This is a genomic window from Pseudarthrobacter sp. RHLT1-30-1 (assembly GCF_059383415.1).
Genome location: NZ_JBWZCG010000012.1, coordinates 55,024 through 111,094 on the forward strand (window position 1 = coordinate 55,024; position 56,071 = coordinate 111,094).

56 protein-coding genes and 3 pseudogenes (1 of these 59 cut by a window edge) are annotated in these 56,071 nt (G+C 66.2%); 33 read left to right on the top strand and 26 right to left on the bottom strand.

The window, feature by feature from the left end:
- Positions 1-37: 37 nt before the first annotated feature.
- A complete protein-coding gene (locus AC50YM_RS10615; RefSeq protein ID WP_494956913.1) occupies positions 38-499 on the bottom strand; it encodes a hypothetical protein in 462 nt (153 codons plus the stop codon).
- 628 nt (positions 500-1,127) lie between these two features.
- A complete protein-coding gene (locus tag AC50YM_RS10620; protein ID WP_494956914.1) occupies positions 1,128-1,334 on the bottom strand; it encodes a hypothetical protein in 207 nt (68 codons plus the stop codon).
- 292 nt (positions 1,335-1,626) lie between these two features.
- Here AC50YM_RS10620 and AC50YM_RS10625 point away from each other — a divergent pair, with 292 nt between their 5' ends.
- From AC50YM_RS10625 to AC50YM_RS10635, 3 genes are all read left to right on the top strand, one after another.
- The gene (locus AC50YM_RS10625; protein WP_494956915.1) at positions 1,627-1,836 is read left to right on the top strand and encodes a hypothetical protein; all 210 of its coding nucleotides are present in this window, start codon (positions 1,627-1,629) and stop codon (positions 1,834-1,836) included.
- 159 nt (positions 1,837-1,995) lie between these two features.
- Positions 1,996-2,508, top strand: coding sequence for a hypothetical protein (locus tag AC50YM_RS10630; protein ID WP_494956916.1), 513 nt, complete (start codon positions 1,996-1,998; stop codon positions 2,506-2,508).
- A 94-nt stretch (positions 2,509-2,602) separates the two neighbouring features.
- Positions 2,603-2,923, top strand: a complete 321-nt coding sequence (locus AC50YM_RS10635) for an SOS response-associated peptidase family protein (protein WP_494956917.1) — start codon at positions 2,603-2,605, stop codon at positions 2,921-2,923.
- Between the two features lie 130 nt (positions 2,924-3,053).
- Here AC50YM_RS10635 and AC50YM_RS10640 read toward each other — a convergent pair whose 3' ends face one another.
- Positions 3,054-3,236: a hypothetical protein gene (locus AC50YM_RS10640; protein ID WP_494956918.1), complete on the bottom strand. Its 183-nt coding sequence runs from the start codon at positions 3,234-3,236 to the stop codon at positions 3,054-3,056.
- A 367-nt stretch (positions 3,237-3,603) separates the two neighbouring features.
- On the opposite strand from AC50YM_RS10640, the gene AC50YM_RS10645 reads away from it, so the two are divergent.
- Positions 3,604-3,837, top strand: a complete 234-nt coding sequence (locus AC50YM_RS10645) for a hypothetical protein (RefSeq protein ID WP_494956919.1) — start codon at positions 3,604-3,606, stop codon at positions 3,835-3,837.
- Between the two features lie 98 nt (positions 3,838-3,935).
- Positions 3,936-4,466, top strand: coding sequence for a class IV adenylate cyclase (locus AC50YM_RS10650; protein ID WP_494956920.1), 531 nt, complete (start codon positions 3,936-3,938; stop codon positions 4,464-4,466).
- Between the two features lie 90 nt (positions 4,467-4,556).
- Here the strand turns inward: AC50YM_RS10650 and AC50YM_RS10655 are convergent, their stop codons facing one another.
- Entirely contained in the window at positions 4,557-5,198 is a 642-nt protein-coding gene (locus AC50YM_RS10655) for a hypothetical protein (protein WP_494956921.1), read from the bottom strand.
- A gap of 176 nt (positions 5,199-5,374) precedes the next feature.
- Here AC50YM_RS10655 and AC50YM_RS10660 point away from each other — a divergent pair, with 176 nt between their 5' ends.
- The 4 genes from AC50YM_RS10660 to AC50YM_RS10675 all read left to right on the top strand — a co-directional run bounded on the left by AC50YM_RS10660 (position 5,375) and on the right by AC50YM_RS10675 (position 8,248).
- Positions 5,375-6,043 carry an 8-oxoguanine DNA glycosylase OGG fold protein gene (locus AC50YM_RS10660; protein ID WP_494956922.1) on the top strand — a complete coding sequence of 223 codons (669 nt, stop codon included), beginning with the start codon at positions 5,375-5,377 and terminating at the stop codon, positions 6,041-6,043.
- 411 nt (positions 6,044-6,454) lie between these two features.
- Positions 6,455-7,009: a hypothetical protein gene (locus AC50YM_RS10665; protein ID WP_494956923.1), complete on the top strand. Its 555-nt coding sequence runs from the start codon at positions 6,455-6,457 to the stop codon at positions 7,007-7,009.
- A gap of 223 nt (positions 7,010-7,232) precedes the next feature.
- Complete coding sequence (locus AC50YM_RS10670) at positions 7,233-7,832, top strand: recombinase family protein (protein ID WP_494956924.1); 600 nt, start codon at positions 7,233-7,235, stop codon at positions 7,830-7,832.
- 197 nt (positions 7,833-8,029) lie between these two features.
- Positions 8,030-8,248, top strand: coding sequence for a YegP family protein (locus AC50YM_RS10675; protein ID WP_494956925.1), 219 nt, complete (start codon positions 8,030-8,032; stop codon positions 8,246-8,248).
- Positions 8,249-8,269: 21 nt separating this feature from the next.
- Here AC50YM_RS10675 and AC50YM_RS10680 read toward each other — a convergent pair whose 3' ends face one another.
- The 3 genes and pseudogenes from AC50YM_RS10680 to AC50YM_RS10690 form a co-directional block, all read right to left on the bottom strand.
- On the bottom strand, positions 8,270-9,964 hold the full coding sequence (locus AC50YM_RS10680; RefSeq protein ID WP_494956926.1) for a SulP family inorganic anion transporter: 1,695 nt from the start codon (positions 9,962-9,964) through the stop codon (positions 8,270-8,272).
- 12 nt (positions 9,965-9,976) lie between these two features.
- Positions 9,977-10,687 carry an endonuclease/exonuclease/phosphatase family protein gene (locus AC50YM_RS10685; RefSeq protein ID WP_494956981.1) on the bottom strand — a complete coding sequence of 237 codons (711 nt, stop codon included), beginning with the start codon at positions 10,685-10,687 and terminating at the stop codon, positions 9,977-9,979.
- A gap of 204 nt (positions 10,688-10,891) precedes the next feature.
- A pseudogene (locus tag AC50YM_RS10690) lies at positions 10,892-11,578 on the bottom strand (phosphodiester glycosidase family protein); the annotation flags it as partial.
- Between the two features lie 107 nt (positions 11,579-11,685).
- Here AC50YM_RS10690 and AC50YM_RS10695 point away from each other — a divergent pair.
- Positions 11,686-12,489 (top strand): thioesterase family protein, encoded by an 804-nt coding sequence (locus AC50YM_RS10695; protein WP_494956927.1) that lies wholly within the window; start codon positions 11,686-11,688, stop codon positions 12,487-12,489.
- 54 nt (positions 12,490-12,543) lie between these two features.
- Here AC50YM_RS10695 and AC50YM_RS10700 read toward each other — a convergent pair whose 3' ends face one another.
- Positions 12,544-12,927 (bottom strand): DUF2177 family protein, encoded by a 384-nt coding sequence (locus AC50YM_RS10700; RefSeq protein ID WP_494956928.1) that lies wholly within the window; start codon positions 12,925-12,927, stop codon positions 12,544-12,546.
- Here AC50YM_RS10700 and AC50YM_RS10705 point away from each other — a divergent pair.
- Positions 12,920-13,693, top strand: coding sequence for a lipoate--protein ligase family protein (locus AC50YM_RS10705; RefSeq protein ID WP_494956929.1), 774 nt, complete (start codon positions 12,920-12,922; stop codon positions 13,691-13,693). The two genes, AC50YM_RS10700 and AC50YM_RS10705, sit on opposite strands and share 8 nt — an antisense overlap.
- A 167-nt stretch (positions 13,694-13,860) precedes the next feature.
- Here the strand turns inward: AC50YM_RS10705 and AC50YM_RS10710 are convergent, their stop codons facing one another.
- The 4 genes from AC50YM_RS10710 to AC50YM_RS10725 all read right to left on the bottom strand — a co-directional run bounded on the left by AC50YM_RS10710 (position 13,861) and on the right by AC50YM_RS10725 (position 16,626).
- On the bottom strand, positions 13,861-14,508 hold the full coding sequence (locus AC50YM_RS10710; RefSeq protein ID WP_494956930.1) for an MBL fold metallo-hydrolase: 648 nt from the start codon (positions 14,506-14,508) through the stop codon (positions 13,861-13,863).
- Positions 14,505-15,590 (bottom strand): S-(hydroxymethyl)mycothiol dehydrogenase, encoded by a 1,086-nt coding sequence (locus tag AC50YM_RS10715; RefSeq protein WP_494956931.1) that lies wholly within the window; start codon positions 15,588-15,590, stop codon positions 14,505-14,507. The genes AC50YM_RS10710 and AC50YM_RS10715 overlap by 4 nt, the downstream gene beginning before the upstream one ends.
- A 172-nt stretch (positions 15,591-15,762) precedes the next feature.
- Complete coding sequence (locus tag AC50YM_RS10720) at positions 15,763-16,020, bottom strand: mycoredoxin (protein ID WP_024367105.1); 258 nt, start codon at positions 16,018-16,020, stop codon at positions 15,763-15,765.
- A gap of 120 nt (positions 16,021-16,140) precedes the next feature.
- Positions 16,141-16,626, bottom strand: coding sequence for a P-loop nucleotide/nucleoside kinase family protein (locus tag AC50YM_RS10725; protein ID WP_494956932.1), 486 nt, complete (start codon positions 16,624-16,626; stop codon positions 16,141-16,143).
- Positions 16,627-16,759: 133 nt separating this feature from the next.
- Here AC50YM_RS10725 and AC50YM_RS10730 point away from each other — a divergent pair, with 133 nt between their 5' ends.
- Together AC50YM_RS10730 and AC50YM_RS10735 are read left to right on the top strand one after the other, a co-directional pair.
- Positions 16,760-17,506 carry an SOS response-associated peptidase gene (locus tag AC50YM_RS10730; protein ID WP_494956933.1) on the top strand — a complete coding sequence of 249 codons (747 nt, stop codon included), beginning with the start codon at positions 16,760-16,762 and terminating at the stop codon, positions 17,504-17,506.
- Between the two features lie 83 nt (positions 17,507-17,589).
- Positions 17,590-17,952, top strand: coding sequence for a hypothetical protein (locus AC50YM_RS10735; protein WP_494956934.1), 363 nt, complete (start codon positions 17,590-17,592; stop codon positions 17,950-17,952).
- 205 nt (positions 17,953-18,157) lie between these two features.
- On the opposite strand, the gene AC50YM_RS10740 is transcribed toward AC50YM_RS10735, so the two are convergent.
- The 5 genes from AC50YM_RS10740 to AC50YM_RS10760 all read right to left on the bottom strand — a co-directional run bounded on the left by AC50YM_RS10740 (position 18,158) and on the right by AC50YM_RS10760 (position 22,591).
- Complete coding sequence (locus AC50YM_RS10740; protein ID WP_494956935.1) at positions 18,158-19,036, bottom strand: hypothetical protein; 879 nt, start codon at positions 19,034-19,036, stop codon at positions 18,158-18,160.
- Positions 19,037-19,122: 86 nt separating this feature from the next.
- Positions 19,123-19,779, bottom strand: a complete 657-nt coding sequence (locus AC50YM_RS10745; RefSeq protein WP_494956936.1) for a response regulator — start codon at positions 19,777-19,779, stop codon at positions 19,123-19,125.
- On the bottom strand, positions 19,776-21,032 hold the full coding sequence (locus AC50YM_RS10750; protein WP_494956937.1) for a sensor histidine kinase: 1,257 nt from the start codon (positions 21,030-21,032) through the stop codon (positions 19,776-19,778). Before AC50YM_RS10750 ends, AC50YM_RS10745 begins: the two co-directional genes overlap by 4 nt.
- A gap of 174 nt (positions 21,033-21,206) precedes the next feature.
- Positions 21,207-22,043, bottom strand: coding sequence for an alpha/beta hydrolase (locus tag AC50YM_RS10755; protein WP_494956938.1), 837 nt, complete (start codon positions 22,041-22,043; stop codon positions 21,207-21,209).
- A 125-nt stretch (positions 22,044-22,168) separates the two neighbouring features.
- Positions 22,169-22,591, bottom strand: coding sequence for a VOC family protein (locus AC50YM_RS10760; RefSeq protein WP_494956939.1), 423 nt, complete (start codon positions 22,589-22,591; stop codon positions 22,169-22,171).
- Positions 22,592-22,605: 14 nt separating this feature from the next.
- On the opposite strand from AC50YM_RS10760, the gene AC50YM_RS10765 reads away from it, so the two are divergent.
- On the top strand, positions 22,606-22,932 hold the full coding sequence (locus AC50YM_RS10765) for a chorismate mutase (RefSeq protein WP_494956982.1): 327 nt from the start codon (positions 22,606-22,608) through the stop codon (positions 22,930-22,932).
- 33 nt (positions 22,933-22,965) lie between these two features.
- Here the strand turns inward: AC50YM_RS10765 and AC50YM_RS10770 are convergent, their stop codons facing one another.
- Positions 22,966-23,352 carry a hypothetical protein gene (locus AC50YM_RS10770; RefSeq protein WP_494956940.1) on the bottom strand — a complete coding sequence of 129 codons (387 nt, stop codon included), beginning with the start codon at positions 23,350-23,352 and terminating at the stop codon, positions 22,966-22,968.
- A 144-nt stretch (positions 23,353-23,496) separates the two neighbouring features.
- On the opposite strand from AC50YM_RS10770, the gene AC50YM_RS10775 reads away from it, so the two are divergent.
- From AC50YM_RS10775 to pdxS, 6 genes and pseudogenes are all read left to right on the top strand, one after another.
- Complete coding sequence (locus tag AC50YM_RS10775; RefSeq protein ID WP_494956941.1) at positions 23,497-23,829, top strand: DUF6504 family protein; 333 nt, start codon at positions 23,497-23,499, stop codon at positions 23,827-23,829.
- Positions 23,826-27,326, top strand: coding sequence for a DNA polymerase III subunit alpha (locus AC50YM_RS10780; protein ID WP_494956942.1), 3,501 nt, complete (start codon positions 23,826-23,828; stop codon positions 27,324-27,326). Before AC50YM_RS10775 ends, AC50YM_RS10780 begins: the two co-directional genes overlap by 4 nt.
- 106 nt (positions 27,327-27,432) lie before the next feature.
- Positions 27,433-29,442 (top strand): threonine--tRNA ligase, encoded by a 2,010-nt coding sequence (gene thrS / locus AC50YM_RS10785; protein ID WP_494956943.1) that lies wholly within the window; start codon positions 27,433-27,435, stop codon positions 29,440-29,442.
- 20 nt (positions 29,443-29,462) lie between these two features.
- The gene (locus AC50YM_RS10790; protein ID WP_494956944.1) at positions 29,463-30,098 is read left to right on the top strand and encodes an HIT family protein; all 636 of its coding nucleotides are present in this window, start codon (positions 29,463-29,465) and stop codon (positions 30,096-30,098) included.
- A complete protein-coding gene (gene pgsA, locus AC50YM_RS10795) occupies positions 30,088-30,726 on the top strand; it encodes a phosphatidylinositol phosphate synthase (protein WP_494956945.1) in 639 nt (212 codons plus the stop codon). The genes AC50YM_RS10790 and pgsA overlap by 11 nt, the downstream gene beginning before the upstream one ends.
- Positions 30,727-30,897: 171 nt before the next feature.
- A pseudogene (gene pdxS, locus AC50YM_RS10800) lies at positions 30,898-31,695 on the top strand (pyridoxal 5'-phosphate synthase lyase subunit PdxS); the annotation flags it as partial.
- A 75-nt stretch (positions 31,696-31,770) separates the two neighbouring features.
- Here the strand turns inward: pdxS and AC50YM_RS10805 are convergent.
- Positions 31,771-33,783, bottom strand: a complete 2,013-nt coding sequence (locus AC50YM_RS10805) for a M3 family metallopeptidase (protein WP_494956946.1) — start codon at positions 33,781-33,783, stop codon at positions 31,771-31,773.
- An 82-nt stretch (positions 33,784-33,865) separates the two neighbouring features.
- Here AC50YM_RS10805 and AC50YM_RS10810 point away from each other — a divergent pair, with 82 nt between their 5' ends.
- Together AC50YM_RS10810 and AC50YM_RS10815 are read left to right on the top strand one after the other, a co-directional pair.
- Positions 33,866-35,170 (top strand): CapA family protein, encoded by a 1,305-nt coding sequence (locus AC50YM_RS10810; protein ID WP_494956947.1) that lies wholly within the window; start codon positions 33,866-33,868, stop codon positions 35,168-35,170.
- Between the two features lie 21 nt (positions 35,171-35,191).
- Complete coding sequence (locus AC50YM_RS10815) at positions 35,192-36,028, top strand: alpha/beta fold hydrolase (protein ID WP_494956948.1); 837 nt, start codon at positions 35,192-35,194, stop codon at positions 36,026-36,028.
- Positions 36,029-36,136: 108 nt separating this feature from the next.
- On the opposite strand, the pseudogene AC50YM_RS10820 reads toward AC50YM_RS10815, so the two are convergent.
- Positions 36,137-36,638, bottom strand: a pseudogene (locus AC50YM_RS10820) (GNAT family N-acetyltransferase).
- 79 nt (positions 36,639-36,717) lie between these two features.
- Between AC50YM_RS10820 and AC50YM_RS10825 the strand changes: the two are divergent.
- Positions 36,718-37,596: a hypothetical protein gene (locus AC50YM_RS10825; RefSeq protein ID WP_494956949.1), complete on the top strand. Its 879-nt coding sequence runs from the start codon at positions 36,718-36,720 to the stop codon at positions 37,594-37,596.
- Between the two features lie 111 nt (positions 37,597-37,707).
- Here AC50YM_RS10825 and AC50YM_RS10830 read toward each other — a convergent pair whose 3' ends face one another.
- On the bottom strand, positions 37,708-38,514 hold the full coding sequence (locus AC50YM_RS10830) for a type 1 glutamine amidotransferase (protein ID WP_494956950.1): 807 nt from the start codon (positions 38,512-38,514) through the stop codon (positions 37,708-37,710).
- Positions 38,511-39,815 carry a Mur ligase family protein gene (locus AC50YM_RS10835; protein ID WP_494956951.1) on the bottom strand — a complete coding sequence of 435 codons (1,305 nt, stop codon included), beginning with the start codon at positions 39,813-39,815 and terminating at the stop codon, positions 38,511-38,513. Before AC50YM_RS10835 ends, AC50YM_RS10830 begins: the two co-directional genes overlap by 4 nt.
- An 81-nt stretch (positions 39,816-39,896) precedes the next feature.
- On the opposite strand from AC50YM_RS10835, the gene pdxT reads away from it, so the two are divergent.
- The 9 genes from pdxT (at position 39,897) to AC50YM_RS10880 (ending at position 49,923) form a co-directional block, all read left to right on the top strand.
- A complete protein-coding gene (gene pdxT / locus AC50YM_RS10840; protein ID WP_494956952.1) occupies positions 39,897-40,598 on the top strand; it encodes a pyridoxal 5'-phosphate synthase glutaminase subunit PdxT in 702 nt (233 codons plus the stop codon).
- Between the two features lie 3 nt (positions 40,599-40,601).
- The gene (locus AC50YM_RS10845) at positions 40,602-41,357 is read left to right on the top strand and encodes a YebC/PmpR family DNA-binding transcriptional regulator (RefSeq protein ID WP_494956953.1); all 756 of its coding nucleotides are present in this window, start codon (positions 40,602-40,604) and stop codon (positions 41,355-41,357) included.
- Positions 41,354-41,941, top strand: coding sequence for a crossover junction endodeoxyribonuclease RuvC (ruvC, locus tag AC50YM_RS10850; protein ID WP_494956954.1), 588 nt, complete (start codon positions 41,354-41,356; stop codon positions 41,939-41,941). Before AC50YM_RS10845 ends, ruvC begins: the two co-directional genes overlap by 4 nt.
- Positions 41,942-42,045: 104 nt before the next feature.
- Positions 42,046-42,693, top strand: coding sequence for a Holliday junction branch migration protein RuvA (gene ruvA / locus AC50YM_RS10855; RefSeq protein ID WP_494956955.1), 648 nt, complete (start codon positions 42,046-42,048; stop codon positions 42,691-42,693).
- Positions 42,686-43,798 (top strand): Holliday junction branch migration DNA helicase RuvB, encoded by a 1,113-nt coding sequence (gene ruvB, locus AC50YM_RS10860; protein WP_494956956.1) that lies wholly within the window; start codon positions 42,686-42,688, stop codon positions 43,796-43,798. Before ruvA ends, ruvB begins: the two co-directional genes overlap by 8 nt.
- A gap of 238 nt (positions 43,799-44,036) precedes the next feature.
- Positions 44,037-44,459 (top strand): preprotein translocase subunit YajC, encoded by a 423-nt coding sequence (gene yajC, locus AC50YM_RS10865; RefSeq protein WP_494956983.1) that lies wholly within the window; start codon positions 44,037-44,039, stop codon positions 44,457-44,459.
- Positions 44,460-44,565: 106 nt separating this feature from the next.
- Entirely contained in the window at positions 44,566-46,332 is a 1,767-nt protein-coding gene (gene secD / locus AC50YM_RS10870; RefSeq protein WP_494956957.1) for a protein translocase subunit SecD, read from the top strand.
- The gene (gene secF / locus AC50YM_RS10875) at positions 46,333-47,355 is read left to right on the top strand and encodes a protein translocase subunit SecF (RefSeq protein ID WP_494956958.1); all 1,023 of its coding nucleotides are present in this window, start codon (positions 46,333-46,335) and stop codon (positions 47,353-47,355) included.
- A 174-nt stretch (positions 47,356-47,529) separates the two neighbouring features.
- The gene (locus tag AC50YM_RS10880; RefSeq protein ID WP_494956959.1) at positions 47,530-49,923 is read left to right on the top strand and encodes a RelA/SpoT family protein; all 2,394 of its coding nucleotides are present in this window, start codon (positions 47,530-47,532) and stop codon (positions 49,921-49,923) included.
- A 37-nt stretch (positions 49,924-49,960) separates the two neighbouring features.
- On the opposite strand, the gene AC50YM_RS10885 is transcribed toward AC50YM_RS10880, so the two are convergent.
- From AC50YM_RS10885 to AC50YM_RS10895, 3 genes are all read right to left on the bottom strand, one after another.
- The gene (locus AC50YM_RS10885) at positions 49,961-50,551 is read right to left on the bottom strand and encodes a hypothetical protein (protein WP_494956960.1); all 591 of its coding nucleotides are present in this window, start codon (positions 50,549-50,551) and stop codon (positions 49,961-49,963) included.
- 109 nt (positions 50,552-50,660) lie between these two features.
- The gene (locus AC50YM_RS10890; protein WP_494956961.1) at positions 50,661-52,388 is read right to left on the bottom strand and encodes a DUF349 domain-containing protein; all 1,728 of its coding nucleotides are present in this window, start codon (positions 52,386-52,388) and stop codon (positions 50,661-50,663) included.
- A gap of 61 nt (positions 52,389-52,449) precedes the next feature.
- A complete protein-coding gene (locus AC50YM_RS10895) occupies positions 52,450-53,250 on the bottom strand; it encodes a peptidylprolyl isomerase (RefSeq protein WP_494956962.1) in 801 nt (266 codons plus the stop codon).
- Between the two features lie 265 nt (positions 53,251-53,515).
- Here AC50YM_RS10895 and hisS point away from each other — a divergent pair, with 265 nt between their 5' ends.
- Positions 53,516-54,907 (top strand): histidine--tRNA ligase, encoded by a 1,392-nt coding sequence (hisS, locus tag AC50YM_RS10900; protein ID WP_494956963.1) that lies wholly within the window; start codon positions 53,516-53,518, stop codon positions 54,905-54,907.
- 11 nt (positions 54,908-54,918) lie between these two features.
- Here the strand turns inward: hisS and AC50YM_RS10905 are convergent, their stop codons facing one another.
- Positions 54,919-56,071: the 3' portion of an APC family permease gene (locus tag AC50YM_RS10905; RefSeq protein WP_494956964.1), read on the bottom strand. Its footprint extends 161 nt past the window's final position; the window shows 1,153 of its 1,314 coding nt (coding positions 162-1,314); the start codon falls outside the window, past its right edge; the stop codon is at positions 54,919-54,921.

Sequence of the window (56,071 nt, forward strand, 5' to 3'; positions counted from 1 at the left end):
GGACAGGCCCTTCCGGACCTGTCCGCTGCAGAACCTGTTAGTTGGACGACAGTGTCAGCGTGACCGTGGCGCCCTTGCAGGCATCCTGGTTGATGGCCGTGTCGGTGAACGTCAGCGTTCCGGTACCTGCGAGGGCAAAGGCCGTGGCCCCGGCCGGAACGGTCGTGTCGGACAGAACATTGGCGATGGTGAAGTCCGCCGGCAGACACAACGGGGCACTCGTGCTCACCACATGGCTGATGGTCCCGACCCGCAGGCTCGAGGTTCCGGGGTTCGCCGCGGTGTAGGTCACCGCGGTGCTGGCGCCGGGGGTTAGCCCGGGGGCGAACGTGGCGGTCAGGACAACGGTGCCGTTGGACGAAGCGTTGGGCGACGCGCCGGTTCCCCCGCCTGTCGTGGTCCAAAACGCGTATGCCCCGCCGCCGATGATCAGGAAAGCGGCCGTCAGGAATGCGACTGTCTTCTTGCTGAGCTTATGAAAGAACTTTTTCTTTGCCACGATGTACCCCATTAGGTTGAGACCTGGTCCAGGGGGCGGCGGAGAACGAACAGACCGCCTCCGGTCACAGATAAGTGGGAGGCAATTTGGTGGCGCTGATCCGCATATCTTGCCCCGCACCCAAAAATATTGGGGGACGTATTGTGAAACATACCACGTCCTGATACAGCAGTTGACCGAAATTGTCAAGTACCCTTACTATTTCGTTGACATGCGGGTGTGTCGCTTACGCGCCTGCGTTGGGTGCGGAACCTGACCGATCCGTTCCGGGTGGATTGAGCCAATCCGGAGGATCCCATGTCGCAACTGGCCGTGGTCATGCTCGCCCTCTTCGGCCAAATGGAATGAACCTATGCAATCGACGAGCAGCCCACGCCCGTGCCGTTGCCGGCAGCAACGGCAAAAGAATCGGGCGGACCAGCGTGGTCGATCCGACGAAACTTGCCTTCGCCGCACACCTGCGCGACCAGGGGGACCTGTCCATCTCCGAGATCGTCCAAGTCATGGGCATCGCCCGCTCCAGCCTCTACCGTCATTTGCGGCCTGGCCCCCAGAGACGCCGACCGCCGAAAACCAGCAGAACGCCTAAGAGATCGGCTCCCGCGCCTGTGGTGGTGGTGTCGACTTTTCAGGCATTGTGGAGTTCCTCCAGCGTCCAGGCCAGAACGAGTATGTCGGGACCTGACAGGGGCTTCAGGCCGTAAATGAAGGCGTCCAGGTCCCATGCCTCGGCGCAGCCTCCGTTTGCCCAGAAGCCGAGCGAGAGATCCAGCAGGGTGAAGCTTCCGTCGTCCAGACCGTTCCTGGCCGCCCGGCGCAGAACGTTGACGTCCATTGCTTCTTCCTCGCCGCGGGGAGAGAAGCGCCCTAACGGCGCTTTGCCTTCTCGCTCATGTCTGCATAGTCCCACCGGGACGTTTCCGGAACTAGGGCAGTTTTCCTATGGCTCCAGAGGACTGAGTCTCTGAGCCAGAACTCATCGGGCCACAAACGTCAGGGAGCTACAGCATCGCGTGCCGCCGCTCAATACTTTCGGGGACTGCCTATGGCTTCGGCTTGGTTGCGATTGCCCGGGTGGGTAGAGACAGTGTCTTGTGGTGAGGCTGACGCGTTTCTAGTATTGGGATATGGACGCCCGGTCCCGGGCCCGAGACCTTGTCGCAACCAGCGAGATGTCTTTGGACGAAATTTGGCTCTCCTATTTCAGCGTCGGCGGTAACGCCGGGCCCTTTGAGATGGAAGCCTTCATCTACGGTGTTGACGTGCTTGGTCAGATCGACCTGATGCTGCTTGAACGCGCACTGACTGCTGCTTGCCCGCCTGACGTCGCTGTCTAACTCAAGGGACGTTTTCCCGGCCCATAGGTAAATGTTCACGACGTTGTTGAGAGTCCAAGCCAGGACCCCGGCCCGTGACTTTTCGCTCCTAGGAGTGTCTGCCCATCGATGGTTTGTGTTCGGCAAAGGTCGCGGCACTTGGTCTGGCAAACTGACCTAATGGCCTTGAATCCGGATACTTGGGGAACTGTTGCTGACTGGGTCGGCGGTATCGGGACAACTCTGGCTTTCCTTGCCACGGCAGTGGTCATTTACCGGGACTCTAAGGTGCGTAGCGAAGCTCAGGCACGCAAGATCGCCTATTACTACCGTGAAGTGGATCGAGCGCCTGAAGACGTTCGAGGCAACTACACGAAGTGGTGGATGCACGAGGTCCACAATCTGAGTGATGAGCCGATCTACAGGGTCCAACACCATGAAATTCATGGTGATATTCGATTGCCGGTGCACCTCCGCTTCCGCGACGTATTGCTGCCAGGTCAGAGCTTCACGATCCAAGAGGAACGCTTCCCCTCCAAGAGCCGACGCGAGGTCCAGTTCCTCGACAACTCCGGTCGGGCGTGGATTCGAACGCTAAGAGGGGACCTGAAGGAGGTGTTGGTCAGCGGTGATGTGCGCCCCCTTCCTGGACGTCGTGTCCGTCTGTCTGTATTCGATACCGCAAGACTTTAATAGCTGATCCGCGGATCGTCCAGCCGCGGTGCAGCGTGTCTTGCCGCAACTGGGTTCGCCTTCCGTTTGAGGCGGTGTGGGGCACAATGAATCCATGTGCGGCAGATACGTGATGTCCAAGGCCACCGGGGATCTCCTCAGTCATTTCGAGGCCAGGGAGGTCGAGGGCAGCCCGCCGCCGCCGAGCTGGAACGTCGCTCCGACCCAGGACGTCCCCATCATCGCGGAGCGGCTGGACGAGGACTCCGTGGATCGCCGGCTGTTGATTGCCCGGTGGGGTCTGGTGCCGTCCTGGGCCAAGGACATCATGCGCCGTCGTCGGATGGCCAGGTTGCGCGGCACGTCACTCGGTCATTCCACAAATTGGCCACGAGTCAATCTACCTCGCAGGGGTTCCAGCCCGGTGTGTTCCTGAACCTCCGGAGATACGAAAGGGCTTATCGCAGATGAGGGTGTAGCCGGCGTCGGAACCCGGTGTTGAGCAGGGCGTGGGTGGTGTCGTTGGTGATGTTTCGGAAACCGAGGGCGGTGCGGCGAAGGAATACTTAGGACCGGGCGTACTTATCGGCCAGCTGGACCAAATCGAGGTCCTTGTAGCGAGGTTCGGTCACAATCGGGAATGTTGAATAAACGAGCTTGATGAATGGCTCCCACGTCAACGCCTTTGTCTGCTCTATGACGTGGTCCAGAGCCGCGATTTCGTCAACAGACAGCTTCTTCTCGATCATGGGCATCAAGGATATTCACCGACCACAGGGACTCCCAGCAATTCGGGACAGCCCCAAAGGCGGGAGCGCTGGCAGGATCTATGCGCAGCAATGTCTGGGAACTCCCGATGAACTGGCGCCTACTTGCACCCTGAGATTAAGCCACGTAAATGCCGCGGATAGCGTGAGACGGCGTTTGCGGGCCGCATTACTCACGGAGCACGCGACGGAGACCTTCTCGCTGCAAGTGTCCCGATGAAGGATCCCCAGCGGGACACCTCTGGGGCGTCGCTGACGTCGAAGCTGCGCTCGTTAACCGGTGCCTTTGCCGGAGCTCGCCCCACGGCGGAATCTGTACACACGACTTCGTCGGTGCAACACTGCGTCGATGAACATCTTCGAGTGGTGGCCTCTGGTCGATGCGGAAACACGCGGCTGGCTCATTGAGCACAACGGCGAGCCGCTGCCGCCGCATGTCATCGCCGACATCATGGCGACTACGGGCGGTGCGACCGATTCTGGGTGGTGGGCTGGCGAATCAGCAGACGGTCCCCAGCTTTCCGACGAGGCTGTGGATTGGATCGAGGCTGTCGCTAATGATGAGGAGCCGACAGCCGGCTGATATCTTCCGCCGCGTCCCGCTGAGCGTTCCTCTAACGGCCCGGCTTACGGGCTGTCCAGGATGCCCACTCGACGATCACGACGTGGTCTGGTGGAATCATGCCGACGAACATCGAAATCAAAGCGCGCGTGGAAAGTCTCGAAAAGTTGCTGCCGGTGGTGGCGTCTTTGGCAGAATCTGGGCCCGAGTTTGTCGCGCAGGACGATACCTTCTTTTCCTGCCCGAACGGCCGGCTCAAGCTTCGAGTTCTCGACGGGAACCACGGCGTGCTGATCTACTACCGCAGGGCAGACGAATCCGGCCCGAAGCCTTCGTTCTATGTCCATTCAGAAACTTCGGACCCGGATGGACTCCGGTCAGTCCTGACGGATGCCTACGGGGAAGTGGGGCGTGTCCGAAAGCACCGCACCGTGTTTGGCATCGGTCAGACCAGGGTCCATCTCGACCTCGTCGACGGATTGGGCGAGTTCTTGGAACTGGAGGTCGCCGTCGGAGACACGCTGGAGCCTGACGCTGCGGTGTCAGAAGCGCACCGGCTCCTCGCAGCGTTCGTAATTGAGGACGGCGCGCTCGTAAAGGGTGCCTACTTGGACCTCCTCGACGCCGCCAGCGCCACACAAGTCCGGTGAGGGATTCATACCGGGCTGAGTGTGCCAGTCAGGTGTTCGTCGTTATGGCGGCCATGATTGGCAAGCGAGATGACTATGGTGCCTTGGCGTTCAGTACTCCACGAGACCTGTGGTGAGCTCACGTTCAAGCGCCCATGTTTCCGCGGACCAGTTCTCTGGGAGACCAAAACAGTGCGCCATAATCAATCGAACGCCAACTTCCTCGGCGTCGAAGCTTGAGCTGTAGTCGGTGATGGGAAGCGTTATGCTCCAGCGGTAGTACTGACTCCTCAACGGTTTCGAGGCCCCCCACAACCGCAGCATTCTCGCCGTTACACTCAGTTCAGTATCCGGGTCTACCGGCTCAACCATCTCGGCGCGAAGGCACTCTACGTAGTCTCCGAGGCCTATGCCGAAACTGACATCGAAGAACTCCAGCGCGCTCGACCACTCCTGCCACATAGTCCGTTGCCACGCACCCGGAAACTCCTCACCGAACTCGTAAGTAACCCGCTCCGACGTTCCAAACGTGCCGATCTCACCGTTCAGCACGCGGACGGCATCCACCAAAATGTGAATGATTGTGCCAACACTCCCTTCATGAGGTTCACCGGGGAAAGGGTTGGCCCTTACCGATGCCTCAGCCGCCAGAAGTGAGTCTAGGATCCTGATATATTTGCCGGCTTTCACGCGCTTCATGTACTTCCTGTAAACGGCATCATCAAGCACCTGGGGGACCGCTTCATCCGTCATGGCTCCATGGCTCCAAGGCTACTGCCCCTTCTGCCCCCGCATGCGGGCGCCCGACGGTTGATCGTGTCAGGATGGCGGCCGCCGGCCAATTGGATTCCGCTGAACGTGTGCCCTGTAGCCTTACGCACATGTCCAATCAAAGCTAAGGGTGGAGGGATGGCGACTTGAGTAGAACCGTGGCAGAGATCTGTCAAGATTTGAGGGCAAAGTTCCCTGAGGGTGCCCCGGCTGAGCGGGTCGTCCGGTCTCAGGGGTTTGATTACCTCACTCGCCACTGGACTGACCGGTGGCCGCGTCGGCTCCCCATCCCCGCCGCCCTCAGCGGACCGGAGAGGGTTCGTGTCAGCCGTTCCGAACTTTTCGCCATGGCAGCAGAAGCGTCGTCCATTGAATCGGTGCTGAGTCTTTACGTATCCGTGTGCGCGCGGGGTACAGGAACCAAGGCGCAGAGGGTTGCGCGGGTTGTCAAGCCACTCCACGAGGATGGCGCACTCGATGCCCTGCAGCGTTCGCTTCAGGCGGCCCGATCAGTGGATCCCGTCGAGGCTTATCGTCGACTCAACTTGAGGGACGAGGATCGCATCAAGGGCTTCGGGCCTGCCTTCTTCACAAAGTGGCTCTACTTCGCCGCGTACGACGATCCGGAACGGCACGAGCGGCGCCCTCCGCTTATTCTTGACGCCAGGGTGGCCAAAGCACTTGGCTGGCCACTTGTGTCTGGACGCTGGCCATCGAGCGCCTATGCGGAATACCTGGAGACGGCGACTGAGATCAACGCGGCTTGGTCCCCGTCCAGTTCTCGTCATGTTATTGAGTACGCACTGTTCAAGATCGGCGGTGACTGACGCGGGGCGGCAAACCGAGGACGACGCCCTACAGCATGAGCGCGGTCACGGTTGGATTCGAAGGTCAGCCGCTCGCCCGTCACTGGGAGAACCATGACAGGCCAGCTACCGAAGCACGCATCGGACCCAAATGGTAACTGTCCCGGAAATGCCAAAGGCCCAACGATGCTCAATCGTCAGGCCTCAGGGTAAAACTATGAACGGAGAACCTGTCCCCGCCTTCTCCAGTAGTCTACGGACATGCCCTCACCCCCGCAACCGCAGCCCCACGTGCCGGACTGGGAAGTTTTTCGCGGATACATCTCGCCCCCTCGTCTTGGCCCGTACCTCGACGCGGCGGGCGGCAACCGGAAACAAGCGATCCAGCTCTACCACTAGAACATTGGACTGTCAGGGGCAGTGTATGAATCCTTGCATTTCTTTGAAGTCGTTCTCCGAAACGCCATAGACGCCCAGCTGAGCGCCTGGAACGCGACACAGAATAGTCCTTCCGGAGGAACACACGACCCGGACTGGCTTACCGATCCGTCGCAGCTGCTCTTCAAGCTCACCCAGCAGGGTAAAGACATCAAAGAAGCCACAGGGCGCGCACAGAAGGCAACCAGGACGCGCACGGAACGCATGGGACACGCCGACATTCTGGCGCAGATGAGCTTTGGCACATGGAAGTTTCTCCTACCGGACCAGACACCAGGGCGGATGTTGCTGTGGAAAGATGCCTTAGTTTTAGCCTTCCCTCACAACTCAAGGCCTGAGAAGGCCATAACGAAGGACGTCGCGGGCATACACCTCTTGCGCAACCGGGTCGCCCACCTTGAACCTTTGCTCAATACTCCCTCAGTCCATGTGCAGTATCTGAGCATGAGGAGAGTCCTGGCGGCCATTCATCCGTTGATGGAACAGAGATTCGTCTCAACCCAGAGGATTACCGCCCACATCTCGCAAAGACCTGGGCGAACTCCATAGTGAGGACTAAGTATGTCAACCTGACTCCGGACCACTGAGACGGCCTGATCCAGGACCGACTGCCGTTCCCCATACGGAACGGCAAACCGCCATTTTAAGCTGCGACTTAACCGCCATTCCGGGCTAACAGTCATATCATTGCGAGCTGGGGTCCCTCAGCGTCCCGTAAGACCCGTTCGGTGAGTTGACCGGTGAGGGGGCACTATATGAGACACTATTTTCCATGTCTAAAATACTGGTCGGCTACGCGCGCGTGTCCACCGAGGCGCAAGACCTCACTGCGCAGCGTGATGCCCTCGCCGCCCTTGGCGTTGAGCCTGAACGAATCTATGTTGACCACGGCTTTACTGGCACAAACAAGAACCGCGCCGGACTTCGCGGAGCCCTGGCCGCGTGCCGGGCGGGGGATACCTTCGTCGTCACAAAACTTGACCGCCTGGCCCGTTCCGTCCGGGATGCCCACGAAATTGCAGTTGACCTCGCTAACCGCGAAATCAAACTCAGCATTGGTGGATCCGTCCACGACCCCGTTGACCCTATGGGCAAACTGCTCTTCAACGTGTTGGCGATGATCTCCGAGTTCGAAGCCGACCTCATCCGCATGCGCACCCGTGAAGGAATGAAGGTTGCCAAGGCCAAGGGCCGGCTACGAGGGAAACAACCGAAACTCACCGTCAAACAGGAAAACCACCTCCTCGAACTACACGCCGCGGGGGAACACAGCAAGGCAGAGCTGGCCGAGCTGTTTAGCGTCGGTCGCTCCACTGTCTACCGTGCAATTGAACGCGGGCAACGCAGGGCGGCCGAACAAATACGCCCCTGAGAATCATTGTGCATAGGAGTACTGCACGAGAGCTGCGAATCGTGCAGGGAAGTACTGAAAATTCAACGTTCAATGCTGGCCTGTACAAACCGGGAAACACGCGGGACGCTGTGCAGGCGAGTAGTGCAAATGACACTCGCGGCGAAAATTGTGGGTTAACGGCCCATCCGGCCGGCTCCACAGACGCAACATCAGGAGTGCAAGATCGCTGGAAAATTTGGGTCTACAAGGACAAATCCGGCGGGTTCCGCTTCCGGCTCAAGGCTTCCAACGGCGAAGTAATCGCTTCCTCGCAGAGCTACAAATCGAAGGCCAGCGCCATGGGCGGGGTCGAATCGGTCAAGAAAAACGCAACCGGCGACGTCGTCGACCTCACGGAGGAGGCGCCGGGCAGCATCACCGGTGCCGCCGGCTAGGCTCTGCTCCGTCCACGGATGCTACTCCAGCGCGAAGGTCCGTTTGTAGTGCTTTACCGCGTTGTTGACGGTGGGGAAGAAATGGTCCTGGCCGAACCGGCTGCTGACTCCGAACCGGATCAGCCGGTCCTTGATGGGTCCCTTCATCTCGGCGAAGACGAGGCTGATGCCGCGTTTCGCCAGTTCGTCGTCGAGCGCCACGAGGTCGTCCAGCGCGGTGGTGTCCAGGCCGGTGATGGCCTCGGATGCCACGATCACCCAGCGCACCGGTCCGGGCGCGTTGGCCACGAGGGTCCTGATGTGGTCGGTGAAGACGGCGCCGTTGGCGAAGAACAGCGGGGCATCGAAGCGTGCGATCACCAGCCCCGGGATGCGATGGCCCTCGGGGTGCCGGGTCAGGTCGTGGTAGCCGGGAACGTATTCGACGCTGCCAAGTTCGGTGCGGTAGGGGTCGAGGGCGCGGATCACAAACGCGATCAGGGAGAGCCCGATGGCGACCACGATGCCTTCGAGCACGCCCACAAAGGCGACCCCCAGGAAGGTAGCGACCAGCAGGGCGGCCTCGGTCCGGCTCATCCTGAGCAGCCGGAAGAGCGTCTTCACGTCCAGGATCGACGCCGCGGCAACCATCACCACGCCGGCCAGTACGCTGGAGGGCAGGTAGGAGGTCACGCCGGGCGCGAGGAGCATAAAGGCCACGACGAGGATGGCGGCCACGGCGCCGCCCACCGGGCTCTTGGCGCCGGCTTCGAGGGCGATTGGCGTCCGCGAGGTGCTCCCGGAAATCGGAAAGCCGCCAAAGAGCCCGGCGGCCACGTTCGCCGCCCCGAGGGCGCCCATTTCCTGGTTCCCGTCCACCCGTACACCCTGCCGGGCCGCGAGGCTCTTGGAGAGAACGGACGTATCGGCAAAGGCAATCAGGGCGATGCCGGCGGCCGGGCCGATCAGCGCGAGGACGTCGTCGAAGCTGATACCGCCGAGGGCGGGCCCCGGCAGCCCGCGGGGCAAGGCGCCGACCGTGGGAAGCGCCGCGGTGAGGTTCAGGACGGCCGTCAGGGCCGTGGCTGCCACGACGGCGATCAGCACGCCGGGGAGCCTCCACGGCAGGAAACGGCAGGCCACGATCACCGCGATGGTGCCGGCACCGAACAGCAACGCGATTGGATTGGTCGCGCCCTGGGCCACCGCCTGTGCGGCGCCGCCGGCACCGGTGATCAGTGAGCCGCCCGTGGCCGGGAAGCCAAGCAGTTTGGGCAACTGGCTGAGCATGATCGCAAGGGCAATTCCGTTGAGGTAGCCCACCCGGATCGGTTTGGACAGCAGACCGGTGACGAAACCCAGCCTGAACACCCTGCCGGCCAGGAGCAGCCCACCGATCATCAGGGCCAATACGCCCGCCAGTGCCACCGCCTGATCCGGATCCTTGCCGGCGAGAGGCAGGATGGCGGCGGCGATCATCGGGGCAAGGCTGGAATCCGGGCCGACGATCAGGACCCTGGACGGACCGAACACCGCGTAAACGAGCAACGGGATGATCGAGGCGTAAAGGCCCGTGACTGCCGGCAGCCCGGCCGCTTCGGCATACGCCATGCCCGCAGGAATCAGGAAGGCGCTGAGCGCGGCGCCGGCGGCCAGGTCGGATTTCAGCCAGGAACGCTGGTAGACCCGCAGCATCCCCAGGCCGGGCGGGAGTTTCAGGACCCGCCTTCCCTGCACGGTGGCACCGGGCTACGCGGCAGGGGACGCGGAACCGCCAGCCGCCGGAGCGTCCTGGCCGTACTCCGCGGAAATGAGGATGGGAAGGTGGTCTGAGGCGCCACGCGGCAGGGTTTCAACACTCTCGATGTTCAGGCCTTGTGAAGTGGCGAAGTCGAAATGACCCTTGAACACCTTGTATCGGGTATAGGTGCGGCGGTCGCTGAGCGTCAGGTCGTAGCCGGCGTCCTTCATCTGTTCGGTGAGGTACCTGGTGAAGAACGGATAGTTGAAGTCACCGACCATCAGGGACATCAGGCCGCCGCTCATGCTCAGCAGTTCGGCGTGCGCAGCGTGGATCTGGTTCCGGCGCAGCGAGTTCGACGCCGTGAGCGGGGCCGCGTGGAAGGAAGCGATGACCAGGTCATGGTCGGTTTCCCTGTCCACCACCCGGGTACCGATGAGCCGCTCATGGGCGGGGGAAAGGATGTGGTCATGCAGCGACTTCTTGAGGGCGAATGTCTTTGTTTCGTAGGCCGTGAACCGGTCCATACGGTAGTAGATCGCGAGGCCCAGCCGGTTGCCCTTGGTGGCGTCGGCAAGGTGCAGATCGCCAATCGTGTCCGGAAGGTCGTTGGTGTCGCACTCCTGCAGGCACAGGGCATCAATCTCAAAATCACGTGCCAGGTCCACCAGTTCACCGCTGGCATGGTGCTTTCGCAGGTTGTAGCTGATGACTCGAATCAGGGGAGCACCTCTTTGGTGGGTAGTCGTGGAACGTCTGTTTCCGAGTCTACCCAGTCCGGCGAATCCGGTGGAAACCGAACCTGAATCTTCCGGCGGGTCCGGCGGGGAGTGCGGAATCAGTGCGCTGCCCCGGACGTTGCTCCGATATTGCGCGTCCCCGTTGCCGACGTTGGTGTCCACCTCCAGGTCCTCGATGCCGTCCACCACCTCGCCGCCCTCCACGAGGGCCGGCCCGAACGAGAGCGTGTTCCAGACGCCGTCGGCCAGGCGCTGGGCTGCCGTGGTGCCGGTCTCGTCATAGACCGTGACGGTGCCGTCCCGGTAGAAGGCGAGGCCCTGGCGGGCGCCTTCATCCCGGTAGACGAGGCCGTTGCGGATCACGATCCCGGTGTCGCGGAAACCGTAGTATCCGCCATTGATGGCGAAGACGGCGCTGTGCTCCGCCGCGGTGGCGGAGGTGGTTTCCGTGATGTTCTCGCCAAAGCTGTTGTTGGCAAAGGCAGACTGCAGCACGGTGGCGTCGGTGAGCACGACGTCGGCCACGTAGTAGGTGACTGAGTTGTCCCCCGCTGCCGGTGACGACGGTGGAGATGCTGATGGTGGAATCGTCGGAGCTGTACGAGGAGTCCGTGGCTGCGCCGCGGAGTCCGTCCAGGAATCCGCAGCCGACTCCGTGCCGGCGGGGGTGCCGGACGTCATGCCAGACGTCAGTCCCGGGCTGGCTTCGTAGGCTGCGACGTCGGAAAGCTGGACACGTTCAAAGACGAACCGGTCCAGCGCCCAAGCACTGGCGCCTCCCGCCGAGAGCGTCAGGGCCAGGGTGGCGGCCGGTACGGCGCGCCGCACGCGGCCGCCTTTCTTCGAAGGGGCGGGGTTGTGGGAAGTCATGGACTATTTCAAGTGCCGGACTTATACGGGCCATGAGGCCAGGCACAGCAGGAGCTATGAAAGCGATAGTGTGTTCAGGAATCAACAGCTACGCGAAGGGGCGGACCTTGACTGCTGAACTACCGGTGCTTGCCGAGGGCGACTTCTACTACCAGGATCTGGGCGGCGGGCGTTTCCGCTCCACCATCCACGCCCAGGGCGCCTGGAACGTGCACGAGCAGCATATGGCCCCCGCTTCAGGCATCATGGCCGACTGCCTGGCCCGGCATGAGCCACGCGAGGACATGCGGATGGCCCGCCTCAGCTACGAGATCCTCGGCTTGATTCCCGGCGGCGAATTCGAGGTCGTCACCAGCACACTCCGGCCCGGCCGGACGATCGAGCTGGTCCAGGCCGAGCTGGTCGCCGCCGGCCGCACCGCGATCCGCGCCACCGCCTGGCGGATGATCACCTCCGACACCTCGGCGATCGCCGCCTTTGAGGATCCGCGGATTCCCGCACCCGAGGACTGCGAACCGTACGACGCCGCCAGCATCTGGCCGGGCGGCTACATCGCGTCCCTGGAAATGAAGATCGCCGAAGGGCATCGGGCCGGTTCCGGCACCGTCTGGCTGCATACCGACCATCCCCTGACGGACCAAAAGGACAGCAGCGACCTCGCCCGGCTGGTCGGCCTGGTCGATACCGCCAACGGGATCGCCGCCCGCGTCCCGCCGGGCAAGGGCAGCTACTCGTTCCCCAACCTTGACCTGCAGATCCACATGTACCGGAAACCCGAAGGGGAGTGGCTTGGGCTGGACAACGAGGTCTCTTTCGGCACCGACGGGATCGGCCTGACCTCGACCGTGCTGCACGACCTCCAGGGCCCGTTCGGCCGGGCCGAGCAGATCCTGACGCTCCGACAGGCCTAGCGCTCAGCCGGCCGGGCAGGCGGAACCGGCCCGGCCCTCCTCGCGGAAGTCGGACTAGTGGAAAACGAGCCAGCCGACCACGGTGGCCAGGCCGGTCAGTACGGCGCCCCAGGCGATATCCGCCAGCACGATGGCGAGCGGCCAGTTCTTCAGGGTTGAGGCATTGGTGAGGTCGTAGGTGGCGTAGGCGAACGTCCCCAGCGCGGCGCCGTAACCGAGCGCGGTGAGCCAGCTGCCGCCGTCGAGCGCGGGCTGGAGGGCGAAGAAGACGATCCCCGCGATGTACAAAACGTAGAAGACGACGGCGTACCCTAGATTGGGTTTGTCCGCCATGAGGTGGCCCAGATGGCTCCGGTAGAACTTGCTCATCGACTTGAGCCAGACGGAGTCGATGACGGCGAACGCGGCGGCTACGACGAGGAACTGCAAGATGACCATAAGGGAGCATAACAAGATGCCGGAGGCCGCGGTCGCACCCCGGACGCTGACGATTTTCCGGCAGGAGGAATCCCTCGGCGCGGCAGCGGACCTGGACCTCGCCCTTGAACTGCTGCGGAAGGTCAAGACCGGCGAGGCCGGCCCCATGCTCCGGTTCTACCGCCCGGCTCCCACCGTGGCCTTCGGCCAGCGGGACACGCACCTGCCGGGCTTCGAGGCCGCAGCCCAAGCCTGCCGCGAGCTGGGCTTCGAGCCGCTGGTCCGCAAGGCCGGCGGACGGGCCGCCGCGTATCACGAGGGGACCCTGGTGATCGATCATCTGGAACCGGACGCGGATGCGATCGCCGGGTCCAAGGGGCGGTTCTCCTTCTTCGGTGAACTGCTGGCCCACGCGTTGCGGACCGCCGGCGTCGACGCCGCCGTGGGGGAGATCCCCGGTGAGTACTGCCCCGGGGAATTCAGCGTCCACGGCCAGGACCCGGAGTTTCCGCAGCGCCAGCTCAAACTCATCGGCACCGCCCAGCGCGTGGTGGCGGGTGGCTGGCTGTTCAGTTCGGTCATCGTGGTGGAGAACTCGGCGCCGATCCGTGCGGTGCTCGAAGCCAGCTACGCGGCCCTCGGTTTGGACTGGGACCCCGCCACGGCGGGCGCCGTTGACGACCTCGTCCCGCAGTTGGACGTCGACGCCGTGGAGGCCGCCGTGATCGCGACCTACGCCCGCTACGCCACCCTCGACTACGGTGACTTCGGCAGCCTGCTCGGCTGAGAACGGCGGTGCCCTGGAGCCTGGCCCTGGAGCCCTGGAGCCCTGGAGCCCTTGGGTGCCTCAGTGGGTGCGTCCGTACCACGCGTGCCCATGGTGCCCACCTAACGGGCAGCAGGGGCCGTTCTGAGCGTTCAGAACGGCCCCTGCTGCGAGCTGCTTTGGCGTGGCTAGTGGCCCCGGGTGATCCATTCCTCCAGCTGCGGCGCCTCGGCGCCGATAGTGGTCGGGTCGCCGTGACCGGTCCGCACCACGGTGTCCGCCGGGAGCGTCAACAGCCGGGATTTGATGGACCCGATGATGGTGGGGAAGTCGCTGTAGGACCGTCCCGTGGCGCCCGGCCCGCCCTGGAACAGGGTGTCCCCGCTGAAGACGGTGCCCTCGGCGGGCAGCGAGAAGCACATGGAGCCGGGGGAATGCCCCGGGGTGTGCAGGGCCACAAGCTGCGCGCCGGCGATCTCGAAGGTGTCCCCGTCCTCGACCGCATGGTCCGGTTCGGTCCCCGGGAAGACACTCTCCCAGAGCATCCAGTCTTCGCGGTTGAGGTGGACCGGGGCGTTGACCCGTCCGCGGAACTCGCCGACGGCGGCGATGTGGTCATCGTGGCCGTGCGTCAGCAGAATCGCGGTGACCTTGCGGCCGGCGACGGCGGCCTCGACCGCGGCGGCGTCGTGTGCCGGGTCGATCACGATGCATTCCGCGTCGTTGCCGACAATCCAGACATTGTTGTCAACATCCCAGGTGCCGCCGTCGAGCGAGAAGGTACCGGAGGTGACCAGCCGGTCGATCCTGAGCCCGTCCCCGGATGCGCCGCTCACAGTTCCACTACCGAGCGCAGCACCGAACCGGTGTGCATCTTGTCGAAGGCTTCCTCGATCTGGTCGATCGTGATCCGCTCGGTGACGAAGGCGTCCAGGTCCAGCTTGCCCTGCCGGTAGAGGTCGATCAGCATGGGGAAGTCGCGCGAGGGCAGGCAGTCGCCGTACCACGAGGACTTGAGCGAGCCGCCGCGGCCGAACACGTCCAGCAGCGGCAGTTCCAGCGTCATCTCGGGGCTGGGAACGCCGACCAGGACGACGGTGCCGGCGAGGTCGCGGGCGTAGAACGCCTGCTTGTACGTTTCGGGACGTCCGACGGCGTCGATCACGACGTCGGCGCCGAAACCGCCGGTCAGCTCGCGGATGGCCTCGACCGGATCGACGGCGGAGGAGTCCACCGTGTGGGTGGCGCCGAGGTCCTTGGCCCGTTCGAGCTTCTTCGGGTCGATGTCGACGGCGATGACGGTCGTGGCGCCGGCGAGCGCGGCGCCGGCGACCGCAGCCACACCCACTCCGCCGCAGCCGATCACGGCGACGGAGTCGCCGCGCTTGACGTTTCCGGTGTTGATGGCGGCACCGATGCCTGCCATCACGCCGCAGCCGAGCAGGCCGATCGCGGCCGGGTCGGCCTCGGGGTCAACCTTGGTGCACTGGCCGGCGGCAACGAGGGTCTTCTCCGCGAAGGCGCCGATGCCCAGGGCCGGCGAGAGTTCGGTGCCGTCCTCGAGGGTCATCTTCTGGGTGGCGTTGTGGGTGTTGAAGCAGTATTGCGGCTGGCCGCGGCGGCAGGCCCGGCATTCGCCGCAGACGGCGCGCCAGTTCAACACCACGCGGTCGCCGGGGGCCACCTCGGTGACATCCGGACCCACAGCGGACACAACACCGGTGGCCTCGTGGCCGAGCAGGAACGGGAAATCGTCATTGATGGCGCCCTGCTTGTAGTGCAGGTCCGTGTGGCAGACGCCGCAGGTGAGGATGTCCACGAGGGCCTCGCCCGGTCCGGGATCCGGGACCAGGATGGTCTCCAGGGTGACGGGTGCGCCCTTGGAGCGGGCAATGACGCCTTTGACTTTATGGACCATGGAATTAGCTCCTCTGCTCATGTCGCGGTTCGTGCCGCGAAACTCGTTGTCTCAAGACTTTGTTGCCACAAATTCTGCCGCACAACTACTGCCGCAGAACGCGGTGCGGCGCGGCCCCCGGGGAGGCCGCGCCGTCGTCGTCATTGCATCATTTTGGTGAAAGGAACGGCGGTTACGCCGCGAGGCGGCTCTTGACTTCGGCCGCGGAGGGGTTGGTGGCTGCGGTGCCGTCCGGGAACAGCACGGTGGGAACGGTGCGGTTACCTCCGTTGAGCTTCTCCACGAGATCTGCGGTACCTTCAACTTCTTCGATGTTGATCTCGGTGTACCCGATGCCCTGGGCGTCCAGCTGCTTCTTCAGGCGGTTGCAGTAGCCGCACCAGGTGGTCGAAAACATGGTGATGGTGCCGGATTCGGGGGTGAAATCCACGAAGTTCTCCTCAAAGCTGGTTGGCGGCGCTGCGTGGCAGCGCCCGTTGCCGACAAAAGTCGTACGTTACTCCCAATAACCGTAACCCGCAGGCCGCTATTCCCGCACAGTGTGGGGCTGCTACCCGCGGATGACCTTCTCGCCCTCATCGACGGGGACCTCGAAGGCGGCAAGGAAGTTGTCCAGATACACCGCTCCGACTGGGGCAGAGTTGGGTCCCGGGCTGAGCCGGCGCAGCGCGAGGCGCCGCAGGAGTTCCTCCCGGGGCACGTCCAGATACACGAGTTGCCAGGCGGCCCCGTGGGCGGTGATGAGCGCCTTGTACTCCTCGCGCCGCTGCCGGGACCAGAAGGACAGATCGACGACGACGTCCCGCGCGTCGGCTATCAGCTCCGTCAGTCGGATCCGGAGCTGCCGTTCCACCTCCACGGTGAAGTCAAAGTACTCCGGGGTGCCGAAGCGTGCCGCCAGCTCCTGGTCCTGGCGCCACATCTCCTCGTCCACGGAGAGGCGGATGTGCCCGGTGTGCTCGAGCGTCCTCGCATACGTTGTCTTGCCCGCTCCCGGCAGACCGCACATCAGGACCACCGTTGATGTCTTTGCCATGCCCGGAGTCTAAGGGATGGCAGACAATGGGTGGCTGGCGCTGGACGGATACCAGGGTTGGACGGGCTGTTCTGGTTTTGCCGGATCACAGGTCCCGGATGACACGGATTGGGCGCGGTGGCATGCTGGTGCCATGTGTGGACGTTACGTGATGGCCCGGGCCGTCGGGGACCTGCTGGCCGAGTTCGACGCCGGACTCGAGGAGGAGGTCGCTATTCCGCCGTCCTGGAATGTGGCCCCGACCGCGGATGTGCCGATCCTGCTGGAGCGGCTGGTGGACGGGAAACCGGTCCGGCAGCTGCACATTGCCCGCTGGGGGCTGGTGCCCTCTTGGGCCAAGGACCCGGGGATTGGCTCGAAGATGATCAATGCCCGCAGCGAGAGTGTGCTGGAGAAGCCGGCCTTCCGGAAGGCGACCCGCGCCCGGCGGTGTGCCGTCCCCGCGGACGGCTACTACGAGTGGAAGGGTGAGGGCCGCGGCAAGCAGCCCTACTATGTGCACCCGAAAGACGGCCACCCGATTGTCTTCGCCGGACTCTACGAGTGGTGGAAGGACCACTCCAAGGCGGAGGATGACCCGGAGCGCTGGCTGCTTTCGACGTCGATCATGACCACCGACTCGCCGCCTGAGGGCTACGCCGGGGGAATGCTGGCCGAACTCACGGCCCTGCACGACCGGGTTCCGCTGCCGATGGACCGGACGACCATGCAGGCGTGGCTGGACCCGCAGGCCGAGGATGCCGCCGGACTGGTGGACCTGGTCCGCGCCGGCGCGCACGACGTCGCGGAGGGCTGGACGATCGACGCCGTCGGCACCGCCGTCGGGAACGTCAGGAATGACTCCCCGGAACTCATCCAGCCGGTGGGGAGCCTGTTCTAACTCGGCCCCGGCGGGGGCCGCGCGGTGCCGCTGCGGGACCCGGCGGCGCACGTAGAGTGACCGGATGAAGCGTGCGGTACTACTTGGCGGCACCGGAGTCCTCGGCCGCGCCATCGCATGCAGACCCCGATGCCCCCACTGCCCGTCAGACCGCGCAAACGGTCGCACGGCACCTCGGTCATTACTGGGATGAAGTGTTGCTCGACGGCACCGCCCCCGAGGGCCTTGGCGATCACCCGTGGGACTTCCGGCCGCCGATCGTTTTGAGTACCGCGGCCTCGCTCGAACTGGGCTACGAACCGGTCGGCAGCAATGCCGAAACGATTCCGGAACAGATCGACTGGCTCCTGGCCACTGCCGCATCCGGGGCCGACCCGGTGGCGCACGACAGGTTTTTCAGGCAATTCCTCGACTACCGGCTGGAAGACACCTTCGTCCATCCGTGACTGCAGGCCGCATCAGCGGCCAGCAGGTCATAAGTCAGGTGCGACCCTGAGTTCGTAGCTCACGCACACCGGCTCGATTAGCGTGCCGCCGTGTGCTCCAAGTCACGTTAGCGGCGAGTACGAGGACCCCAATAGGGCCGTTGTGCCCTGGGTCGCAACGGCGTTCGTTGCTTCCGCGGGGGCATGGGCCCGGGACGGAGGCGGGCTACTTCGCTGCAGCAGTTTCCAGTGCGGCCGCGTTGATTGCGGCGGTTCGGCGAATCTCTTGGACGGTGGCTATCTGCGGGGCGAGTTCCTGCATGCGGGTCGTCAGGTATTTGTCCAGGACGCTGTCGACGGCGGTGTGAAAGGTGGTCCTGTCCCGGCAGACCGCGTCGGTGACCGCGATTCTGAACTCCTCCTGGCCGCCCGCAGCTCTTCCTGCGGCTGCTGCCTGCTGCGGGTTTGCGTAGGAGGAATACGGGGTTTCTTCCATGCAGGAGGCCCAGGCCTTGACGGCTGCGGCAATTCCGGAGTCGCCGGCGGCGGACAGGCTTGCTGGGAAGAACGAGTTGTAGGCGATGCCGGTCGCGAGCATGTAGTTTTCAGCGCTTCCGTAGATCCTCGTCATGGCTTCGCCGTGGCACCCGCCGGAGGTGGTCCCCATGCCTTCAGCCGTGGTCATTGCAGCGGTGTCCCCGGGTCCGGTGAGTGCCCTGGTGAACGCCGGATCGGCGAAGAGTTCCCCCTCTGCGGACTCGGGAGCCGGCTCGCGGAGTCCGTGCGGCCCTGCGCCGGCGTAGCCGCTGGTTCTGGCGGCGTCGATCGTGAGCCGTTTGAATCCGATGGCTTCGTTGAGGTCCAGGGCCAGGTCCGGATTGGGCGGCGTGTAGTCGAAGCCGGCCTTGGCCATGCAGAGCCGGACGGCTTCCTGCCTGCCCTTTTCGGCGATCGGATCGGCCGTGGCGTAGGACTCCGCCTGGCGGATGATCCCCGGGACGGGCTCCGGGGACGCGGTGACCGACGCGGCCGGAATGGCTGCGGCGGCGAGGGCGGCGCCGGTGCCGACGATTAGGACGGCAGCGCCGAAGAACTTCTTATTCATAGTGGCTCCTGAGGTTGTTTCGGGCACTGCGGTGGCCGACCTTCCCTGTGCGCGAAGGCCTCGATAGATGAACGGCGTTACCGGGGCTAGTTGAGTACCTTGTTTTCGTAGGCGAAAGCGACGAGCTGGATCCGGTTTTTCAGCTTGAGTTTCGCCAGGATGCTGCCCACGTGGGACTTCACCGTCGCCTCGCTCAGCACGAGGGAGGCCGCGATTTCCGCGTTGCCCAGTCCTTTGGCGGTCAGCAAGAACACATCGCGTTCGCGCCCCGACAGGTCTGCCAGCACGGCGTCGTTCCCGGTTGACGGAGTGGTGTAGTCGCGCAGCAGTTCGTTGGTGATGGCAGGGGCGATGACCGAGTGGCCCGAGTGGACCGTCCGGATGGCGGCCAGCAGGAAGTCGGGAGTGGTGTCCTTGGTCAGGAAGCCGGCGGCGCCGGCCTGGATGGCCCGGACGACGGCTTCGTCATGCTGGATGGTGGTCAGCACAATGATCTTGGTGGCGGCCCCGCCGGGCGATTCCAGGATGGTCCTCGTGGCTGTGATTCCGTCCAGGACGGGCATCCGAATGTCCATCAGCAGCACATCGGGCCGTGTCTCCCGCACAAGGCGGACGGCATCCTCGCCGTTGACGGCCTCGCCGACCAGATCCATATCCGGCTGGCTGCGCAGGATCATCTTGAGTCCGGCACTGAACAGGGGCTGGTCGTCGGCCAGGGCAAGCCGGATGGGTGCGGCGGTCATGCCTTCGCTCCTTCCAGGACGCGGAGGCCGGGTCCTGTCGGTCCAGCAGCTGCAGGCTGGTCGGGACGTGCCGAGGGGAGGAACGCCAGCACTTCGAAGTTCCCCGCGCCCTGGATCGTTTCGACCCAGCCACCCGCGGCGGCGGCCCGGGCATTCATTCCCGCAATCCCGCGGCCCGACGGCGACTGCGACGCCGACGCTGCCTGGCAGGTGAGCGACGAGCTGACACGGAGCTCCAGGGACGTTGCTGTCCACAGCAGGCGCAGGTGCGCGCCCTGGCTCCGGTTGCCGTGCTTGAAGGCATTTGTCAGGCTCTCCTGCGCCAGCCGGTAGACCGTCAGGTGCTGCGTGGGGGTCAGGTCCCACGGTTGTCCCGCCATTTCCACCACTACGGGCATACCGCTGGAGCCCAGTCGTTTGGCAAGAATTTCCAGATCCTCAACCCTTTGGGCCGGCTGGTCGGTGAGCTCGGTGGAGAATCCCTCGATCAGCCTGCGCGTTTCGACCAGCGCGGTCCGCGCGGAGTCGGCGATGACCCTGGACGCCTCCTCGACAGATTCCGGTTCTGCGCGGTGGATGAAGCGTATTCCGTCGGCCTGCGCCACGATGACCGTCAATGAATGGGCCAGGACGTCATGCAGCTCCCTGGCTATTCTGTTGCGTTCCTGTTCCACGGCAAGTTCGGTGGCCGTTTCCCGGAGCCGCGCTTCCGCCGCGAGCTGCGCCCGCCGGCTCCGCGAGACGTTGTTGACTGCCAGGGCGACGGCCCAGGCGGCGAGGTTCAGGGCGGCGAACGCCCCGAAGATCAGAAAGGCGTACGTGAGGGTCCGCAATAGTCCCCGGCCGTACAGCTGGTTGCCGAAAAGGAAGTTGATCCACGTGTGGTCCGTGAACCAGTTGACCGCGGTGATCCCGGCAAATGCGACAGCAGCAACGGGTGGAACCCACCGGTTCCGGGTTTTCCAGCCGACCACGGCGAAAAAGATGACCACGGGAACGGCAGCGTAGCTGAGCACGCCCGAGAGCAGGACCAACGGGAAAACCTTGACGCTCTGCAGGACCAAGGCAAGGAATACAAGCCCGAGTGCGGCCGCCGGCAGGCTTTCGGCCACAGCGATGCCCGTGAGGAGCGCCAGCAGCAGGGCGCTGTTCTGGTCGAAATGGCGCTGCTCCAGGACAAGGAGTGTCCCCAGGAGCAGCATGGCCGTTGCCGGTGCCGCGAGGAGCCGCAGATACGTGGTGGTCTTGAACATGCCTTCACCCTAAGCGGGCCCACACAGCATTTCGGGCCATTTCAATGGAGTTCACACCGGAGGATGACGAAGTTCCGCCGCATGGATGAGCCGCATGGATGAAGGGGCGGGAGACGAAGGCGCCCTGGGCACGGTTCGGAAAGCAGTTCGGGGTAGTGGTCCGCTGCGGCGGGGTCACCGGGGCCCGTTGCGAATGGTGGATCCAAACTGCCGCAGCAGATTGTTCCCGGCTCTCAATGCTGCCGGCGACACGGTATCGAGGCTAAGGAAACCGTGGACCAGGCCCGGATGCCGAACGTGGTGGACCGTGGTCCCGGCACTAATCAGCCGTTGGGCCAAAGCCTCACCCTCATCACGAAGCGGATCGTGTTCCGCAGTGGCTATGACAGTGGTTGGGAGGCCGCTGAACCTGGCATGCAATGGGCTCCACGCCTCGAGTTGTTCAGCATCCGTGTCCGGTACCCACTGCTGCAGCGACCACGCCAAGGCCCTGGCGTCCAGTCCCCATCCTGTCCCTTTCTGCCGAACGCTGGGCTGTGACAGTGTCAGGTCGGCATTGGGACAGACGAGCAGGAGCCCGCTGAGGTCAACGCCGTCCGCGACCAGCCGCTGGGCCGCCAGCAGGGCGATCAGGCCGCCGGCGCTGTCGCCGGCAAGGGAAAGGGAACGGGTGATTGGACCCAGGATGGCCGCTGGCCTGCGAGCCCATTTCAGCGCGGCGACAACATCGTCGATAGCCGCCGGCGCCGGATGCTCAGGCGCTCGCCGGTAGTGGACCGCCAGTACGGCGGCGTTGGCTTCCACGGCCAGGCGGCGGCACGTCCGGTCATGGGAATCGAGGTCCCCAAAAATGAAAGCCCCGCCATGGACGTAGATGATGAGGGGCAGCGTCTGCGCGCTGGGGCGGTAGAAACGCAATCCCACCGGGTTGTCGCCAGGCACCGAAATGTCCGCCACCTGCGGCAGGTCAGGGCCCATCGGCCGCACGCGTGCGGCACGCAGCTTCTTCACGTCCAACGGTGGGGCCTCGGCCGGTTGTGACCGGATCCCCGAGATCCACGTCGACAGCCCGTCATCGGCAAGGATCCCCTTCGCAGCGGCGGGATCCCGGTGAGCTCCCGGATCCCGGTGAGCGCTCAGAGCGTCACCGTACCGCCGCCGTCGACCCCCCAGCTGGGATTGAAGGCGACCTCCCACCGGTAGCCGTCAGGGTCGGCGAAGTACCCGGTGTAGCCGCCCCAGGACTGGGTCTTCGGTGCCGCGATGATGGCCGCTCCGGCCGACTCGGCCTCCGCCATCACCCGGTCGACTTCGGCCGCGCTGCCCACGTTGTGGCTCAGCGTGACGCTCGGACTGCCGGTCGGCGGATTGGTGGCGGCTTCGGCCTGCATCTGCCCGGCATCCCAGAGTGTCAGGACGAGGCCGTGATTGGCCTGGATGAACAGGACTTCGCCGCGGACTTCCCGGTGGACGGGCCAGCCCAGGCCATCCACGTAGAAACTCCGGGAGGCGTCGACGCTGCGGACCCCCAGCGAAATTAAATCGACTCGTGGCTGCATCTTTCGATACTGTCATGGACATGTCCACAAATCACCAAGACGAAAAAGCTGCCAAGGCCGACCGGGACCAGCTCGCCGCCGTGCGGGTGGCCGTTGACGAGGTGGACGAGCAGATCGTGTCGCTGATCGGCCGCCGCGAGCGCCTGATCAGGATCGCCGGAACCCTGAAGGCGGACAGCGCCGAGGTCCGGGCCCCCGGCCGCGTGGAGCGGGTCCTTGAACATGTCCGCGCCACTGCGGAACAGAAGGACATCGACGTCGACCTCGTGGAGAAGACCTACCGGGCGATGATCGACGCGTTCATTACGCTCGAACTGGAAGTCTACAAAGCCAGCTCCTAGGCCCCGGGCAAAGCCAGCTCTGGGGCCGGAGCCCTAGAGTGCTTCCTCCACCGGCACGTTCGCCTGGTAGTCGCGTCCGTCGCAGTCGCTGAACGCCGTCATGAGATGTCCCTTGGCCAGGCCCATGACGGTGCTGATCGGAAAATGCCCGGTGATGGTGTTGCCGGAGTGATCGATGCCCTTGAGGTCAAAGTTCTCCTCCGTGCCGTCGTGGCTGAAGCAGTAGAAGGACACGGCCTCCCCGTTCATGAACTCGATCCCCATTCGTCGCTGGTGGGAATGATCCGGGGTTGAGGCCAGAAGCCCCACCACGTAGGCGCCCTGGCCGGGGATATTTCCGTCTATATCGAACTTCGCCACCAGGGACGTGTCCTCGGCGGCGATGCTGACGTGCTTGAGAAGTGCGTTATGGGAGCTCATGGCTCAATCCTGCTACCTGCGTCTGCGTCCGTCCACCCCCGATCTAGGTTTTGCCCCTGCACCGTCGTAGACTGGAGTTATTCGAAGATATATTCGAACAGTTGTCGGTTGTTTTGGCACAGCTGGTGAGGTCGGAGAGGCGCAATGGGCATGTTCAGCGAGTCAGTGGACGTCGTCTGCACACCCTCCGGCCAGCCGCTGAGCCTTGACTGGGCGGGCCGCCACTACGCCGTCTGCGCCGAACCGGACCGCTGGTACGAGCGCCGCCAATGGTGGGCGGAAGAACAGCGCACCCCCCTGGGGAGCGGCCCGGGACTCGTGGACTCTGAGATCTGGCGGGTCCAGGTGCGCCAGGCGGATGCCCCCGACGCTGAAACCCTCACCCTTGACCTCACCCGGCATACCGGCAGCGGACGCTGGCGGCTGCTGCGGATCCATGACGCCCTGCGTCCATTCAAAAAGCCCGCATCTGCATGAGCTTCACCCATCTCCACGTCTCCACCGCCTTCAGCGCCCACTACGGGGTCTCCTGGCCCGATGACCTGGCCGCCGCCGCAGCGGCGGACGGGGCGACGGCGCTCGCCTGCACGGACCGCGACGGCCTCTACGGGACCGTCAAGCACCTGAAGGCCTGCATGGCGGCAGGGCTGGACCCAATCGTCGGCGTTGACCTTGCGGTCTTCGACGACGACGGCGACCTCCGCACCCAGCTCGGCGGACGCGTCGTCGTGCTGGCCCACGGTCACAACAACGGCGCCGGGTACCGGGCACTGTGCCGGCTGATCTCCGATGCGCATGCCCGCACCACGGGGAAGGCCGGGGGAGCGGTGCCGGCCGCCGTGACCCGGGCCGAGCTGGCCTCCCGCACCCTGCACCCGGAAACCCTCAAGCCGGTGCTCACCGTGCTGATCGGCCCGGACTCCGACGTCGGACGTGCCATGGGCGGCCGGCGGTACCTGCGCCCCCGCACCCTGTTCAAACGCTGGATCGATGCCATGCCGCCCGGCACGCTCGCCGCCGAGGTGGTCAGCCAGCTCAGCCCGCCCGGCGAACCGCTCAGCACCGCCCACGCGGTGCGGATGCTCAAGCTCGCCGCCGAGCACGGGGTCCCCGCAGTGCTGAGCAATGCCGTGCGGTATGTCGCCGAGGACGGGGCGGCCACCGCGGACGTGCTGGATTCCGCCCGCACGCTCAAATCGCTGCCCGAACTCTCCGCCGCCCCGCTGCTCCAGCCCAACGGGCAGGCCTGGCTGAAATCTGCGGCGCAGATGCACCAGCTGGGCAAGGAGATTATGCACGCCGCCGGGTACGGCTCCGCAGACCTCAAGAGCCTGCTGGCCCAGACCGAGGCGCTCGCGGACCGTTGCCGGATGGACCCGGTGGCGGACATGGGCTGGAAGCAGCCCGTGGTCCCGGAAGCCTCGGTGATCGGAATCGCCGGGGACCCCCTCGTGGAGCTCACCCAGCGCTGCGAAGCAGGCATCAGCAGGAGGTTCCCGGGGATCACCGGCAAACCCGCCGAGGAGCTGCGCTCGCGGCTGGAACACGAGCTGCGGATCATCGACAGCCTGGGCTTCGCCGCGTACTTCCTGACCGTGGCCGAGGTGTCCCGGATGATCCTGGACATGGGTGTCCGGGCGGCGGCCCGCGGTTCGGGCGCCTCCAGCCTGGTCAACTTCCTGATCGATGTCAGCCAGGTGAACCCGCTGCAGCACGACCTCATCTTCGAGCGCTTCCTCTCCCGGGACCGCGCCACCCTGCCGGACATCGACATCGACGTCGAAAGCGCCGAACGGCACAACGTGTACCGGAAGATCTTCGAACGCTTCGGCTCCGGGCGCGTCACGCTGATGAGCATGCAAAACGGCTACCGCGCCCGCGGTGCCGTGCGCGACGCCGGCCTGGCGCTGGGCATGGAGGAAGGCGAAATCGGGGACATCGCCAAGCAGTTGTGGCGGTTCTCGGCCCGGAACTTCCGCGAGGCCCTCGAGGAGAAGCCCGAGCTGAAGGAATTCGCCGGCCGGGTGGGGCAGCGGGACTTCAGCGGGAACCAGCAGCTGGACCTGCTGGTGGACCTCACCGAACGGCTGGACCGGCTGCCGCGCCACATCTCCATGCACCCCTGCGGGGTGATCCTGGGCGACGCCACCCTGCTGGACCGCACCCCCGTGCAGCCCAGCGGCCTGGGCCTGCCGATGAGCCAGTTCGACAAACACGACATGGACCCGATGGGCATGCTCAAACTCGATGTCCTCGGCGTCCGGATGCAAAGCGCGATGGCCTTCGCCGTCCGCGAAGTGATCCGCCTGCATCCCTCCAAAGCCGAGGTCGTGGCCGCCGGTGCCCACCCGGTGGGACCCGGCGGGACGGGACCGGACTACATCGGCGAGGACGGCCGGATCGACCTCAACGCCGTGCCGCTCGACGACGAGCCCACCTATGAGCTGATCCGCAGCACCCACACCCTGGGCTGCTTCCAGATCGAATCACCCGGGCAGCGGGAGCTGATCGGCAAACTCGCCCCCCGGGAGTTCAATGACCTCATCATCGACATCTCCCTGTTCCGGCCCGGGCCGATGAAATCGGATATGGTCCGGCCCTTCCTGGAACACCGGCACGGCTTCGCCCCCGAGGTCTATCCGCACCCGGACCTCAAACCCGTGCTCCAGGAGACGCACGGGGTCACCGTGTTCCATGAGCAGATCCTGAAAACCTTTGACGTGATGACCGGATGCGGGCTGGCCCGTGCCGACGAGTTCCGCCGCGCCCTCGGCAACGAGGTCCTGGAAGGGAAGGTGGAGGATTTCTTCCGGAAGGAGGCCCGGGCCAGGGGATACAGCCCCGCGGTGGTGGACAAGGTCTGGGGGACCCTTAAAGCCTTCGGCAGTTTCGGGTTCTGCAAGGCCCACGGCGCCGCCTTTGCCGTGCCCACGTACCAGTCGGCCTGGCTGAAGACCCACCATCCGGAGGCCTTCCTCGCCGGGCTGTGGGAACACGATCCGGGGATGTATCCCAAGCGGCTCCTGGTCTCCGAGGCCCGGCGGCTGGGGATCCCGATCCTGCCCCTGGACATCAACCGCAGCCACGCCGAGTACCGGGTGGAACGCGTGGACGCCGGCCCGGACCGCGGCAAGCTGGGCATCCGGCTGAGCCTGAACGGCATTTACGGCCTCTCCGGAACCGAGCTGAAACGGATCGTGGCGGGACAGCCCTATGACTCGCTCGCGGACCTGCGGGCCAGATCCCGGCTGAGCAAACCCAGCATCCAGCGGCTGGCCCAGCTTGGTGCCTTTGACTCCCTGCACCGGGACTCCGGCGGGACCGCCAACCGCGCCGACCTGGTCCAGCACCTGCAGACCCTGCAAAGCCGGCCGCAGCGCAAAGGCCTCGAGGTGATCGAAGGGCAGCTTTCGCTGCCGCTGGGGGACATCGAGCTGAAGTACCTCAAGGCCGTGCTCCCGGCACCCACCCTGGTGGACACCGTCCGGGCCGAGCTGGACCTGATGGCCGTGGATGTCAGCGACCACCTGATGGCCAGCCACCGGCCGCTGCTGGACCGGCTCGGGGTCACCACCGCGGACCAGCTGCTGGGCCTGCGCAACGGCACCGAGGTGCTGGTCGCCGGAGTCCGGGTCGCCACCCAGACCCCGCCGATGCGGGGAGGACGCCGGGTGGTCTTCATCAGCATCGACGACGGCACTGGCTGTGTGGACTCGGTGTTCTTCCATGAGGCCCAGGAGCTGGCCGGGCCGCTGCTGTTCGGGACCCGGCTGCTGCTGATCCGGGGCAACACCCGGCGGACCGGGCCCAGGGGGATCAGCATCAGCGCCAGCATGGCCTGGGACCTGAGCCGCACCGAGACCCTGCCGTTCCCGGTCCCCGCGTCCGGGAGCCCGGAATACCGCGAACCAGAGCCCCCCGGCCCGCTGGAGGGCATCAGCCGGAACCTCGCCATTACCGGGCTGGGAGGCTGAGCGGCGCGTTGGTTGGCCTCTGCAGAAACCGATAGCATGGACGAGGCTGGCTGTGGTCCCCGTACGCCACAAGCTACGAAGCCTTAACTTTGAATAGGAGACACCCGTGTCAGATGCCCAGCAGATCACCCTTCTCGTCGATGGCGAAGAGACCAAGGTGGCTACCGGGACCACCGGCGCGGAACTCTTTTTTGAGCGCCGCGACGTCGTGGTGGCCCGCGTCAACGGCGAGCTGAAGGACCTGGACCAGCCGCTGCCCGAGGACGCCACGGTCGAGGCCGTCACGATTGGTTCCCCGGACGGACTCAACGTCCTGCGCCACTCCACCGCCCACGTGATGGCCCAGGCCGTGCAGCAGCTGCGCCCCGACGCCAAGCTGGGCATCGGCCCGTACATCACCGACGGCTTCTACTTCGACTTCGACGTCGAGGAGCCGTTCACCCCGGAAGACCTGAAGGCCCTGGAAAAGATGATGCTCAAGATCATCAACCAGAACCAGAAGTTCGTCCGCCGCGTGGTGTCCGAGGACGAGGCCCGCGAAGCGATGAAAAACGAGCCCTACAAGCTCGAACTGCTGGGCAAAAAGAACAACGCCGCCGACGCCGGTGAAGGGGTCAACGTCGAGGTCGGCGCCGGCGACATCACGATCTACGACAACGTGGACCGCAAGAGCGGGGACACCATCTGGTGCGACCTGTGCCGCGGCCCGCACCTGCCGAACACCAAGCTCATCTCCAACGCCTTCGCGCTGACCCGGTCCTCGGCCGCCTACTGGCTGGGCAACCAAAACAACCAGCAGCTGCAGCGCATCTACGGCACCGCCTGGCCGACCAAGGACGACCTGAAGGCCTACCAGGAGCGCATCGCCGAGGCCGAACGCCGCGACCACCGCAAACTTGGCGCCGAACTGGACCTGTTCTCCTTCCCGGACGAGCTGGGCTCGGGCCTGCCGGTGTTCCACCCCAAGGGCGGCATCATCCGCAAGGCCATGGAGGACTACTCCCGCCAGCGCCACGTCGATGCCGGCTACGACTTCGTCTACACGCCGCACATCACCAAGGGCCACCTCTACGAGGTCTCCGGCCACCTGGACTGGTACCGCGACGGCATGTTCCCCCCGATGCACATCGACGCCGAACTGAACGAGGACGGCACCGTACGCAAACCCGGCCAGGACTACTACCTGAAGCCGATGAACTGTCCCATGCACAACCTGATTTTCCGGTCCCGCGGCCGGTCCTACCGTGAACTGCCGCTAAGGCTGTTCGAATTCGGTTCCGTCTACCGCTACGAGAAGTCCGGCGTCGTGCACGGCCTCACCCGGGTGCGCGGCATGACCCAGGACGACGCCCACATCTACTGCACCCGCGAGCAGATGAAGGACGAGCTCACCACCACGCTGAACTTCGTGCTGGGCCTGCTCAAGGATTACGGCCTGGACGACTTCTACCTCGAGCTCTCCACCAAGAACGAAGACAAGTTCGTCGGCGACGACGCCACCTGGGACGAAGCCACCCGCACCCTGGCCGAAGTGGCCGAGGCTTCCGGCCTGGAGCTGGTCCCGGATCCGGGCGGCGCCGCGTTCTACGGCCCGAAGATCTCCGTGCAGGCCAAGGACGCCCTCGGCCGCACCTGGCAGATGTCCACGATCCAGCTGGACTTCAACCTGCCCGAGCGCTTCGAACTTGAGTTCCAGGCCGCGGACGGCACCCGCCAGCGCCCGGTGATGATCCACCGCGCCCTGTTCGGTTCCGTGGAACGGTTCATGGGTGTGCTCACCGAGCACTACGCCGGGGCCTTCCCGGCCTGGCTGGCACCCGTGCAGGTGGTCGGCATTCCGGTGGCCGAGGCATTCAATGACTACATGTTCGACGTCGTGGGCCAGCTCAAGGCCGCGGGCATCCGGGCAGAGGTGGACATCTCCTCGGACCGCTTCCCGAAGAAGATCCGCACCGCCAGCAAGGACAAGATCCCGTTCGTGCTGATCGCCGGAGGCGACGACGCGGAAGCCGGCGCCGTGTCCTTCCGCTTCCGCGACGGCAGCCAGGACAACGGTGTGCCGGTGGCCGAGGCCGTCCAGCGGATCGTCGACGCCGTCCGCAACCGGACCAGCTAGCGGACAGGGAAGAACAAAGCATGCAGGAAACCACAGGGGCCGGCCCGGAGTACCCGGGGGACGACGGCGTGACCGACGACTTTGGCCTGGCCGGGGTGCCGGACGCGTTCCAGCGCCTGTGGACTCCGCACCGGATGGCGTACATCAAGGGCGGGCAGCACCAGTTCAAGAACGTGGAGGACTGCCCGTTCTGCGTGGCGCCGGAACGCGAGGACGACGATTCGCTGATCGTCTACCGCGGACGGACCAGCTACGTGGTGCTGAACCTTTTCCCGTACAACCCCGGCCACCTGCTGGTCTGTCCCTACCGGCACATTCCTGACTACACGGACCTGACCGTGGAGGAAACGGCCGAATTCGCCGAGCTGACCCAGACGGCCATGCGCGTGCTGCGCAAGGTCGCCAACCCCACCGGCTTCAACCTCGGGATGAACCAGGGCGTGACCGGCGGCGCCGGGATCGCCGGGCACCTGCACCAGCACGTGGTGCCGCGCTGGGGCGGGGACGGCAACTTCTTCCCGATCATCGCCCAGACCAAGGCCATCACCCAGACCCTGGGCGAGGTGCGCCAGCAGGTCGCGGACGCCTGGCCGCAGGCCACCGCCGGGGCGACGGATGCTGAACAGGCGACCGCCGGGGCGACGGATGCTGAATAGGCACGCACGCGGTTTCTTCACCGCACTGTTTTCCCCGCTGGCCCGCTGGCTGTTGCGGATCGGGGTCTCCCCGGACGCCGTGACCATCGTCGGGACGCTCGGCGTCGTGGTCGGTGCGCTGGTGTTCTACCCGCTGGGCGAGCTCTGGTGGGGCACCCTCTTCATCACCGCGTTCATCTTTTCGGACGTCGTCGACGGCATCATGGCGCGGATGCAAAAAGGCGGCGGCCGCTGGGGCAACTTCCTGGACTCCACCCTGGACCGGGTCGCCGACGGCGCGCTGTTCGCCGGCGTCGCGGTCTGGTTCTTCACCGGAGGGGCGGACACCCCCATCGCGATCGCCGCCATCGTCTGCCTGGTTCTGGGCATGGTGGTTTCCTATGCCCGCGCCAAGGCCGAGGCCCTGGGCTTCGAGGCCAATGTCGGGATTGCCGAGCGCGCCGAGCGGCTGGTTTCTGTACTCGTCGTCACCGGTTTCACCGGACTGGGCCTGCCCCCCGTGGTGCTGCTGGTAACGCTCTGCCTGCTCGCCGCCGCGAGCCTCGTGACGATCATCCAGCGGATCGTCGGGGTGCACCGCCAGTCGCTCGAGGAGACCGAGGGCACCACCACCGAACAGGCCGCGTGAACCCGGACCCCCGACGGGTCCCAAGGGTGTAACCGGAATTCAGCCGGGTCGCGGCGGGGGACTAGTATTAGCACTACCGGCCAATGGATCCGGTAATCCGGTGTGTGCGAAGCGGCATTTGTGTGCCGTCCGCGCTCCGGCGAGGTCATCTATCTACCCATAGGGGTTTTTGTGTCTACACCTGAGGTAAGCAGCGAAGCCGGCCAGTCCGCGAAGAGCGTGACGGGCAGCAACCGCGTCAAGCGCGGCATGGCGGAGATGCTCAAGGGCGGCGTCATCATGGACGTCGTCAACGTCGAGCAGGCCCGCATCGCTGAGGATGCCGGGGCCGTCGCAGTCATGGCGCTGGAACGCGTTCCCGCCGACATCCGCGCCCAGGGCGGCGTGTCCCGGATGTCCGATCCGGACATGATCGAGGCGATCATCGCCGCCGTGTCCATCCCGGTCATGGCGAAGGTCCGGATCGGCCACTTCGTCGAGGCCCAGGTCATCCAGACCCTCGGCGTGGATTACATCGACGAGTCCGAGGTCCTGACCCCGGCCGACTACTCGCACCACATCGACAAATGGAACTTCACGATTCCCTTCGTCTGCGGTGCCACGAACCTTGGTGAGGCCCTGCGCCGGATCAACGAGGGCGCGGCGATGATCCGCTCCAAGGGCGAGGCCGGCACCGGCGACGTCTCCAACGCCACCACGCACATGCGCCAGATCCGTGCGGAGATCAACCGGCTCTCCGGCATGGCCGAGGACGAGCTTTACGTCGCCGCCAAGGAACTCCAGGCCCCGTACGAACTGGTCAAGGAAGTTGCCGCCACCGGCAAGCTCCCGGTGGTGCTGTTCACCGCCGGCGGCATCGCCACCCCGGCCGACGCCGCAATGATGATGCAGCTCGGCGCGGACGGCGTCTTCGTCGGCTCCGGCATCTTCAAGTCCGGCAACCCGGCCCAGCGTGCCGCCGCCGTCGTCTGTTGTCCCGTCGATTGCTCCGTGACGGCCCTTATGAGGCCTCAAAAGGGCCGTGACGGAGCAGCCGATGAGGGGTCAGTCGAGGCCGCGGCGCTTGAGCAGCGGCTCGAGTTCGGCGTCGCGGCCACGGAAGGCCCGAAAGGAATCCAGCGGGTCGCGGCTGTTGCCCCGGGAGAGCAGCTCGGCGCGGAAGAAATCGCCGTTGGCCCGGGTGAGGCCGCCGTTGTCCTTGAACCATTCCACCGTCTCGGCGTCGAGCACCTCGCTCCAGATGTAGGAGTAATAGCCCGCGGCGTAGCCGGCGCCGGCGAAGATGTGCTGGAAGTAGCCGGTGCGGTAGCGCGGCGGAATCAGGTCGTGCGCCACTCCGGCCGCGGCCAGCGCCTTGGCCTCGAACTCCAGGACATCCTCAGGCACCCCGGCGCTGTCCAGCACGTGCCAGGCCAGGTCCAGCAGGGCTGCGCCCAGGTATTCGGTGGTGCCGAACCCCTCGCCCCAGAGCTGCGCGGCGTCGAGCCGGTCCACCACGTCCTGCGGCAGTGCCTCGCCGGTGGCGTGGTGCCGCGCATAGTTGGCGAGCACCTCCGGCCACATGATCCACATTTCGTTCACCTGCGAGGGGTACTCGACAAAGTCCCGCGGCACGGAGGTTCCGGAGAACCGGGGATAGGTGACCGACGAGAACAGTCCGTGCAGGGCGTGGCCGAACTCGTGGAACGTGGTGCGCAGCTCATCCAGGGTCAGGAGCGTGGGTTCCCCGGCCGGCGGCTGGGAGATGTTCAGGTTGTTGATCACCACGGGCCGGGTGTTGAGCAGCCCGGACTGGTCCACGAGGGAGTTCATCCAGGCCCCGCCGCGCTTGGATTCGCGGGTGTAGTAGTCGCCCAGGAACAGGCCCAGCCCGGTGCCGTCCGCGTTGCGGACCTCCCAGACGCGCACGTCCGGGTGGTAGCCGGTGAGGTCGGCGCGTTCGTGGAAGGTGATGCCGTAGAGCGCGTTGGCGGCGAAAAACACGCCGTCGTTGAGGACCCGGTCCAGCTCGAAGTAGGGTCGCAGGGCCTGTTCGTCCACGGCGTACCGTTCGCGTTTGACCTTGGCGGAGTAAAACGCCCAGTCCCAGGCCTCAAGAGGGTGCCCCGCGATTTCGGCCAGCGCCCCGGCCTCGGCGGCGGCGTTCCGGACGGCGGCCGGCGCCAGCCGGTTCATCATGGCCTGCACCGCCGCGAAGTCCGGGGCGGTCTGCTGGTCCACGACCAGTTCGGCGTAGTTCGCGAAGCCCAGCAGCGTCGCCTTCTCGGCGCGGAGCCGCACCATGTCCTTGACCAGGTCCCGGACGTCGAGAGCGCTGCCGTCGCTGCCGCGGCCAATGGAGGCCTGGTACAGGCGGCGGCGGACCTCCCGGTTCTCCAGGGCGGCGAGGGCGGGCTGGTTGCTGGGCTGGATGAGGGTCAGCAGGAACTTGCCCTCGTGTCCGGCGGTGCGGGCGGCTTCCGCGGCGCTGGCGAGATCGTCGGCGGGCAGCCCGGCGAGCTCGGCTGCGTCGTCCAGCAGCAGCGCCGCGGACTTCATCGCTTCCTTGACCCGCTGGCCGAACTCCGTACCGAGCCGGGACAGCTCGGCGTTGACGGCCCTGAGCCGTTCCTGGCCGGCGTCGTCGAGCTGGATGCCGGACTGGCGGAATTCCTTGACGTACTCCTCCACCAGCCGGGCGGACTCACCGTCGAGCTGGTCGGTGCTGATGGCAGCGAACCGCTCGAACAGTCCGCGGTTGAGGTAGACGGCGTCCTGGTGCGCCGAGAAACGCGGGGACAGTGTGGTTTCGAGGTCGCGGATGGTGTCCGAGGCGTCGGCCGAGACCAGGGTAAAGAAAGACGCCGCTGCACGCTGCAGGAGCCGCCCGGAGCGCTCCATGGCCACGGCGGTGTTTTCGAAGGAGGCGGGCTCCGGCGAGTCCACGATTGCCTGGATCTCCGCAAGATGCTCGGCGAGGCCGGCCTCAACGGCTTCGGCGTAGTGCTCGTCGGAAATGTCCGCGAACGGCGGCAGGCCGTAGGGCAGGGTGCTGGGGCTCATCAGGGGATTGATCATGAAATAACTCTTTCATGTAATGGAGCGAGTCTCAACGGTCTGCCAGGCGTGTTGTGTCCCGTGCCGACGTAGGATTGGCGCCATGCCTACCATCATCCCCACGCTGCGCGGCCGTCTGCTGGCCGCCGCCGCTGCGGTCTCACTCCTGGCCTCCGTGGCTTCCTGCGGGATCGCTGCCCAGACGGACAGCAATGCCTCCGGATCCCCGGCGGCCAGCGGAAGCGCCGCCGGCCCGGGAGCGGGAGAAGCTTCCGGCCCGGCATCGGACACAGCGTCCGGAACAGCGCCGGCAGCGTCGCCGTCGGGCACCCCCACGCCCACGCCGACTCCCGGTAAAGGGCCGGATTGCGCAGCAGTCCGCTGCACGTCTGTGTTGGTGACCGGGGACATGCTGGTCCATGCCCAGCTGTGGGAGCAGGCCCGCGCGGACGCTCTGGCCACCGGGGCCAAGGGCCTGGACTTCGGCCCGATGCTTGAAGGCCAGCGCAAGTACATCGAGAAGAGCGACCTGGCGGTCTGCCACTTGGAGACGCCCGTGGCGGGCCCGACCGGGCCCTTCTCCGCCTACCCCTCCTTCAATGTTCCGCCGCAGATCATCCCGGCAGCCCAGCAGGTCGGCTACCAGGCCTGCACCACCGCGAGCAACCACACGGTTGACCGCGGCACCGCAGGGCTGGCCCGCACCCTGGACGCCCTCGACGCCGCCGGGATGCAGCACACCGGCTCCTACCGGACCGCGGCCGAGGCCGAGGGCGTCCTGATCCTGCAGACCGCCGCGGCCAGGATCGCCGTGATCAATGCGACGTACGGGCTGAACGGGCAGGCCGCGGAGGCGGCCTGGCAGGTGGACATGCTCGACCCCGAGGTCATGATTGCCAAGGCTAAGAAGGCCCGGGACCTGGGGGCGGACATCGTGGTGGCCTCCATGCACGCGGGCGAGGAGTACTCCAGTGTGCCCAACGCCGAGCAGAAAAGCGTGGCCCACGCCCTCGCGGACAGCGGCCAGTTCAGCATGATCTATGGCCACCACTCGCACTCGGTGCTCCCGATCGAGCAGTACAACGGGACCTGGATTGTTTACGGCCTGGGCAACGGGATCACTGAACTTTCGCCGAGCTACGTGGTGAACAACGAGGGGCTGCTGGTCCGGGCGCAATTCAGCCAGGACGCCGCCGGCAAGTGGGCCGCCTCTGATCTGGCCTGGGCGCCGTCCGTGATGGTCCGGGGACCCTACCGCTGGTGTTCCGTGGCCTCCGACGCCCCGCAGGGTCCGTGCGCCAGTGCCGCGGCCGACGCGGCCACCCACCAGCGTACCCGGACGGTTGTCGAATCGATGGGGGCCGCGGCCGCGGGTGCCCACGAACTGCTCATTACCAAGGAACCGTAAGCAGCAGGACAGGAGGCCTTTGTGGGCAGAGCAACGACGGCGGACCGGGAACCCCGGAACGGGACGTTCCCCAACGGCATGGACTACCTCAGCTGGGGCAACGGAACTAAAAGCTTGCTATTTATCCAGGGCGGCCCCGGTAGCGCGGTTCCGCAGGGGATACTGCGCCGGCTGCTCCGGCGGCAGTTCGACCCCTTTCTTGAGGCCGGTTACTCGGTCTGGATTGTCACCCGGCGCCGGGGCATGCCGCCCGGGCACACCATTGCCGACATGGCGGACGACTATGCGCGGCTGATTGCAGAGGATTTCGGCGGCCGGGTAGGCATCGTCCTGGCTGAGTCGTTTGGCGGGATGATCGGCCAGTATCTTGCCGCACGGCATCCCGAATCGTTCGACCACATGGCCATGGTGGTCACCGCTGCGGAGCTGAGCGACTGGGGCAAGGACGTCGATTTCCGAATGGCGCGGGCCCTGGCAGCAGGAGATACGGACGGTGCCGGAACGGTCTTTGCCGAATACCTGCTGCCCGGCCGCCGCGTGCGGTGGCTGCGGCGGCTGATTGGGCCGGTCATCCAGCGACGTCTGCTCAGCGGATCAGACTATCCGGCCCAGGATGTCCTCACCGAGGTGCAGGGCGAGGTGACGTTCAATTCCCGGGCCGTGCTCCCGGAAATCCGGCGCCCGGTCCTGCTGATCTGCGGAGGCTCGGACCGGTTCTTCCCCCGCGAGGTCGCCCAGGAGACTGCCGGGCTGATCCCGGACTGCACCCTCATCTGGTACGAGGGCAAGGGCCATGTCGGGGCGGCCTCAAGCGGCCGGATCGCGCAGGACGTGCTGGCGTTCACCAGCCGAAGCTGACCTGCCTGCCTGCCTGCCGGCCGGCGCGGAAGCTGGGGCGAATGCCGGTGCGGGCGCGGCGTGAGCGGCTACGACTGGCGCCTGGTCCGGTAGCGGACCCGGACCCGGTTAAGCGCCGGTGGCCAGGTCCAGGCACATGTACACGCTGTGGGGGTCGTCCCTGTAATCGGCGAAGGGCGGGCACACGCTGAATCCGTGACGCTGGTACAGCCGACGCGCCGGAGCGAAGAAGTCCTGGCTCCCGGTTTCGAGGTACAAGCGGTGATACCCGTTGCGCCGGGTCTCGGCCATGATGTAGGTCAGCAGAACGGTGGCGATGCCGCGGCCGCGTGCGTGGGCTGCGGTGCGCATGGACTTGATTTCTCCCTGCATCGTCCCGCCCTGCCTGGATCCCGCCCCCACCCGTCTGCAACTGTTTCAGCGCTCCGCAGCCGAGCACTGCTGATTCCTCGCGCGCGGTCCAGAAGGTGACGGCCGGTCCCGAGAGAGCGGCCGAATCCAGCGCATGGACACTCCCGGCGGGCGAAGTGGCGAACATGTCCGCGAGGTGCTCGTTGAGGAGCTGCCGGACGTCCGCGCGCCCGGGGTCGTCCCGCTCAATCCGGATCATCCTGCACTGCCTCTCCACAGAATCTGTAACGGCTCATCCAAGAATCTACCGGCTGGCCGCACCGCAGTAGGCTGACGCCATGGAATCCGTGCACGACGCAGACGCAGCCCGCTGGATTGGGCCGCTCCTCGATCCCAGGGCGACGGACATGCATTGCGTCGTGCCGCACGGTTATGCCGCCTACGCCCGCGTGTTCCACCCGGCGAGCCGCGACCGGCCCGCACGGTCGGGGTCCTGGCGGCAGCAGGACAGGTCGGGGCTGGTCGACGCCGGGATCGAAACCGAGGCGGTTCCCTGGTCCGCGGTCGCCCGGACTTTCGGCACGTCCATGCACGCCCTGGCGCAGTTCCACCGCCTGCGGGGGCCGGCGTCGGAACCGTATGGCGAAGTCCTCGACGCCGACGGCTGGCGCTACCGTGAACCGCAACAGGGCAATCTGGACAACGAGGTGCTCGCCTCGCTGGCGGCGGTCCTCTGCCGGCACACGACGTCGCCGGGCGCCGGCTTCGCCGCCGTCTGGGAGGGGTGGGGAGGTCTCACGAGTTCTGCGGGCTACAGCGAGCTGACCTTCCACCTGGACGGTGCCGGCGCAACCCTGGCAACAGAGCCGGCGGGCGGTGACGGGCCCGGCTCCGGGCTGTTGCCGGCCAGCGTGGTGAACGGTCCCAAGCTTGAGCTGCCCGGCCGCAGTCATTTCCTCTTCTCCGCCGCCCCGGCCCTATTCGCCAATCCCGGCTGGGTCCGCGACGCGCCGTGGCACCACGATCCGCGGTGGCCGCAGTCGCCCAGCCTGCTCTGGCCCGACGACCGGGCCTGGGTCATGGTCACGGAGATTGATTTCGATTCGACAATCGTCGCAGGCAGCGCCGCGCTGGCCGCCGACCTTATCGCGGAGCCGGCCCTTGAAGCGCGGGAAATCCCGGAGGGCGCGGACCTGAGCTGGTTCGGGGGACGGTAGCCACCGTCCGGCCGGCGCTGGACTGTGCCAAACGCGGTGGCCTGCCCGGCCGCCGCTACGCCGATGTCTGTCCGCCGGCTGATTGCCACTGGACGCTGTCCGGCCGCCGGTTCAGCGCGGGCGGCGGGCGGCGTGTTCGCGGGCCAGGACGGCGTAGCTGTCGTCCGGGGTGCCGGGGGAGAAGCTGCCGTACTTGCGCTCGACGGCGGTCCGGATGAGGAAGTCGGCCAGCGCCGGGTTCTTGGGCAGCAGGGAGCCGTGCAGGTAGCTCGCCACGATGTTCCGGTAGCGGGCGCCTTCCTTGCCGTCGTGGCTGTTGTTGCCGGTGCCTTTGGCGGTGCTCCCCAGCGGCGCGACGCCGGGACCCAGGGTGGTCTGCCCGCTGTGGTTCTCATAGCCGAGCACGGTGCCGAACTCGGGGGAGGATACCGACACGTTGCCGATCAGCCGCTCGTCGGTGCCGTGCGTCTCCACGTCCAGGATGCCGATCCCCGGGATGACGGACCCGGTCCGGGTCTTGAAGAACTTCCCGAACAGCTGGTACAGGCCGCAGATCACCAGCATCGGCGTGCCGTCCTCGGCGAGTTCCTTCAGGACGGTTTCGCGCGACAGCAGGTCATCCTGGATCACCAGCTGGCCGCTGTCCTGCCCGCCGCCGCCGACGATCAGGTCCACGTCCGCGGGAAACGCGTCGCCGACGTTGTATTCAAGCAGCTCCGGTGTGTAGCCGTGCCAGCGCAGCCGCTGGGCCAGCACCAGGGCGTTGCCCCAGTCGCCGTAGATGTTCATGTCCCGCGGGTACAGCTGCAGGACCCGGATGGTTCCCTTGGTGGGTGCCTCGGGTTCCTCGGGCGGCAGCTCGTGCCCGAAAGAGAACCTGGACCCGCCGGACCCGTTGGATTCGTTCTGGGGGGTCATGAGACCACCTCCACTGTGGTGATTTTGGACAGCTCGCGGCGGATGGCCAGCATCGCTGTGTAAGTGCAGAAGATCCGCTTCGGTTTGTCCCGGGCCCCGCTGATGAAGGCCGCCAGCGCGGGGGCGATCTCGGTGTTGACCGCGCCGATCGCGACGTCGTCGTACTGCAGCCGCAGCGCCATGTCGTAGGCCCGGGAGCCGCTGAGCTGGTCCACGCCGCCCTCGCGGAGGGTGTCGAACTCAACGTCCCAGAGCCAGGACATGTCCCGGCCGTCGGCGTAATTGTCGTTGATCGCGATCATCGTGGCGTAACCCGCGGCCGGAAAGGACTTCAGTCCCAGCCGGAAACCGCTGGGGTTCTTCACCAGCACCAGATCCAGCGGCAGGCCGTCGACGACGAGGCTCTCGCCGCGTCCGAACGCCGGCGCCACCTGGGCGAGGGCCTTCAGCAGGCCCTCGTTGTCCGCCTGGGCGCCGTCCTCAACCGCAATCGCCCGGGCCAGGGTCAGCGCGGCCGCGGCGTTGAAGATGTTGTAGACGCCGCGGAGCTTCATCGCCGTGCTGGCCGTGACGCCGTCGTACTCAAAGTCCGCGTCCGCCGCACCCACCCGGCGCAGCACGACGTCGGCGTGCGGCCGGGCCGGAGCCGCCGGCACCGGGCTGCCGGGCGCGGCGCGCATCTCGTCGTCGTTGGGGAAGGTGCTCAGCAGCGAGTCATCCAGGCCAAAGTAAAGGACCTCGGGACCGCTGAGCGTGTCTGTCTTGAGCGAGTCCGCGATTCGGGCGACGCGCGGGTCCTCCCGGTTCAGCACCACCGTTCCGGTGGTCTTGGAGGCGATGTGCTGCAGCAGCTGCGCCGTCTTGTCGATCTCGCCGAAGCGGTCCAGTTGGTCCCGCAGGACGTTGAGCAGGAGACAGTAGCGCGGCGGCACCTGGTTGACGAAGTGCACCGCGTGGGCCTCGTCGAGTTCCAGCACGGCGACGTCGGCGTGCAGCCGTCCCCGCCAGTCCACTTCGCCAAGCAGCGCTGCGGCCACACCGCGGGTGAAGTTGCTGCCGGTGCGGTTGGTGAAGACCTTCAGGCCCTGGCTCTCGAGCAGTTCCACCACCATCTTGGTGGTGGTGGTCTTGCCGTTCGTGCCGCTGACGACGGCGACGCCGTGCGGCAGCGTGGACAGTGTCCGGCGCATGAAGCCGGGGTCGATCTTTTCGACGACGAGCCCGGGAAGGGCCGAGCCTCCGCCCCTAAGCCGGGAGACCCGGCGGACGAGCTTGCCGAGCGGAACGCTGAAGTAAAACATGCTTTGTAATATATCCCAGCGGCAGCACGGAAGCCCGCCGGGAAGCGGCGGGGCATAAGTCGCGGCCACTATGCTGGTTCGATGACCAACCCCTCTACTGCGCCTTCCTCCGGTGTGGGTGCAGGCTTCCGGATCGGCGTCCTGGCCCTCCAGGGTGACTTCCGCGAACACCTGCACGCGGTGGAAGCCGCCGGTGCCACCGGCATCAGCGTCCGCCGGCCGGCCGAACTCGACGGCCTCGATGGCCTGATCATTCCCGGCGGCGAATCGACCACCATCGACAAGCTGTCCCGCGCCTTCGGGCTCCGCGACCCGCTGCGTCAACGGATCCAGGACGGACTGCCGGTCTACGGCTCGTGCGCCGGGATGATCCTCCTCGCCGAGGAGATCACCGACCCCGCGAAGGACCTTGCCGGCAACCCGCAGCAGACGTTTGGCGGCCTCGACATCACCGTCCGCCGGAACGCCTTCGGCCGGCAGCGCGAGTCCTTCGAAACGGATCTCGATTTCAGCGGCCTCGACTTCAGCGCGACCGCCGACGGCGTGGCCCCGGTCCACGCGGTCTTCATCCGCGGACCCTGGGTGGAACGCGTCGGCGACGGCGTCGAGGTGCTTGCGAAAGTGGAGCCGTCCAGGGCGTCCCACCCCGAGGCGCTGGCCGGGACGGCTAGAATTGTTGCAGTGCGGTCCGGCAAGCTGCTGGCCACTTCCTTCCACCCGGAAGTGACGGGGGAGAAGCGCGTGCACGAATTGTTTATCCGAATGATCAGAGGAGACGCGTAAAGCATGTCAGGCCACTCCAAATGGGCGACGACCAAGCACAAGAAGGCCATCCTCGACAGCCGCCGGGCCAAGTCGTTCGCCAAGCTGATCAAGAACATCGAAGTTGCCGCGCGCATGGGCGGCCCGGACCTCGCCGGCAACCCCGGCCTGGAACTCGCCGTCACCAAGGCCAAAAAGACCTCGGTCCCCGCTGACAACATCGACCGCGCCATCAAGCGCGGCGCGGGCCTCACCGGCGAAGTCGTGGACTACACCGAGATCATGTACGAATGCCGCGGGCCGCAGGGCTCGGCGCTGCTGATCGAATGCCTCACGGACAACAAGAACCGGGCCGCCTCCGAGGTCCGGCTCGCCATCTCCCGCAACGGCGGCACCATCGCCGACCCCGGCTCGGTCAGCTACCTCTTCTCCCGCAAGGGTGTCGTCTCGCTGCCGAAGAACGGACTGAGTGAGGACGACGTCCTGATGGCCGTGCTCGACGCCGGTGCCGACGAAGTCAAGGACAACGGTGACAGCTTCGAGATCCACTCCGAGCCGACCGACCTCCAGGCCATCCGGGATGCGCTCAAGGACGCCGGGATCGACTACGAAACCGACGAGGCCGAATTTGTGCCCTCCATGCAGGTGCCGCTCGACCTCGACGCCGCCAAGAAGTTCCTGAAGCTCGTGGACGCCCTCGAGGAACTCGACGACGTCCAGAACGTGTACAGCAACGCTGACCTCAGCGACGAAGTGCAGGCCGCACTGGAAGCCGAGTGACCCTGCGCGTCCTCGGCGTCGATCCGGGCCTCACCCGCTGCGGGATCGGCGTCGTGGACGTCGAGAAGAACCGCCGCGCCACCATGGTGGCGTTCGGCGTCGTCGGTACGTCCCCTGAGGAAAGCCTGGACCAGCGCCTGCTGGTCATCGCCACCTCCATCGATGAGTGGTTGGACCAGTACGAACCGCACGTCCTCGCCGTCGAACGCGTCTTCTCGCAGCTCAATGTCAGCACCGTGATGGGCGTTGCCCAGGCCTCCGGCGTCGTGATCGCCGCCGCCGCCCGCCGCGGCATCCCGGTGGCGCTGCACACCCCGTCCGAGGTCAAGGCAGCCGTCACCGGCAGCGGTACCTCCAACAAGGATGCGGTCACCAAGCTGGTCACCAAGATTCTCCGGCTCGACGCCCCGCCGCGCCCCGCCGACGCCGCCGACGCCCTCGCGCTGGCCATCACCCACGCCTGGCGGGCCGGCATCGGCACTTCCGACAAGGGCGCAGCCACCACCGGACCGGGGAGCCAGTCCCTGACACCGGCCCAGCGCGTATGGGCGGACGCCGAGGCCAAAGCGCGCCGCACACGCTGAATGTCCGACTCTGCCGCCGCAGAACTTGGTAGGGTATTCGTAGATATGTTCGGATAACCGGGTCTCCCCGGTTCTATTTCAGCTGAATTTTCAGGAGCCCGGCTTTGATCAGTTTTCTCCGCGGAACCGTCGCGCACGTCGGCCTGTCCTCCGCCGTAATCGACCTCAACGGCGCCGGCATGAGCGTGAACGCCACGCCGCAGACCCTCAGCCGGCTCCGCACCGGCGAGGAGGGCAAGCTCTTCACCTCCCTGATCGTGCGCGAGGACTCCCTGACCCTGTTCGGCTTCGACACCGACGACGAACGCGAAGTCTTTGACGTCCTGCTCAGCGTCGCCGGCGTCGGACCCCGGCTGGCGCTGGCCGTCCTGGCCGTCCACGAGCCCGAAGCGATCCGCGTGGCAGCGCACTCCGGCGACGGCAAGGCCTTCACCAAAGTGCCCGGCATTGGCCCCAAGGTCGCCGGCCGGATTGTGCTCGAACTGGCCGGAAAGCTCGTGCCGCACGGCACTGCCGCCGGAACCACTGCTCCGGCGGCATCCTCCGAGGCGGTCTGGAAGCCGCAGGTGGTAGCGGCCATGACCAGCCTGGGCTGGTCCGAGAAGGACGCCACGGCCAGCATCGACAAGTCCCTGGCCGATTCCCCCGAACTGGCCGAAAAGGGCAACGTGGCCGAGATCCTGCGCGCCACCCTCCGCTGGCTGGGCCAGGACGGCGCCCGCGCCGGGAACAGGGCAGGCGCCCGTGGCTGAGCCGTCGATCGTCGCCGGGGGAGAGGAGCCGGAGGAGCGCGTCATCGAAGCCGCCCTCCGGCCCAAGAACCTGCACGACTTCGTCGGCCAGCACCGGGTCCGCAAACAGCTCTCCCTCGTACTGGAGGCCTCACGGATGCGCGGCCGCAGCGCCGACCACGTGCTGCTCTCCGGACCTCCCGGGCTGGGCAAGACCACCCTGTCGATGATCATCGCGGCCGAAATGAACGCGCCGCTGCGGATCAGCAGCGGACCCGCCATCCAGCACGCCGGGGACCTGGCGGCCATCCTGTCCTCGCTCTCCGAAGGCGAGGTGCTGTTCCTGGACGAGATCCACCGGATGTCCCGCCCGGCCGAGGAAATGCTCTACATGGCGATGGAGGACTTCCGGGTCGACATCGTCGTCGGCAAGGGTGCCGGCGCCACGGCGATCCCGCTTGAACTTCCGCCGTTCACCCTGGTGGGTGCCACCACGCGCGCCGGGCTGCTGCCCGGGCCGCTCCGGGACCGCTTCGGCTTCACCGGCCACCTTGAGTTCTACTCCGTCGCAGAGCTCGAACTGGTGCTCCGGCGTTCCGCCGGGCTCCTGGACCTCAAGGTCAATTCCGCCGGCTTCAGCGAAATCGCCGGGCGGTCCCGCGGCACGCCCCGCATCGCCAACCGGCTCCTGCGCCGGGTCCGCGACTGGGCACTGGTGCACGGCATCGAGCAAATCGACGCCCGGGCCGCCTCCGCCGCGCTGGACATGTATGAAGTGGACAAGCGCGGCCTGGACCGGCTGGACCGGGCCGTCCTGGAAGCCCTGATCCTGAAATTTGGCGGCGGACCGGTGGGCCTGTCCACGCTGGCCATCGCCGTCGGCGAAGAGACCGAAACCGTCGAAACCGTCGCCGAGCCCTACCTCGTCCGTGAGGGACTGCTGGGACGCACCCCGCGGGGAAGGATCGCCCTCGCCCCCGCCTGGACCCACCTCGGCTTCGCCGTGCCGCCCGGCATCTTCGCGCAGGACCCGCTGGAGCTCTTCCGGGTCGAGGACGATGCCGCGGAGCCGGCGGACGGGCAGGGCCAGGACGCCGATCCGGAATGGATCCGTAACAGTCAATAGCACCCCTGTACAACCTTTTCCCTTTAGACTGGAATGACGCTCGGCACGTTCGGGTCTTTGTTCCTGCACGCGGCCAGCACCTGGCCGCCGTCGGCTCGGCATGAATCCCTGCCAGCCAGCCCGGAGCGAAGCGGACGTTGCTGGAAAACCAGCTACGCAAGTACAGAACGGAACTATCCCTGTGTTCGGACTTATTACTGCCCAGACCCAGCCGCAGGCCGGCGGCGGCATCGACATCATGACCATCCTGCTGTTCGCCATGCTCGGCGTCTTCGTCTTCATGATGTTCCGCCGCAACAAGAAGACCCAGCAGACGCAGGCTCAGCTCCAGTCGAAGTTCGCCCCGGGTGTCGAGGTCATGACGAGCTTTGGCCTGTACGGCCGCATCGTCGAGATCGACGAGGAAGAGAACAAGGTCCTGCTTGAGCTGTCCCCGGGCAACACCGCCACCGTGCACCGCCAGGCCGTCACCAAAATCGTCGAGCCGGTTATCGCCGCTGAGGCCGAGGACGCTGACGAGCCCCTGGTTGTTCCCAACGACGCATCCTCGCTGTCCATGGACAAGGCTGAGGGCCCCGCCCCGGTCGACGAAGCCCCCAGTGCGGAGACGCCGGAGGAAACCCTGCGCCGCCTCAACAACGAAGGCAGGAAAGACAGCTAGTCTGCCTGTTTGAGCTATTCCGCGAAGTAACGGCTGCGGGCAACCGCCGGAGCGGGCCCGCCAGGGCCGCCCGGCGGTTCCTCCGTAAATAATAGAAAGATCGACAATGGCACGAACTGGCCCCAAAAACACAGCCCTCAGGGTGCTGGTCTGGCTCGGCGTTATCCTCGCCGTCCTGACCGCCGTCCTGGCAGGCGGCACCATGGCCGGCCAGGCGAGCTGGGCTCCCAAGCTCGCCCTGGACCTTGAAGGCGGCACCCAGATGATCCTGGCGCCCAAGGTTGAGGGCGGTTCGGACATCAACGAAGAACAGCTCAACCAGGCCGTGGCGATCATCCGCCAGCGCGTCGACGGTTCGGGCGTCGCCGAAGCTGAAATCAGCACGCAGTCCGGACGGAACGTTGTCGTCAGCCTCCCCGGCACACCGTCCAAGGAAACCCGCGCCCTGATCCAGGCTTCCGCCGACATGAACTTCCGCCCCGTCCTGCAGGCCGGCCCGGGCGCAGCCGTTCCCGCGGAGTCACAGACCCCGGTTGAGCAGCTGCCCAAACCCACCGCGGAGCCCACCAACGGCAGCGACGTTAACTGGGTTACCCCCGAGCTCTACCAGAAGTTCGAGACGCTCGACTGTGACAACCCGTCGCAGGACAAGCAGGAACGCTCCGACCCGACGAAACCGCTGGTCACCTGCGAACCTGCCTCCGCGACCTCCCCGGCGATCAAATACATCCTTGGCCCGGTTGAGGTCAAGGGCTCCAACATCACGGGTTCGACCTTCCAGCTGCAGCGCGGTGCCCAGGGCGCCGTGACCAACGAGTGGGCTGTCAACATCCAGTTCGACGCTGACGGCACCGCGAAGTTCAAGGAAGTCACCGAGCGGCTGTACCAGTTCTACATCGCCGGCGGCGGCCAGACCGGCTCCGATCCAAAGGCGCAGTTCGCGATCGTCCTCGACGACCAGGTCATTTCCGCGCCGCGGTCCCTCGCCGTCATCACCGATGGACGCCCGCAGATCACCGGCGGGTTCACCGAGGCGTCCGCGAAGGCGCTCTCCGACCAGCTCCGTTTCGGCGCCCTGCCGATCAGCTTCGAGATCCAGAGCGAACAGCAGATCTCGGCAACCCTCGGCGGTGAGCAGCTCCGGATGGGTATGCTCGCCGGCCTCATCGGCCTGCTTCTGGTTGTGGTCTATTCCCTGTTCCAGTACCGGGCGCTGGGCCTGGTCACCGTCGCTTCCCTCATGGTCGCCGGCGCCCTGACGTACCTGGCCATCGCGATCCTGGGCTGGACCGAGAACTACCGGCTCTCCCTTGCCGGCGTCGCAGGCATCATCGTGGCGATCGGCCAGACGGCGGACTCGTTCATCGTCTACTTTGAACGGATCCGTGATGAGCTCCGTGAAGGACGCGGCCTCGTGTCGGCCGTCGAGAACGGCTGGAAGCGGGCCAAGCGCACCGTCCTGGCGTCCAAGGCCGTCAACCTCCTGGCCGCCCTCGTGCTGTACTTCGTGGCAGTGGGCAACGTCCGCGGCTTCGCGTTCACCCTCGGCCTGACAGCCATCGCCGACCTCATTGTCGTCTTTATGTTCACCCACCCGACCCTGCAGTTGCTGGCCCGCACCAAGTTCTTCGGGGAAGGCCACCCGCTCTCCGGGATGGATCCGAAGAGCCTCGGCGCCGGTCCGCTGTACCGGGGCGCAGGCCGGTTCCGCAGCCCGGCGGAGAAGCCGGCCGCTGTTGCCGCGCTCCGCGCCAAGAACACCGGCGCCACGGCTGAGGCCGAACGCCGGATGACCATTGCAGAACGACGCCTCGCGGAACGACAGGAACAGCTTGCTGGTTCCGCCAAGAGCCCGTCCAAGGAGGGCAACTAAATGGCCACCAGCTTCGCCAAATTCGGCAATGAGCTCTACACGGGCAAGCGCTCCTACGATTTCGTGGAGTCCAAGAAGATCTGGTTCCTGATCGCGGCCGTCCTCGTGGCGCTTTCGATCCTGCTGCCGGTCGTCAAGGGCGGGTTCAACCTGGGCATCGAGTTCCGGGGCGGCTCGGAGTTCACCGTCTCGAACGTGAAAACCACCGACGCCGCCATCGGCGAGAAGGCTGTCGACGACGTCGTCCCCGGCAGCGTCCCGCGGGTGACGAACGTCGCCGGAACCACGATGCGGATCCAGACCGACAAACTCTCGGACGAGGAGACGCTCCAGATCAAAGCCGGCCTCACCGGGGCCTACGGCGTGACGGACAACGAAGTGACATCCACCTTCATCGGCCCCACCTGGGGTGCCGACGTCACGAAGCAGGCCCTGCTGGGCCTGCTGATCTTCGTCGGACTCGCCGCCGTGCTGATGGCGCTGTACTTCCGGACCTGGAAAATGTCGCTCTCCGCGATCGCCGGCATGGTCGTGACGATGTTCATCACCGCCGGTGTCTACGCCCTGAGTGATTTCGAAGTCACGCCATCGGCCATCATTGGCTTCCTGACCGTGCTGAGCTACTCGCTCTACGACACCGTGGTGGTGTTCGACAAGATCCGCGAGAACACGGCGGACCTGCAGGCCTCCACCCGGCGGACCTTCGGCGAGGAGGTCAACCTCGCGGTCAACCAGACCCTGGTGCGTTCCATCAACACCATGATGGTCGCCATCCTTCCGGTCGGTGCCATCCTCTTCATCGGCGCCGGACTGTTGGGCGCCGGGACACTGCGGGACCTCTCGCTGGCTTTGTTTGTGGGAATCTTTATCGGCACCGCGGCGACGATCTTCATCGCGGCGCCGCTGTACGCCTGGCTGCGCCAGAGCGAGCCGGAACTTGTGAAACAGGCCCAGCGGGTGCACCAGCGCCGGGCCCAGACCGCCGCCAAGACGGACTCCGCGGCGGCACCGGCCACGGCTTAGCCACACGGTCCGGCCGGGACGGATCGCCCCGGCAGCCAAAACCGGCGGCCCGCACGGGCCGGAGAGCGTCATCCTGTGACGCTCTCCGGCCCATTGCCGTATCCCCGCCGGTTATCGAAGTATCCTGCTGCGGGAATAGACTGGAAGAATTAACGGGTTCGGAGAGGTGCTCCATTGGAAGAACGTTCGACGCCGGTGCCATCAGCGCCGGCGGATCAGGCTCCAGGCCAGGGTTCACAGACTGGTGTGGTGGCTTCCGGACGCGCCGAACCGCCGGTCCCTGTGGACAGTTCCGGCGCACGCCCCACGTTTCCCGGCCGCCGCGAGCGGACCCGCTCCCGGCTTGCCCGGCTGACCGGTCGCGGCGCACCCGCCTATTCGCCGATTCTTGAACCGCTGCTGCGTACCGTGCGCGCCAACAACCCCAAAGAGGACTTTGACCTCATCCAGCGCGCCTTCATCGTGGCGGAGACCTGCCACCGCGGGCAAAAGCGCAAGAGCGGCGATCCCTACATCACGCATCCGGTGGCGGTGGCCACCATCCTGGCCGAGCTGGGGCTCAGCGGGACCACCCTGGCGGCGGCGCTGCTGCACGACACCGTGGAGGACACCTCCTACACCCTGCATGACCTGAAGGCCGAGTTCGGGGCCGAAGTCGCCATGCTGGTTGACGGCGTCACCAAGCTGGACAAAGTCAGCTTCGGCGAGGCCGCGCAGTCGGAGACGGTGCGCAAGATGGTCGTCGCGATGGCCAAGGACATCCGGGTCCTGATGATCAAGCTGGCCGACCGGCTGCACAACGCCCGGACCTGGCGATTCGTCTCGGCCGAGTCCTCGGCGCGCAAGGCCCGGGAAACCCTGGAAATCTTCGCCCCGCTGGCGCACCGGCTGGGCATGAACACCATCAAATGGGAACTGGAAGACCTGTCCTTCGCGGCCCTGTACCCGAAGGTCTACGAGGAAATCGTGCGGATGGTGGGGGACCGGACCCCGGAGCGCGAAAAGAACCTCGCCGTCATCCGGGACCAGATCACCGAGGACCTGCGCGAGGCCAAAATCAAGGCCACGATCACGGGCCGGCCGAAGCATTATTACTCCATCTACCAGAAGATGATCGTTCGGGACAAGGACTTCGACGACATCAACGACCTGATGGGTGTCCGGGTCCTGGTCGACTCGGTCCGGGACTGTTACGCGGCGCTGGGGGCCATGCACTCGCGCTGGAACCCCCTGCCGGGGCGGTTCAAGGACTACATCGCGATGCCCAAGTTCAACATGTACCAGTCGCTGCACACCACGGTGATCGGCCCGGGCGGCAAACCTGTGGAGATCCAGATCCGCACCCACGAGATGCACCGCCGCGCCGAATACGGCGTCGCCGCGCACTGGAAATACAAGGACCAGCCGAACCGCACGGCGGCCGGGCCGGGAAGCCCGCGCGACGGCGACATGGGCTGGCTCCGGTCCCTGGTGGACTGGCAGCAGGAAACCTCCGACCCCGGCGAGTTCCTGGATTCGCTGCGCTTCGAAATCAATGCCCGGGAAGTGTTCGTCTTCACCCCCAAGGGCGAGGTGATGGCGCTGCCCGCTGGTTCCACGCCCGTGGACTTCGCCTACGCCGTCCACACCGAGGTGGGCCACCGGACCATCGGTGCCCGGGTCAACGGCAAGCTCGTCCCGCTCAACAGCGAACTCAACCACGGCGACTGGGTGGAGATCTTCACCTCCAAGGCCGAGGGCGCCGGGCCCAGCCAGGACTGGCAGCACTTCGTCAAGAGTGCCCGGGCCCGCAACAAAATCCGGCAATGGTTCAGCAAGGAACGACGCGAGGAGTCGATCGACCGCGGCAAGGAACTGCTGACCAAGGCGATGCGCAAGCAGAACCTGCCGCTGCAGCGCCTGATGACGCATGACGCCCTCGCAGCGATTGCCGAAGACTTCAAGTACGTCGACATTTCCGGTCTCTATGCCGGCGTGGGTGACGGGCACACTTCCGCCCAGTCCGTCATGGAACGCCTCGTCGAAAGCCTCGGCGGCAATGACACCCCGGAGGACGACCTCAGCGAGGTGTCCATCCCCACCCAGGTCACTAAAACCCGGTACTCCGATTCCGGTGTTGTGGTGCGCGGCGTGGACGATGTCTGGGTCAAGCTCGCCCGCTGCTGCACGCCGGTGCCGCCTGACCCGATCCTGGGGTTCGTGACCCGCGGCTCGGGCGTCTCCGTACACCGGACGGACTGCACCAACGTCAGCGGACTGCTGGAGCAGCCGGACCGGATCGTCGAGGTCGAATGGGCGCCGACGCAGGCGAGCGTTTTCCTGGTCGAGATCCAGGTCGAAGCCCTCGACCGGAAGTCCCTGCTCTCGGACGTCACCCGGATCCTGTCGGAGAACCACGTCAATATCCTGGCGGCCAGTGTGCACACGTCCACGGACCGGGTGGCCATCTCGAAGTTCGCCTTCGAGATGGGCGACCCCAAGTACCTGAGCCACGTCCTGAGCGCTGTCCGCCGCATCGACGGTGTCTTTGACGTCTACCGCACCACTGGCAACCGGCGGCGCAGCTGACGTCCCCGTCCGGGGGACCGGCAGCCGGGTTCCTGCCTTAGGGCGCCGGACCGGCCTGCAGATATTCGAGCTTCGTCAGGGCAGCCTTCTTATACGGCACCCTCGGTGAGGCCTCCACAGCCACGATAAGAAGCCGCAGACGCAGACCCAGTTCGGGCTTGCCCAGCAGCGCCCGCAACGTCGGTACAGCCCGTTCGGGCTCCACGTGCAGGGCGATGTCCACTGAGGTCCGCAGCGGGCTGGAGACCATCAGCCCACCCAGGCTCACGACATCGGACGGACCCAGCCGCACTTCGTGGAGGGTGCAGCCGCGGGTGGACCGGAGGCTGGAAATCCGCCGGCTGGAATCCACCAGCAGCGCGAGCCGGTCCGGTTCGTCGGCGCACCCGTAGATCCACGCTGCCGTCATCCTGCCTGCGACGACGCGCTGGCGGATGGCCGGACGAATGAGGATGGACGCTGCGCGGGCGCGAAGCTGCGGAGTAGGCCGGGTCCCGGGAGGCAGGTAGCCGCGCTGGTAGAGCTGGGTCAGCACGCCGTCGGACGCCATCGCCTGCAGCTCAGGCCAGGAGAACAGCGCTCCGGGGGAGTACAGCTCCGGCGCGTCCGGGCCTTGAACAATGACCATAGGCCCATCGTGACCGGTCCGCGGAAAAGCCGACAGGCCCCGCACCGGTCATGTGGATAAAACCGGTGCGGGGCCTGCGCTAAACAGCCTGCTGCTCGTTGCCTGGCGGTTAGGAGAGCTCGCTCGCTGACTTCTCGAGCTGTTCCAGCCACGCTTCACGGGCCTCGAGGGCCTCCTTGGCGGCCTTGATCTTGCGCTCGTCGCCGGCCTTCTCCGCCTTGGTGAGGTCATCGCGGAGTCCGGTGATGGCGGACTCCAGCTGGGTCAGCGCGCTGTTAGTGCGTGCCTTCGTCTCCGGGTTGGACCGCTTCCAGTTCTCGTCTTCGGCATGCCGGACGGCGTCTTCGACCTTCCGCAGACCGGCTTCGACACGTCCCATGTCGGCGCGGGGGACCTTGCCGGCCTCTTCCCAGCGGTCACGGATGGACTGCAGGGCTTTCTTGGTGGCAGCGAGGTCCTTGATCGGAAGCAACTCGCTGGCTTCTGCCAGCAGGGCTTCCTTGACCGTCAGGTTGGCGCCGTATTCCTGGTCGATCTCGTCATTGGCTGCCTGGCGGTGCGTGAAGAACACGTCCTGGGCGGCGCGGAAACGTGCCCAGAGGGCATCGTCGTCCTTGCGGCTGGCGCGCGGGGACGCCTTCCACTCATCCATCAGGCGGCGGTATTCGCCGGCGGCAAAGCCCCAATCGGTCGAGGAGGACAACGCTTCCGCCTCGGCGATCAGCTTCTCCTTGACGGCTTTGGCGGCCGAGTTGGTGCTGTCCAGCTGGGAGAAGTAGGCGCGGCGGTGGCGGTCAAAGACCGTGCGGGCGGCCCGGAAGCGCTTCCAGAGGGCGTCCTCGTTGCTCCGGCCAAGCCTGACACCGCTCTTCTGGGCGGTCTTCCAGCTCTCGAACAGGTCGTTCATCCGGGCGCTGGAGGTTTTCCACTGGATCTGGGCCGGGTCGTGGCCGGCGATCTCTTCGGCCTCGGCGACGATGGCCTCGCGGGCGGACAATTCTGCGGCGCGGACGGCGTCGTGTTCGGCCTTCTCGGCCTTTTCAAGGTCGGAGATCTGCGTGGACAGGGCGTCCAGGCGGGTCTCGGCGGAGCGAAGATTGCCCACCATGTTGCGCTCGGCAAGCTGCTCGCGCAGGTGCGTGACGGTCTTCTGCATGTCCGTGGTGGGCGCCTTGGAGCTGACGCGCTGTTCCAGCAGGAGGATCTGCGCAACGATGTCGTCGAATTTCCGGGCGAAGTAGCCGAGGGCTTCGTCATCGCTGACACCCGGGTACTGGCCGACGGGGTGTTCCTCGCCATCGACGGTCAGGAACACGTGACCATCGCCTTCAACGCGGCCCCAGCGTGCGGCTTCGGCCAGCGACGCGGCAGAGGACAACGATGCGGGCGCGGCGGCCGGAGCGGCCGCTGAGGGCTTGGCCTTCGGCCGGGCAGCAAACGCTGCCGGTGATGGTGCGGGTCGGGCAGCGGCGGGTGCCGCGGGGGCAGGATCAGCGGCGGGAGTGGCCTCGTCGGCCGCAGGAACCTCCGCGGCCGGGGCCTCGGGCGCTGCTTCGTCAGCGGGAGCGCTGGCCGGAGCATCAGGAGCGCCGGCGGGAGTGGCCTCAGCGGCCGCAGGAATCTCGGCGGCCGGGGCCTCGGGCGCTTCGGCTGCCTCGGGCGTCCCGGTGCCGGCCTCGGGGTCGGCCGTTACGGCCTCCGGCTGCGGCTCGGTTGCCGTTTCCGGCGTCGCGTCGGGGGGAGTGCCGGTCGCCTGAGCTGTCACCGAAGCCTCGGCTTCGGTCTCGTTGGCAGCTGCTGCTGACACTGTTTCGTCGGATTTCTGACTGTCTGTCACCGCTAGAAGTCTTTCGCTTGGAGGGAAATACCGGGGCCATGCCCACAAGGGCTACGGCTGGTTACTTCAGAGAGAACGAGTCTATCGTGACTGGTTCCGCGGGAGCGCCGTCTGTGGCGTTATCACCCGGTTTTAGTCCGGCGGCCGCAATATTTGCCACCACATCCAGGCCCGAGGTCACCTTGCCGACTACGGAGTAGCCGCCGGCGGCGTCGGCCGGGATGACGGTGTCCTTGTACACAATGAAGAACTGGGTGCCGTTGCCGTAGGCGTTTCCGCTGCTCCGGGCGACGGCGATGGTCCCGGCCGGGTAGTTGCTGTCCGCCGGGGTGTTTTCCAGCGGACCCCAGGTGTAGCTCGGATCGCTGCTTCCGTCGCCGGCCTTGGAACCGCACTGCAGCACACCGAACGTCTCGCCCGTGGTGAGCCGGTGGCAGTTGAGCCCGGCGTAGAAGTTCTGGTCCGCGAGGGACTTGAAGACGGCGGCAGCCTGGGGCGCCTTGGTACCGTCCAGTTCGACGCCGAGTGTGCCGGTGTTGAGCTTCAGTTCGCCGGTGAAGGTCTGGCCGGCCGCTGTTTCCGGTTTGGGGATGTTGTCGGCGTTGCCGGGGGTGGCCGGCGGCGTGGCGGAGGGGGTGGTCAGCCCGGCCTGGACGGCGGCATATTCGTCCTCGGTGGGATCGTCGGAGAACACCGTCAGCTGCAGCACCAGCGCCAGGACGACCGCGGCCGTTCCGGCGCCAATGGCGAGGACGTTGTCGCGCTTCCGCCGTTTGTCCTGCTCTTTGCGAAGCTCGCGCTTTGCCTCCATTTGCTGGATGCGCCGCTTGGCGTCGCGGGCACTCCGTGAACTGGCCGCCAAAAGTCCTCCTGGGGTAGGGCCGGAACCGGGACAGTGCCAGGGCACCGTCGCAGGTCCAGCGGTAACGCTGGCGGCAGTCCGGCCTAATCCGGCCGCGCCCGGCCGCATTAGAAGATGCGGGCGCGGAAAGCATAAACTGACTGCCGCACACAGTTTATGCATGACCGGCCTGTCTGCCGCCCAACTGATCCCGTTTCGGACGTCCCGTTTCGGCCGCGGCGCGGCGCAGAAGTCTCCGGCCCGTTACCTGAGGAGAAATTCCACCATGGCACGCACCGCCTCCCTGTCCGGATTCCCCGAGTGGCTTCCCGAGGAGCGGCTGGTGGAACTGCATGTGCTGGACACGCTGCGCCGCGTCTTCGAACTCCATGGCTTTTCCTCGATTGAAACCCGTGCGGTGGAGACGGTCGGGCAGCTGCTGCGCAAGGGGGAGATCGACAAAGAGGTGTACGGGCTGAGCCGGCTCCAGGACGACGACGACACCGCCGGCGGAACTGCAGCAGCCACTGCAGCAGACACGGCAACAGGAACGGCGACATCGCACAAGGCCGATCCGCACGCCCTGGCCCTGCACTTTGACCTCACCGTGCCGTTCGCCCGGTACGTCGTCGAAAACGCCGGCTACCTGGCCTTCCCGTTCCGCCGCTACCAGATCCAGAAGGTCTGGCGCGGCGAGCGTCCGCAGGAAGGCCGCGCCCGCGAGTTCACCCAGGCGGACATCGACATCGTCGGCGACGGCGACCTGCCCTTCCGTTACGACGTTGAGATCGCGCTGGTCATCGCGGAGGCTCTCAGCGCCCTGCCGATCCCGGACTTCCTGCTCCGGATCAACAACCGCAAGCTGGCCGAGGGCTTTTACAACGGCATCGGGCTCACCGACACCGCCGGGGTGCTGCGCAGCATCGACAAGCTCGAGAAGATCGGCGCCGCCAAGGTGGCCGAGCTGCTCAAGTCCGAGCTCGGAGCCACCGACGAACAGGCCCAGGCCGCCCTTAAGCTGGCTTCGATCCGGACCGGGGACACTTCCTTCGTGGCGCAGGTCCGCGCCCTGGGCGTCAGTAATGAACTGCTCGAGGAGGGCCTGGCCGAACTGGAGCAGGTCATCGCGGCCGCGGTCCAGCGCGCGCCGGGCAAGGTCGTCGCGGACCTCAGCATCGCCCGTGGCCTGGACTACTACACGGGAACCGTGGTGGAAACCGTTCTGGTGGGCCACGAACAGCTCGGCTCGATCTGCTCCGGCGGACGCTACGACGCCCTGGCCAGCAAGGGCAACCGCAAGTTCCCCGGCGTCGGGCTCTCCATCGGCGTAACCCGGCTGGTCTCCCGGATCCTCAGCCAGGACCTCGCCAGAGCGACCCGGGCCGTGCCGACCGCCGTGCTGGTGGCGCTGAACAGCGATGACAGCTGGGGTGCGGCGCAGGACGTCGCCGCGGAGCTGCGCGGCCGCGGGATCGCGACCGAGGTGGCGGCGAAGGCCGAGAAGTTCGGCAAGCAGATCAAATTCGCCGACCGCCGCGGCATCCCCTTTGTCTGGTTCACCGACGACGACGGCAGGCACCAGGTCAAGGACATCCGCTCCGGCGAACAGATCGACGCCGACCCGGCCAGCTGGGCGCCGGCGGCGGACGACCTGCACGTCCGGGTCCTCAAGGCCTAAGCCCTCACGGCCTAACCGGCGGCTTTCCGCAGCCGCCGCCGCAGTACAACAAAGCGGCCCGCCACGCCCACGGACAGCACCGCCGCCATGCCCAGCACTGAGGCCGGCGGCAGCATCACGGCCAGGAGCAGGCAGCCGGCGAAGCCCAGCGCATTGAGCCAGCGGGGCGCGTGCCAGGGTCGCGCGGACAAGGTGAACGCGGCGGCGTTCGTCACCGCGTAGTAGACCAGCACGCCGAAACTGGAGAAGCCCACGACGGTCAGCACGTTGGACGTCAGCAGCAGCACAATGACGGCGGCGGCGACAGCCAGCTCGGCCAGGAACGGAACCGAATGCGCGCCGCCCACCCGGGCGAGCGGGGACGGCAGGTCGCGTTCCCGCGCCATCGCCATCGCGGTCCGGCCCACGCCGGTGATCAGTGCCAGCAGGGCGCCGAGGCAGGCGGCGGCCGCGCCCGCCTGGACGAACGGGGCGCCGGCGCTGAGCCGCGAACTGGCGACGGCGTCGAGCAGCGGCGCCGCCGACCCGGCCAGCTGCTCCGCCGGCAGGTGCCACTGCAGCAGCAGCGCCAGCCCGAAGTAGATCACGAAGGCGCCCGCCAGCGCCGCGAGGATGGCCCGCGGAATGGTCCGGGTGGGGTCCTTGACTTCCTCGCCCAGCGTCGCGATCCGGGCATACCCGGCGAAGGCAAAGAACATCAGCCCGGCCGCGGGCAGCACGCCCCAGCCGCCCGCCGCAGCGCCGGCCGCGGCACCGGCGGCGCCGGCTGCACCGTCGGATGAAGGATGCGGCCCCAGGATCGCGGCGGCCGTTACGAAGGCGAGCGTGGCGAGCACCACGCCCAGCAGGATCCGGGTCAGCAGCGCGGTCCGGGTGATGCCGAGCAGGTTCACGCCGGTCAGGACCACGACGGCGGCCACCGCCAGCGGCGTCGCGAAGTCCGGCGCCAGGTAGTGGCCGAAAGTCAGGGCCATCGCCGCGCAGGACGCCGTCTTGCCGGTCACAAAGCCCCAGCCCGCAAGGAAGCCCGGCCATTCGCCCAGCCGGTTCCGCCCATAGACGTAGGTCCCGCCACTGGACGGGTAGATGGCGGCCAGCTGGGCGGAGGCCACCGCGTTGCAGTACGCGATGAGGCCCGCCAGTGCCACCGCGACGGGCAGCAGG

Coding starts and splice junctions, on each gene's coding strand:
- secF (WP_494956958.1), top strand. CDS start 46,333: ATGGCCACCAGCTTCGCCAAATTCGGCAATGAGCTCTACACGGGCAAG.
- AC50YM_RS10715 (WP_494956931.1), bottom strand. CDS start 15,590: ATGGTCCATAAAGTCAAAGGCGTCATTGCCCGCTCCAAGGGCGCACCC.
- AC50YM_RS10885 (WP_494956960.1), bottom strand. CDS start 50,551: ATGGTCATTGTTCAAGGCCCGGACGCGCCGGAGCTGTACTCCCCCGGA.
- AC50YM_RS10650 (WP_494956920.1), top strand. CDS start 3,936: ATGCCGACGAACATCGAAATCAAAGCGCGCGTGGAAAGTCTCGAAAAG.
- AC50YM_RS10790 (WP_494956944.1), top strand. CDS start 29,463: ATGCAGGAAACCACAGGGGCCGGCCCGGAGTACCCGGGGGACGACGGC.
- AC50YM_RS10810 (WP_494956947.1), top strand. CDS start 33,866: ATGCCTACCATCATCCCCACGCTGCGCGGCCGTCTGCTGGCCGCCGCC.
- AC50YM_RS10780 (WP_494956942.1), top strand. CDS start 23,826: ATGAGCTTCACCCATCTCCACGTCTCCACCGCCTTCAGCGCCCACTAC.
- AC50YM_RS10700 (WP_494956928.1), bottom strand. CDS start 12,927: ATGGTCATCTTGCAGTTCCTCGTCGTAGCCGCCGCGTTCGCCGTCATC.
- AC50YM_RS10845 (WP_494956953.1), top strand. CDS start 40,602: ATGTCAGGCCACTCCAAATGGGCGACGACCAAGCACAAGAAGGCCATC.
- yajC (WP_494956983.1), top strand. CDS start 44,037: ATGACCATCCTGCTGTTCGCCATGCTCGGCGTCTTCGTCTTCATGATG.
- AC50YM_RS10745 (WP_494956936.1), bottom strand. CDS start 19,779: ATGACCGCCGCACCCATCCGGCTTGCCCTGGCCGACGACCAGCCCCTG.
- AC50YM_RS10730 (WP_494956933.1), top strand. CDS start 16,760: ATGTGTGGACGTTACGTGATGGCCCGGGCCGTCGGGGACCTGCTGGCC.
- AC50YM_RS10630 (WP_494956916.1), top strand. CDS start 1,996: ATGGCCTTGAATCCGGATACTTGGGGAACTGTTGCTGACTGGGTCGGC.
- AC50YM_RS10655 (WP_494956921.1), bottom strand. CDS start 5,198: ATGACGGATGAAGCGGTCCCCCAGGTGCTTGATGATGCCGTTTACAGG.
- secD (WP_494956957.1), top strand. CDS start 44,566: ATGGCACGAACTGGCCCCAAAAACACAGCCCTCAGGGTGCTGGTCTGG.
- AC50YM_RS10620 (WP_494956914.1), bottom strand. CDS start 1,334: ATGGACGTCAACGTTCTGCGCCGGGCGGCCAGGAACGGTCTGGACGAC.
- AC50YM_RS10625 (WP_494956915.1), top strand. CDS start 1,627: ATGGACGCCCGGTCCCGGGCCCGAGACCTTGTCGCAACCAGCGAGATG.
- AC50YM_RS10760 (WP_494956939.1), bottom strand. CDS start 22,591: ATGCAGCCACGAGTCGATTTAATTTCGCTGGGGGTCCGCAGCGTCGAC.
- AC50YM_RS10835 (WP_494956951.1), bottom strand. CDS start 39,815: ATGTTTTACTTCAGCGTTCCGCTCGGCAAGCTCGTCCGCCGGGTCTCC.
- AC50YM_RS10705 (WP_494956929.1), top strand. CDS start 12,920: ATGACCATAAGGGAGCATAACAAGATGCCGGAGGCCGCGGTCGCACCC.
- AC50YM_RS10640 (WP_494956918.1), bottom strand. CDS start 3,236: ATGATCGAGAAGAAGCTGTCTGTTGACGAAATCGCGGCTCTGGACCAC.
- AC50YM_RS10740 (WP_494956935.1), bottom strand. CDS start 19,036: ATGAATAAGAAGTTCTTCGGCGCTGCCGTCCTAATCGTCGGCACCGGC.
- hisS (WP_494956963.1), top strand. CDS start 53,516: ATGGCACGCACCGCCTCCCTGTCCGGATTCCCCGAGTGGCTTCCCGAG.
- AC50YM_RS10805 (WP_494956946.1), bottom strand. CDS start 33,783: ATGATCAATCCCCTGATGAGCCCCAGCACCCTGCCCTACGGCCTGCCG.
- AC50YM_RS10670 (WP_494956924.1), top strand. CDS start 7,233: ATGTCTAAAATACTGGTCGGCTACGCGCGCGTGTCCACCGAGGCGCAA.
- AC50YM_RS10765 (WP_494956982.1), top strand. CDS start 22,606: ATGGACATGTCCACAAATCACCAAGACGAAAAAGCTGCCAAGGCCGAC.
- pdxT (WP_494956952.1), top strand. CDS start 39,897: ATGACCAACCCCTCTACTGCGCCTTCCTCCGGTGTGGGTGCAGGCTTC.
- AC50YM_RS10770 (WP_494956940.1), bottom strand. CDS start 23,352: ATGAGCTCCCATAACGCACTTCTCAAGCACGTCAGCATCGCCGCCGAG.
- AC50YM_RS10750 (WP_494956937.1), bottom strand. CDS start 21,032: ATGTTCAAGACCACCACGTATCTGCGGCTCCTCGCGGCACCGGCAACG.
- pgsA (WP_494956945.1), top strand. CDS start 30,088: ATGCTGAATAGGCACGCACGCGGTTTCTTCACCGCACTGTTTTCCCCG.
- AC50YM_RS10775 (WP_494956941.1), top strand. CDS start 23,497: ATGGGCATGTTCAGCGAGTCAGTGGACGTCGTCTGCACACCCTCCGGC.
- AC50YM_RS10635 (WP_494956917.1), top strand. CDS start 2,603: ATGTGCGGCAGATACGTGATGTCCAAGGCCACCGGGGATCTCCTCAGT.
- AC50YM_RS10825 (WP_494956949.1), top strand. CDS start 36,718: ATGGAATCCGTGCACGACGCAGACGCAGCCCGCTGGATTGGGCCGCTC.
- AC50YM_RS10830 (WP_494956950.1), bottom strand. CDS start 38,514: ATGACCCCCCAGAACGAATCCAACGGGTCCGGCGGGTCCAGGTTCTCT.
- AC50YM_RS10725 (WP_494956932.1), bottom strand. CDS start 16,626: ATGGCAAAGACATCAACGGTGGTCCTGATGTGCGGTCTGCCGGGAGCG.
- AC50YM_RS10645 (WP_494956919.1), top strand. CDS start 3,604: ATGAACATCTTCGAGTGGTGGCCTCTGGTCGATGCGGAAACACGCGGC.